The 56,653-nt window shown below is 67.1% G+C and carries 54 protein-coding genes (2 of these 54 only partly in view); 37 read left to right on the forward strand and 17 right to left on the reverse strand.

The genetic code is table 11. From position 1 onward, the window contains the following. The 8 genes from KB879_RS15895 to KB879_RS15930 all read left to right on the forward strand — a co-directional run. On the forward strand, positions 1-379 hold the 3' portion of the coding sequence (locus tag KB879_RS15895) for an SRPBCC family protein (protein ID WP_211979393.1). Its footprint begins 86 nt before the window's first position; only the last 379 of its 465 coding nucleotides appear in the window; its start codon lies off the left edge, out of view; it ends in the stop codon at positions 377-379. After that, positions 360-716 carry a helix-turn-helix transcriptional regulator gene (locus tag KB879_RS15900; RefSeq protein ID WP_013953727.1) on the forward strand — a complete coding sequence of 119 codons (357 nt, stop codon included), beginning with the start codon at positions 360-362 and terminating at the stop codon, positions 714-716. The genes KB879_RS15895 and KB879_RS15900 overlap by 20 nt, the downstream gene beginning before the upstream one ends. A gap of 248 nt (positions 717-964) precedes the next feature. Next, a complete protein-coding gene (locus tag KB879_RS15905) occupies positions 965-2,179 on the forward strand; it encodes an efflux RND transporter periplasmic adaptor subunit (RefSeq protein WP_041228712.1) in 1,215 nt (404 codons plus the stop codon). A gap of 10 nt (positions 2,180-2,189) precedes the next feature. Beyond that, complete coding sequence (locus KB879_RS15910; RefSeq protein WP_013953729.1) at positions 2,190-2,882, forward strand: ABC transporter ATP-binding protein; 693 nt, start codon at positions 2,190-2,192, stop codon at positions 2,880-2,882. Between the two features lie 6 nt (positions 2,883-2,888). Next, entirely contained in the window at positions 2,889-4,043 is a 1,155-nt protein-coding gene (locus KB879_RS15915) for an ABC transporter permease (protein WP_013953730.1), read from the forward strand. A 15-nt stretch (positions 4,044-4,058) separates the two neighbouring features. Beyond that, the gene (locus KB879_RS15920; protein WP_211979394.1) at positions 4,059-5,225 is read left to right on the forward strand and encodes an ABC transporter permease; all 1,167 of its coding nucleotides are present in this window, start codon (positions 4,059-4,061) and stop codon (positions 5,223-5,225) included. Between the two features lie 176 nt (positions 5,226-5,401). Continuing rightward, complete coding sequence (gene gltS / locus KB879_RS15925; protein WP_013953732.1) at positions 5,402-6,592, forward strand: sodium/glutamate symporter; 1,191 nt, start codon at positions 5,402-5,404, stop codon at positions 6,590-6,592. 1 nt (position 6,593) lies between these two features. Next, a complete protein-coding gene (locus KB879_RS15930; protein ID WP_211979395.1) occupies positions 6,594-8,177 on the forward strand; it encodes a TAXI family TRAP transporter solute-binding subunit in 1,584 nt (527 codons plus the stop codon). Positions 8,178-8,197: 20 nt separating this feature from the next. Here the strand turns inward: KB879_RS15930 and KB879_RS15935 are convergent, their stop codons facing one another. Both KB879_RS15935 and KB879_RS15940 read right to left on the reverse strand, forming a co-directional pair. Then, positions 8,198-9,007 (reverse strand): CDP-diacylglycerol diphosphatase, encoded by an 810-nt coding sequence (locus tag KB879_RS15935; RefSeq protein ID WP_013953734.1) that lies wholly within the window; start codon positions 9,005-9,007, stop codon positions 8,198-8,200. Beyond that, positions 8,995-9,228: a hypothetical protein gene (locus KB879_RS15940; protein WP_010810991.1), complete on the reverse strand. Its 234-nt coding sequence runs from the start codon at positions 9,226-9,228 to the stop codon at positions 8,995-8,997. The genes KB879_RS15935 and KB879_RS15940 overlap by 13 nt, the downstream gene beginning before the upstream one ends. 153 nt (positions 9,229-9,381) lie before the next feature. Here KB879_RS15940 and KB879_RS15945 point away from each other — a divergent pair, with 153 nt between their 5' ends. Continuing rightward, the gene (locus KB879_RS15945) at positions 9,382-9,867 is read left to right on the forward strand and encodes a DM13 domain-containing protein (RefSeq protein WP_013953735.1); all 486 of its coding nucleotides are present in this window, start codon (positions 9,382-9,384) and stop codon (positions 9,865-9,867) included. Positions 9,868-10,040: 173 nt separating this feature from the next. Here the strand turns inward: KB879_RS15945 and KB879_RS15950 are convergent, their stop codons facing one another. Next, the gene (locus tag KB879_RS15950; protein WP_211979396.1) at positions 10,041-11,111 is read right to left on the reverse strand and encodes a porin; all 1,071 of its coding nucleotides are present in this window, start codon (positions 11,109-11,111) and stop codon (positions 10,041-10,043) included. A gap of 310 nt (positions 11,112-11,421) precedes the next feature. Between KB879_RS15950 and KB879_RS15955 the strand changes: the two genes are divergently transcribed. After that, positions 11,422-14,049, forward strand: a complete 2,628-nt coding sequence (locus KB879_RS15955) for a penicillin-binding protein 1A (RefSeq protein ID WP_211979397.1) — start codon at positions 11,422-11,424, stop codon at positions 14,047-14,049. Positions 14,050-14,105: 56 nt separating this feature from the next. Here the strand turns inward: KB879_RS15955 and KB879_RS15960 are convergent, their stop codons facing one another. The 4 genes from KB879_RS15960 to KB879_RS15975 all read right to left on the reverse strand — a co-directional run bounded on the left by KB879_RS15960 (position 14,106) and on the right by KB879_RS15975 (position 17,808). Next, on the reverse strand, positions 14,106-14,507 hold the full coding sequence (locus tag KB879_RS15960) for a type II toxin-antitoxin system VapC family toxin (protein ID WP_211979398.1): 402 nt from the start codon (positions 14,505-14,507) through the stop codon (positions 14,106-14,108). Then, positions 14,507-14,749 (reverse strand): antitoxin, encoded by a 243-nt coding sequence (locus tag KB879_RS15965; RefSeq protein WP_013953739.1) that lies wholly within the window; start codon positions 14,747-14,749, stop codon positions 14,507-14,509. The genes KB879_RS15960 and KB879_RS15965 overlap by 1 nt, the downstream gene beginning before the upstream one ends. A 133-nt stretch (positions 14,750-14,882) precedes the next feature. Beyond that, positions 14,883-16,205: a DUF1501 domain-containing protein gene (locus KB879_RS15970; RefSeq protein WP_211979399.1), complete on the reverse strand. Its 1,323-nt coding sequence runs from the start codon at positions 16,203-16,205 to the stop codon at positions 14,883-14,885. Between the two features lie 13 nt (positions 16,206-16,218). Further along, positions 16,219-17,808 carry a DUF1800 domain-containing protein gene (locus KB879_RS15975; protein WP_211979400.1) on the reverse strand — a complete coding sequence of 530 codons (1,590 nt, stop codon included), beginning with the start codon at positions 17,806-17,808 and terminating at the stop codon, positions 16,219-16,221. Between the two features lie 199 nt (positions 17,809-18,007). Here KB879_RS15975 and KB879_RS15980 point away from each other — a divergent pair, with 199 nt between their 5' ends. The 12 genes from KB879_RS15980 (at position 18,008) to KB879_RS16035 (ending at position 32,499) form a co-directional block, all read left to right on the forward strand. Further along, positions 18,008-18,931, forward strand: a complete 924-nt coding sequence (locus KB879_RS15980) for a DMT family transporter (RefSeq protein ID WP_211979401.1) — start codon at positions 18,008-18,010, stop codon at positions 18,929-18,931. Next, a complete protein-coding gene (locus KB879_RS15985) occupies positions 18,915-19,679 on the forward strand; it encodes an AraC family transcriptional regulator (protein ID WP_211979402.1) in 765 nt (254 codons plus the stop codon). The genes KB879_RS15980 and KB879_RS15985 overlap by 17 nt, the downstream gene beginning before the upstream one ends. 259 nt (positions 19,680-19,938) lie before the next feature. Continuing rightward, positions 19,939-20,559 carry a hemerythrin domain-containing protein gene (locus tag KB879_RS15990; protein ID WP_211979403.1) on the forward strand — a complete coding sequence of 207 codons (621 nt, stop codon included), beginning with the start codon at positions 19,939-19,941 and terminating at the stop codon, positions 20,557-20,559. A gap of 240 nt (positions 20,560-20,799) precedes the next feature. Further along, the gene (locus KB879_RS15995) at positions 20,800-21,240 is read left to right on the forward strand and encodes a bacteriohemerythrin (RefSeq protein ID WP_249221136.1); all 441 of its coding nucleotides are present in this window, start codon (positions 20,800-20,802) and stop codon (positions 21,238-21,240) included. 51 nt (positions 21,241-21,291) lie between these two features. Continuing rightward, entirely contained in the window at positions 21,292-21,804 is a 513-nt protein-coding gene (locus KB879_RS16000; RefSeq protein WP_013953747.1) for a MarR family winged helix-turn-helix transcriptional regulator, read from the forward strand. A gap of 368 nt (positions 21,805-22,172) precedes the next feature. Then, positions 22,173-23,492, forward strand: coding sequence for a Rieske 2Fe-2S domain-containing protein (locus KB879_RS16005; RefSeq protein WP_211979404.1), 1,320 nt, complete (start codon positions 22,173-22,175; stop codon positions 23,490-23,492). A 58-nt stretch (positions 23,493-23,550) separates the two neighbouring features. Next, complete coding sequence (locus KB879_RS16010) at positions 23,551-24,540, forward strand: ABC transporter substrate-binding protein (RefSeq protein ID WP_211979405.1); 990 nt, start codon at positions 23,551-23,553, stop codon at positions 24,538-24,540. A gap of 49 nt (positions 24,541-24,589) precedes the next feature. Continuing rightward, a complete protein-coding gene (gene nadC / locus KB879_RS16015) occupies positions 24,590-25,450 on the forward strand; it encodes a carboxylating nicotinate-nucleotide diphosphorylase (protein WP_013953750.1) in 861 nt (286 codons plus the stop codon). A gap of 14 nt (positions 25,451-25,464) precedes the next feature. After that, positions 25,465-26,448 (forward strand): PDR/VanB family oxidoreductase, encoded by a 984-nt coding sequence (locus KB879_RS16020; protein ID WP_211979406.1) that lies wholly within the window; start codon positions 25,465-25,467, stop codon positions 26,446-26,448. After that, the gene (locus KB879_RS16025) at positions 26,445-27,674 is read left to right on the forward strand and encodes a Gfo/Idh/MocA family protein (RefSeq protein WP_211979407.1); all 1,230 of its coding nucleotides are present in this window, start codon (positions 26,445-26,447) and stop codon (positions 27,672-27,674) included. The genes KB879_RS16020 and KB879_RS16025 overlap by 4 nt, the downstream gene beginning before the upstream one ends. Before the next feature lie 124 nt (positions 27,675-27,798). Further along, positions 27,799-28,800: a tripartite tricarboxylate transporter substrate binding protein gene (locus KB879_RS16030; protein WP_013953753.1), complete on the forward strand. Its 1,002-nt coding sequence runs from the start codon at positions 27,799-27,801 to the stop codon at positions 28,798-28,800. Between the two features lie 285 nt (positions 28,801-29,085). Beyond that, entirely contained in the window at positions 29,086-32,499 is a 3,414-nt protein-coding gene (locus tag KB879_RS16035; protein WP_211979408.1) for an adenylate/guanylate cyclase domain-containing protein, read from the forward strand. Positions 32,500-32,617: 118 nt separating this feature from the next. On the opposite strand, the gene KB879_RS16040 is transcribed toward KB879_RS16035, so the two are convergent. The 3 genes from KB879_RS16040 to dkgB form a co-directional block, all read right to left on the reverse strand. After that, the gene (locus KB879_RS16040; RefSeq protein ID WP_013953755.1) at positions 32,618-32,971 is read right to left on the reverse strand and encodes an adenylate cyclase; all 354 of its coding nucleotides are present in this window, start codon (positions 32,969-32,971) and stop codon (positions 32,618-32,620) included. A gap of 101 nt (positions 32,972-33,072) precedes the next feature. Beyond that, positions 33,073-34,194: an alkene reductase gene (locus KB879_RS16045; RefSeq protein WP_148271680.1), complete on the reverse strand. Its 1,122-nt coding sequence runs from the start codon at positions 34,192-34,194 to the stop codon at positions 33,073-33,075. 7 nt (positions 34,195-34,201) lie between these two features. Next, the gene (dkgB, locus tag KB879_RS16050) at positions 34,202-35,005 is read right to left on the reverse strand and encodes a 2,5-didehydrogluconate reductase DkgB (protein WP_013953757.1); all 804 of its coding nucleotides are present in this window, start codon (positions 35,003-35,005) and stop codon (positions 34,202-34,204) included. Between the two features lie 103 nt (positions 35,006-35,108). Between dkgB and KB879_RS16055 the strand changes: the two genes are divergently transcribed. Next, a complete protein-coding gene (locus KB879_RS16055; protein WP_013953758.1) occupies positions 35,109-36,011 on the forward strand; it encodes a LysR family transcriptional regulator in 903 nt (300 codons plus the stop codon). Positions 36,012-36,026: 15 nt separating this feature from the next. Here the strand turns inward: KB879_RS16055 and KB879_RS16060 are convergent, their stop codons facing one another. Then, positions 36,027-37,046: an aldo/keto reductase gene (locus KB879_RS16060; RefSeq protein WP_211979409.1), complete on the reverse strand. Its 1,020-nt coding sequence runs from the start codon at positions 37,044-37,046 to the stop codon at positions 36,027-36,029. A gap of 105 nt (positions 37,047-37,151) precedes the next feature. On the opposite strand from KB879_RS16060, the gene KB879_RS16065 reads away from it, so the two are divergent. Together KB879_RS16065 and KB879_RS16070 are read left to right on the forward strand one after the other, a co-directional pair. Beyond that, entirely contained in the window at positions 37,152-38,078 is a 927-nt protein-coding gene (locus KB879_RS16065; protein ID WP_211979410.1) for a LysR family transcriptional regulator, read from the forward strand. A 205-nt stretch (positions 38,079-38,283) separates the two neighbouring features. Beyond that, entirely contained in the window at positions 38,284-39,210 is a 927-nt protein-coding gene (locus KB879_RS16070) for a transcriptional regulator GcvA (RefSeq protein WP_041228714.1), read from the forward strand. Between the two features lie 69 nt (positions 39,211-39,279). On the opposite strand, the gene KB879_RS16075 is transcribed toward KB879_RS16070, so the two are convergent. From KB879_RS16075 to KB879_RS16095, 5 genes are all read right to left on the reverse strand, one after another. Then, the gene (locus KB879_RS16075) at positions 39,280-39,690 is read right to left on the reverse strand and encodes a thioesterase family protein (RefSeq protein ID WP_013953762.1); all 411 of its coding nucleotides are present in this window, start codon (positions 39,688-39,690) and stop codon (positions 39,280-39,282) included. An 86-nt stretch (positions 39,691-39,776) separates the two neighbouring features. Beyond that, positions 39,777-40,703 (reverse strand): amidohydrolase, encoded by a 927-nt coding sequence (locus KB879_RS16080; protein ID WP_211979411.1) that lies wholly within the window; start codon positions 40,701-40,703, stop codon positions 39,777-39,779. 4 nt (positions 40,704-40,707) lie between these two features. Further along, positions 40,708-41,688 (reverse strand): tripartite tricarboxylate transporter substrate binding protein, encoded by a 981-nt coding sequence (locus tag KB879_RS16085; protein ID WP_013953764.1) that lies wholly within the window; start codon positions 41,686-41,688, stop codon positions 40,708-40,710. A 46-nt stretch (positions 41,689-41,734) separates the two neighbouring features. Continuing rightward, positions 41,735-42,967 (reverse strand): CaiB/BaiF CoA-transferase family protein, encoded by a 1,233-nt coding sequence (locus KB879_RS16090; protein WP_013953765.1) that lies wholly within the window; start codon positions 42,965-42,967, stop codon positions 41,735-41,737. 69 nt (positions 42,968-43,036) lie between these two features. Beyond that, entirely contained in the window at positions 43,037-43,816 is a 780-nt protein-coding gene (locus KB879_RS16095; protein WP_013953766.1) for an enoyl-CoA hydratase-related protein, read from the reverse strand. A gap of 274 nt (positions 43,817-44,090) precedes the next feature. On the opposite strand from KB879_RS16095, the gene KB879_RS16100 reads away from it, so the two are divergent. The 10 genes from KB879_RS16100 (at position 44,091) to KB879_RS16145 (ending at position 54,041) form a co-directional block, all read left to right on the forward strand. Continuing rightward, positions 44,091-45,230, forward strand: coding sequence for an iron-containing alcohol dehydrogenase (locus KB879_RS16100; RefSeq protein ID WP_211979412.1), 1,140 nt, complete (start codon positions 44,091-44,093; stop codon positions 45,228-45,230). A gap of 83 nt (positions 45,231-45,313) precedes the next feature. Next, positions 45,314-46,294, forward strand: coding sequence for a DctP family TRAP transporter solute-binding subunit (locus KB879_RS16105; RefSeq protein WP_211979413.1), 981 nt, complete (start codon positions 45,314-45,316; stop codon positions 46,292-46,294). Between the two features lie 11 nt (positions 46,295-46,305). Continuing rightward, a complete protein-coding gene (locus tag KB879_RS16110; RefSeq protein WP_114133179.1) occupies positions 46,306-47,238 on the forward strand; it encodes an amidohydrolase in 933 nt (310 codons plus the stop codon). A 27-nt stretch (positions 47,239-47,265) separates the two neighbouring features. Continuing rightward, on the forward strand, positions 47,266-47,766 hold the full coding sequence (locus tag KB879_RS16115; protein WP_211979414.1) for a TRAP transporter small permease: 501 nt from the start codon (positions 47,266-47,268) through the stop codon (positions 47,764-47,766). A gap of 16 nt (positions 47,767-47,782) precedes the next feature. Next, entirely contained in the window at positions 47,783-49,060 is a 1,278-nt protein-coding gene (locus KB879_RS16120) for a TRAP transporter large permease (RefSeq protein WP_153953307.1), read from the forward strand. Positions 49,061-49,100: 40 nt separating this feature from the next. Next, positions 49,101-49,277 (forward strand): hypothetical protein, encoded by a 177-nt coding sequence (locus tag KB879_RS16125; protein WP_153953306.1) that lies wholly within the window; start codon positions 49,101-49,103, stop codon positions 49,275-49,277. A 41-nt stretch (positions 49,278-49,318) separates the two neighbouring features. Beyond that, on the forward strand, positions 49,319-49,927 hold the full coding sequence (locus KB879_RS16130; protein WP_013953773.1) for a PPC domain-containing DNA-binding protein: 609 nt from the start codon (positions 49,319-49,321) through the stop codon (positions 49,925-49,927). A gap of 511 nt (positions 49,928-50,438) precedes the next feature. After that, positions 50,439-51,818 carry an amino acid permease gene (locus tag KB879_RS16135; RefSeq protein WP_153953305.1) on the forward strand — a complete coding sequence of 460 codons (1,380 nt, stop codon included), beginning with the start codon at positions 50,439-50,441 and terminating at the stop codon, positions 51,816-51,818. 81 nt (positions 51,819-51,899) lie between these two features. Then, on the forward strand, positions 51,900-52,889 hold the full coding sequence (locus tag KB879_RS16140) for a hypothetical protein (protein WP_013953776.1): 990 nt from the start codon (positions 51,900-51,902) through the stop codon (positions 52,887-52,889). 9 nt (positions 52,890-52,898) lie between these two features. After that, entirely contained in the window at positions 52,899-54,041 is a 1,143-nt protein-coding gene (locus KB879_RS16145) for a glycosyltransferase (RefSeq protein WP_211979415.1), read from the forward strand. A gap of 15 nt (positions 54,042-54,056) precedes the next feature. On the opposite strand, the gene hpnA is transcribed toward KB879_RS16145, so the two are convergent. After that, the gene (gene hpnA / locus KB879_RS16150) at positions 54,057-55,064 is read right to left on the reverse strand and encodes a hopanoid-associated sugar epimerase (RefSeq protein WP_153953303.1); all 1,008 of its coding nucleotides are present in this window, start codon (positions 55,062-55,064) and stop codon (positions 54,057-54,059) included. A 207-nt stretch (positions 55,065-55,271) separates the two neighbouring features. On the opposite strand from hpnA, the gene ispH reads away from it, so the two are divergent. Further along, positions 55,272-56,285: a 4-hydroxy-3-methylbut-2-enyl diphosphate reductase gene (gene ispH, locus KB879_RS16155; RefSeq protein ID WP_114133171.1), complete on the forward strand. Its 1,014-nt coding sequence runs from the start codon at positions 55,272-55,274 to the stop codon at positions 56,283-56,285. 21 nt (positions 56,286-56,306) lie between these two features. Continuing rightward, positions 56,307-56,653: the beginning of an adenosyl-hopene transferase HpnH gene (hpnH, locus tag KB879_RS16160; protein WP_211979416.1), read on the forward strand. It continues 823 nt past the right edge of the window; the window shows 347 of its 1,170 coding nt (coding positions 1-347); the start codon lies at positions 56,307-56,309; the stop codon falls past the right edge of the window.

Below are 56,653 nucleotides of genomic sequence, written 5' to 3' on the forward strand. Positions count from 1 at the left end.
CACCTTCGGCAGCTGGTTTGGCGTGAAATTCGACGGCGTGACCTTCGCACCCGGTCAGCGGGCCGTGGGCAGCATCACCTATCCCGGCTATGAATACCTGAAGTTCGACGTAGAGGTCGAACGCATGGAGCCGCCCCGGCTGTTGTCCTGGCGCTGGCATCCGGCGCCAATGGAGCGCGGCCGCGACTATTCGGCCGAACCGCCCACGATGGTGGTGTTCGAGCTGAAGGAAGCCGAAGGCGGCACGCTGCTGACCGTGGTCGAATCCGGCTTCGACCAGATCCCGCCCGAACGCCGCATGGAGGCCTTCCGCATGAACAGCGGCGGCTGGGACGGGCAAATGGAAAATGTCCGGAAGCATGTCAGCGGCGCAGCCTGAAACCTCCCCCGCGCTGGAACTGCGCGATGCCGCGACCGTCTTCGCCGCGCTTGGCGACGAAACCCGGCTGCGGCTGGTGGCAGCGCTGTGCGCGGGCGGCACGATGTCGATCGCGCAGCTGACCGCGGGCAGCGCCATGACGCGCCAGGCGGTCACCAAGCACCTGCAGGTGCTGGCGCAGGCCGGGCTGGTGCGCGACAGCCGCGCCGGCCGCGAGCGCCTGTGGCAGTTCGAGCCCGGCCAGGTCGAAGCCGCGCGCCGGTCGCTGGAAGCGATCGGGCGGCAATGGGATTTCGCGCTGGCGAAGCTGAAGCTGGCGGTGGAGACCAGTCACTAGCTGACAACGTTGATTGCGCAGCCGGTTTGCTCCCCTCTCCCGCCTGCGGGAGAGGGGCAGAGGGTGGGGGAAGGCGCTGGCAAACCACCGGCTGTACTCCGTGGATGCTCCGGCCCTCACCCTAGCCCTCTCCCGCAAGCGGGAGAGGGAGCAAACAAGTGGTTCTACTCCCGCTCGCTGACCATGGACACCCTTTCACTCGCCGCTATACTGGGAGCCCCGCCCATCACAGCGAGAGGAAGCGCGCAGTGGCTGACCATGATCTGTCCAGGCTGAAAATCGACCGCGGCGCCGCCGCGGCCGGCGCCAGCATCCGCCCCCGGCGCAGGTGGCTGCGCTACGCAGTGATCACGCTGGCCGTGCTGGCCCTGGCCGGCATCGCCATGAAGCTGGCCGGGCCGCGGGCGGTGCAGACCGTCACCGTCACCTCCGCATATCCCACGCAGAATTTCACCGTGCTCAATGCCACCGGCTATGTCGTGCCGCAGCGCAAGGCGGCGGTCGCGTCCAAGGCGCAGGGCCGGCTGGAATGGCTGGGCGTGCTGGAGGGCTCGCATGTGAAGAAGGACGAGATCATCGCACGGCTGGAGAGCAAGGACGTCGCCGCCTCGTTCGCGCAGGCGCAGGCACAGGTCCAGGTGGCGCAGGCCAACCTGGCACTGCAGCAGGCCGAACTGAAGGACGCCGAGGTGAACCTGCGCCGCTCGAAGATCCTGATCGTGCCGAACGCCATCTCTCGCACCCAGTATGACGCCGACGTGGCGCGCTTTGACAAGGCGCGGGCCTCGGTAAACAGTTCGCGTGCGTCGATCGCCTCGGCCCAGGCCAATGCCCGCGCGGCCGAGGTCGCGGTGGAGCAGACCGTGGTGCGCGCGCCCTTCGATGGCGTGGTGCTGGTCAAGCATGCCAACGTGGGCGACAACATCACCCCCTTCTCCGCCGCCGCCGACACCAAGGGCGCGATCGTGACCATCGCCGACATGGAGACGCTGGAGGTGGAAGCCGATGTCGCCGAATCCAATATCGGCAAGATCCGCGCCGCCCAGCCGTGCGAGCTGCTGCTGGATGCGCTGCCGGGATTGCGGCTGGCGGGGCAGGTGTCGCGCATCGTGCCGACGGTGGACCGCTCCAAGGCCACCGTGCTGGTCAAGGTGCGCTTTGTCGACCGCGATGCGCGCGTGCTGCCGGACATGAGCGCCAAGATCGCCTTCCTGTCGCGCGCAGCCTCGGCGCAGGACCGCCAGCCGGTGGTGGCGGTGCAGCCCGCCGCCGTGGTCACGCGCCAGGGCCGGGAGCTGGCCTATGTTGTGAAGGACGGCCGTGCGCATGAGGTGCAGGTCAAGACCGGCGCCAAGCTGGGCGAACTGGTGGCCGTGCAGGGCGTCAAGCCCGGCGACGTGCTGGTGCTTTCGCCGGCCGACAATCTCGGCGACGGCGACCGCATCACCGTGGCCAAGCCGTAGAGAGGACCGCATGAGCGCAGCACCGCTGGTGCAGATCAGCCACGTCGCCAAATCCTACCGGCGCGGCGTGCAGACCGTGCCGGTGCTGACCGATATCTCGCTCGATATCGGCGAAGGCGAATTTGTTGCGCTGATGGGGCCGTCCGGCTCGGGCAAGAGCACGCTGCTGAACCTGATCGCCGGCATCGACCGGCCCGACAGCGGCACGCTGCACGTGGCGGGGCTGGACATCACGCGGCTGCCGGAAGCCGAGCTGGCCGACTGGCGCGCCGCCAACGTCGGCTTTATCTTCCAGTTCTACAACCTGATGCCGGTGCTGACCGCGTTCGAGAACGTGGAGCTGCCGCTGATGCTGACCAGCCTGCCGCGCGCGGAGCGGCGCGCGCGCGTGGAACTGGTGCTGGGCATGGTCAATCTGGCCGACCGCATGAGCCACTACCCGTCGGAGCTGTCGGGCGGCCAGCAGCAGCGCGTGGCGATCGCGCGCGCGCTGATCACCGACCCCGCGCTGATCGTCGCCGACGAGCCCACCGGCGACCTCGACCGCACCTCCGCCGCCGAGATCCTGGCGATGATGCAGCGGCTCAATGCCGATGCCGGCAAGACCATCATCATGGTCACGCACGATGCGCACGCCGCCGCAGCGGCGGGGTCGCTGGTGCACCTGGAGAAGGGGGAGCTGATCCGTGGCGAGATTGCCTAGATCGTCATGTACGCACTCAAGCTGATCACCCGCAATGCACTGCGGCACAAGTTGCGCACCGCGCTGACGGTGTTCGGGCTGGTGATCGCGGTGCTGGCGTTCGGGCTGCTGCAGACGGTGATCGACGCCTGGTATGCGGGCGCGTCTGCGGCGTCCAGCGCGCGTCTGGTGACGCGCAATGCGATCTCGCTGGTGTTTCCGCTGCCGCTGAGCTATGAAAGCCGCATCAAGGGCGTCGACGGCGTGGCCTCGGTGGCGCGCTCCAACTGGTTCGGTGGCGTCTATCGTGATCCCAAGAACTTCTTCGCGCAGTTCGCGGTATCTGACAACTACCTCGACCTCTACCCGGAATTCATCGTGCCCGACCAGCAGCGCGCCGACTACCAGCGCGACCGCAAGGGCGCGCTGGTCGGGCGCCAGCTGGCCGACCAGTTCGGCTTCAAGCTCGGCGACGTGGTCCCGATCAAGGGTACCATCTACCCCGGCACCTGGGAGTTCGTGGTGCGCGGCATCATGGAGGGGCGCGACGAGAGCACTATCACGCGCCAGATGGTGTTCCACTGGGAATACCTGAACGAGACCGTGCGCAAGCGCACCCCGCGCCAGGCCGACCAGGTCGGCGTCTTTGTGCTGGGCGTGGACAACCCCGACAACACCGCCGCGATCTCGCGCAATGTCGATGCGGTGTTCCGCAATTCGCTGGCAGAAACGCTGACTGAGACCGAGCAGGCCTTCCAGCTGGGCTTTGTCGCCATGTCCAACCAGATCATCGCGGCGATCCGCGTGGTGTCCTACGTGGTGATCGTGATCATCATGGCGGTGATGGCCAACGCCATGGCGATGAGCGCACGCGAGCGCACCGTGGAATACGCCACGCTCAAGGCGCTGGGCTTCGGCCCCGGCTTCCTGGCGCTGCTGGTGTTCGGCGAGTCGCTGGCGATCTGCGTGGCCGGCGGCGCGCTCGGCATGCTGGCGACGCCGCCGGTGGCAAGCGCCTTCAAGCAGGCCGTGGGCGGCGTGTTCCCGGTCTTCACCGTGTCGCCCCAGACCATGCAGCTGCAGGCGGCCTGCGCGCTGGCAGTGGGCGTGTTTGCCGGCATCGTGCCGGCGGTGCAGGCTGCGCGCGTGCGCATCGTCGAGGGCCTGCGGGCCATCGGCTAGCGCACGGAGGCTGACGTGGCGATCCCGCTGACCTATATCGCGCGCAACCTGTGGGCCAGGCGCCTGACCACCGCCCTGACCGCGGGCGGGCTGGCGCTGGTGGTCTTTGTTTTTGCCACCATGCTGATGCTGGACGCCGGCCTGAAGAAGACCCTGGTCACCACCGGCGAGCAGAACAACGTGGTAGTGATCCGCAAGGGTGCCGAGACCGAGATCCAGAGCGCGGTCGCCCGCGACCAGGCCAGCATCATGGAGATGCACCCGGCCGTGGCCATGAGCGGCGCGGGCCGGCCGCTGGCCTCGCGCGAGGCGGTGGTGCTGATCTCGCTCACCAAGACCAGCACCGGGCAGCCGTCCAACGTGGTGATCCGCGGCATCTCGCCGCCGGGCATGGACCTGCGCCCGCAGGTGCGGCTGGTGGCCGGGCGCATGTTCCGGCCGGGCTCGTCCGAAATCATCGTCGGTAGCAGCATCGCCAGCGGCTTTGCCGGGGTGCAGATCGGCGAGCACCTGCGCTTTGCCCAGCGCGACTGGACCGTGGTCGGCCACTTCGACGCCGGCGGCAGCGGCTTCGACTCCGAGATCTGGGGCGACGTGGACCAGCTGATGCAGTCGTTCCGGCGCAATGCGTATTCGTCGATGGTGGTGCGGCTGGCGGATACGGCGCTGTTCGACCGCTTTCGCGCCGATATCGACGTCGACCCGCGGCTGGCGGACGAGGCCAAGCGCGAGCAGGCCTTCTACAGCGACCAGTCCAAGGCGCTGTCCAGCTTTATCAATATCCTGGGCTTCACGCTGTCCACCATCTTCTCGGTCGCGGCGATGATCGGCGCCATGATCACCATGTACGCCTCGGTGGCCAACCGCGTTGCGGAGATCGGCACGCTGCGCGCGCTGGGCTTCAAGCGCGTCAACGTGCTGGCCGCCTTCCTGATCGAAGCCGCGCTGCTCGGGCTGGTGGGCGGTATCGCGGGGCTGGCATGCGCCGCGCTGATGCAGTTCGCCTCGTTCTCGACCACCAACTTTCAGACCTTCGCGGATCTTTCGTTCCGCTTCATCCTGACCCCGGCCATCGCGCTGCAGACGCTGGCGTTCTCGATGGTGATGGGGCTGGCAGGCGGCTTCCTGCCGGCGGTGCGCGCGGCGCGGATGAATATCGTGGACGCGTTGCGGGCGCGCTGAGCCGACGCCCGGGGCGGCCCCCGTCCCATCCTTTCCTTGCCTTATTCCACCCGCGCGTCTACAACCCGTAGTGATGCATGCTCCCCGTCAGGCACTGCCGGCGGCCAGTGCACCCCCGGCACGGCCAGCGGCGCCCGATGGCATTACCCCGCAACCCTCTCCGCCAGGACGGCCCGATGAACCTCGACCTGCTGAGTTCGCTGCTGACTGCCGTCGTGGTGCTGCTGATCGGCACGCTGGTCAACCGCAGCGTCGGCGTGCTGGCGCGCTACAACATTCCCGACCCTGTCACCGGCGGGCTGCTGTTCGCGATCCTCGCCTCCGTGGCGCTGGCGGCAGCGGACTTCCGCGTGGTAATCGATCCCGGCATGAAGCCGGTGCTGCTGCTGATGTTCTTCGGCGGCGTCGGGCTCTGCGCCGACCTGCGCATGCTCAAGCGCGGCGGCAAGGCGCTGGTGATCTTCCTGATCATCCTGCTGCCCTATATCTTGGTGCAGAACGTGGTAGGCGTGGCCATGGCCCGGACGCTGGACCTGCATCCCATCTTCGGGCTGGTGAGCGGATCGATCACGCTGGTGGGCGGCCACGGCACCGGTGCCGCCTATGCCGAGCGCTTTGCCGAGGTCAACAACCTGCAGGCGGTGATGGACCTGTCGATGACGGTGGCCACCATCGGCCTGATCGTGGGCGGCATCATCGGCGGCCCGGTGGCGCAATACCTGATCTCGCACTACAAGCTGCGCTCGACCGCGCGCGAGGCCGGCGACACCGAGGAAGAAGCCGCCGCCATCTCGCCCATCACTACCGTCGGTGCGCTGGCGGCGCTGGCCGGCATGCTGGCCGCGGTGATCGGCGGGCGCTGGATCGCCGCGCAGATGCCCGCCGGCCCCATCACCATCCCCGGCTTTCTGTGGTGCATGATGCTCGGCATCGCCATCCGCAACCTGCTGCCCTTTATCGGGCTGCGCTTTGACGACCGCGCCACCGACCTGATCACCAATGTCTGCCTGTCGCTGTTCCTGGTAATGACCATGATGGCACTGGACCTGGCCGAGGTGGCGCTGTCCGCAGGCCCCTTCCTGCTGATCATCGCCATGCAGGTGGTCTTCATCATTCTCTATGTGGTGCTGGTGTGCTTCCGCTTCATGGGGCGCGACTACGAGGCCGCGGTCACCTCGGCCGCCTTTATCGGCTTCAACATGGGATCGACCGCCACCGCCATGGCCAATATGCGCGCCATCACGTCCCGCTACGGGCCGGCACCCACCAGCTACCTGATCACGCCGCTGGCCGGCGCGTTCTTCGTCGACCTGATGAACGCCTTCGTGCTGACCATGCTGCTGGCATTGCCGCTGATCGGAGGCTGACATGCGCCGCGCCCTCCTCACCCTTCTCTTTGCCTTGCTGGCCAGCGCCTGGCTGGCAGGCTGCGGCGGCGGCCCGCCCGCGGACGGCATCCGCACCGGCATCAACGAGCGGCTGGCGCAGGCGCTGCCGCCGGGCACGGTGGAACTGGCCGGCCTGGACCGGCGCGGCTCGCAGGCCGACACCAAGGCCCCGGCCGGCGAGACCCGCCGCGTGGTGTATTTCGATGCGGAACTGAAACTGCTGCGCGACTACGACTTCGGCGCGTGGGACTCGCCCGGCGTGGCCGGGCTGGTGTCGGCACTGGGCGCGGGCCCGCGCGGCATCACCGGCATCACCAGCGGCGGCAACAAGGCCGGCGACATCATCCGCGCGCATGGCACGGCGCTGTACCGGCGCGACGGCGAGCGCTGGGTCGGCGTGCTGCCGGCCGGCTACCGCCCCGCGGAAGCCCCGGCCGTCGCCGCCGATGCGCAAAGGGGCCCGGCGGCGATCCTGGACGCGATGCGCAAGGTGATCGAGTCCGTGCAGAAGGATGCCTCGCCGGCACAGCGCGCCGTGATCGAGCAGGAACTGACCACCGCGCACGCCAACATCCGCGCGCGGCTGGCACGGGTCAACGAGGGCTATGCCATTGCCGCCGGCGCCGAACACGGCCAGTACCTGCGCTTTGCGAAGGCGCTGGTGGACGGGGCGCGCGTGCGCGCGATCCCACTGGTCACGCACGGCGGAGAAGAGAACCTGCGGCTGCTGCGCGCCGGCAAGGTCTCGGTGGCGCTGGCGCAGGGCGACGCGGCGCTGGAAGCCTACGAGGGCAAGGGCGCGTTTGCCGCCGACGGCCCGCAAGCCTCGCTGCGCGCCATCGGCAGCCTCTACCCCGAGCCCGTGCACGTGCTGGTGCGCGACGCCGATCCCGCCCGCTCGGTATCCGAGCTGCGCGGCAAGCGCATCGCCGTGGGCGAGCGCGGCTCAGCCTCGCGCGTGACCGCGCTGCGCGTGCTGGCAGCGCACGGCCTGACCGACAAGGACTTCAAGGCCGAGGAAGTCGGGCTGAGCACCGGGCTGGTGGCGCTGCGCCAGAACCAGGTCGACGCGGTGATCCAGGTGATCGGCGTGCCGGCCGACAGCATCCGCGACGCGCTGGGCGAAATGCCGCTGCGGCTGCTGCCGCTGGATGAACGGGTCATCACCGCGATGGTTGGGCAGAAAGCGGGCTATTTCAGCGCCACCATCGCGCCGGGCACCTATCCCGGCCTGCACACGCCGGTACGCACCATCGCCACGGCGGCGATCCTGGTGACCGGGCCGGACCTGTCCGATACCGAAGTGGCCGAGCTGACGCGGCTGGTCTACCGCCACGGGCGCGACTTTGTCGCCCGCGGCAGCGCCCAGGGCGCACAGATCGCCGTGGCAACGGCGCGTGAAGGGCTGATGATCCCGCAGCACCTGGCGGCGGCCAAGGCGCTGGACGCGCTGGCGACACCCGGCGGGACGCCCGCCAAGCCCAGCGGAACGCCCGCGAAGCCCATTGAAACGCCTGCGAAGCCCGTTGAAACGCCTGCGGCTTCGGGCACCCGGGCGCAGTGAGGCCCGGCGCTGGCCGCCGATCAGCCCGGCGCGCTCGACAAGCCTTCGGCCAGCCTGCAGCGCCGGTCCAGGAAATCGCTGGCGTGGCCGTTGCTGCCAGCCGCCGTGTCGACGGGCTGGTCGATCACGACAAAGCCTGCCCCGCCCTGCCGTTCCTGCACATAGGTGACAAAGATGCCACGGTCCGGTGGCGCTGCGGCGGCGCTCCCCCTGGTGCCGTCACGCACAAGCTGGAAAGGGTCGACCGCCAGCCGCGGCGCGCCGGCCGGCACAAAGATCGCGCGCACCGGCTTGCCCTCGAGCCGCAGCGCAGTCCAGCCGGTGCCGATCGGCCCGGCCGCGCCATTGACCACGGCGCGCGCGGCCGCGCTGATGCAATCGAGATGGATATGCAGCTGGTCCTGGCTGCGCGAGGCGCGGGAATTGATCGCCAGGCCCAGCATGTCGTCAGGCACGGCCTTGCCAAGCGAGCGGCCAACGATGCCGCGCGCGGCCCAGCCGAAGGCCCAGGGGTTGGCGCCTGCGCCGTCCCAGGCTTTGGCATCGTCGATGCCGGTCACCGTCCGTGCCGGGATCACCAGGTAGTGCGACTTGCCGATCGCGTCCTTGTAGAGCACCAGTCCCTGGGACCGGTCCACTTGCGCGCAATCGGGATGCGCCGCCGCAGTATTGCCAAGGCAGCGCTGCTGCACGTTGCGCCACAAGCCATCGCGACCGCCCGACAGGAAGCCGACGACGTTTTCGGCGGTGCAGCCGGCCAGGGCCAGGATGGCCGCCAGCCACAATGCGGGGGCACCGCGCCAACCGCGTGCCGGCTTCAGCGCCGGCACGAAACTCCGTAGAAAGTCCCGGCGCGTGGATTAGACACCACATAGGCGTGGCGCTGCGCCCAGAACTGCGCGGTACGGAAGGCTTCGGCCTCGCGCTCGCTCCAGTCCGTTGCAAGCAACGGCAGAGCCTCGGCATCGGTGGTGAGATAGACGCGCGCCTGATAGCGGGCGGATTGCAGCGTGCCGGTACGGATGGTGCGGATCGTGACGTGGAGGGTCATAGGCAGCTTCTCGACAAGGCGACTACCAAATCATAACCACTTCCGTGTGTTGGATTGGTGAAACCGTTGCGAATGTGCTAAGGCACCACAGATCTGTCAGGATCCGGCCCCGGCATCGACTTACCCGCATCCTCATGCCTTCGGGAGAAAAACATGCCGGCCAACCCGCTCCGCAAGCCCGCCATCCTTGTGCTGACCCATCTTGCCGCGCTGGCCGTGGGCTTTGGTGCGGGCATCTATGTCTTGCCGATCCTGACGGAACAGGCCGGGGCCAGTGCCGAGCAAGTGCAGATTGTGGCACAACAGTCGCGCTACACCGGCACCTTCCGCAAAGACCTGGCGGGGAGCGACGCGTTGCACTGGGCCAGCGGCCAGCTCCATGTTTCGCCGCACGCGCTTGCCTTTGAAGGCAGCGTTGCGCCGGGGCCGGATTATCGGATCTACCTGGCGCCGGAGTTTGTCGACAACAAGGAGGCCTTCCTTCGGATCAAGGACCGGTCGCTGCAGGTTGGTGAGCTGAAGACCTTTGGCAACTTCACCGTGGCGTTGCCGGCTGGCGTGGATCCGGCGCGGTATGGGGCGGTGGTGATCTGGTGTGAGAGGTTTGGGCAGTTTATTGGGGCGGCGGGGTATCAGTAGTCATCGCCAACAAAGACACCCCGCAACCAAGGGCGAGGACCAGAGAAAAAAGAGCCGATCAAACCAACCGGCCCAACGAACCCCGCAATGCAATCCGCAGGTGTCGATATGACAGTTAATCGCCCACCCATGCAGGCATCACCCCCTGCCAGGCGGGCATCAGGCGATTACGCTCAGAAGCGATGACGCAGGCCAACGGTAGCACCAGTCTGGTTCTCACCAGCCACCACCGTACCAACCCCATTCAAGCCCAGCGCCGAACCCGACTTGTTCTTCGAGTAGCCAACATTCAGGTACACATCCGTACGCTTGGACAGCGAGTAGTCCGCCGACAGCACGAACATCCACGGATCCGCATCGCTATTGCGGGTGTCGTTGTAGTAGGCCGCGCCGGTAAGCTGGAAGGCAGGCGTGAAGCGGTACTGCGCGCCAGCCCAGTACACGTTGCTGCGGGTCGAAGCGGCGCTGGCGCTCGACACGCCGTCGTCCTTCAGCCAGCGGTAGCCGGCAAACACCTTGGCGTCGCCGAAGGCATAGGCGGTACCCACCGCGGCGCGCTTGGCGGCACGGTCCTGCAGCGCCACGGTGGCGCCCTGGTACTGGTCGTAAGCCGCGCCGACCGAGAAGCCGCCTGCGGCGTACGACAGGCCGCCGCCGAAGTTGCGCGCGACCTTGGGCTCGCCCGGGACTTCGCCGTTGTTGTCGCGGCCGAAGCTGTAGAAGCCGGTGGCGGTCAGGCCGCCGAACTTGCCGGTGTACTTGATGGCGTTGTCGGCGCGGCCGTTGAAGGCCGAGTCAACGCTGTTCAGCGAGTAGCGCGGGCCCACGCCCATCGGGTCGAAGGCGCCGAACAGGTCGTACAGCGAATTCTGCTGGCGGCCCAGCGTGACCGCGCCCCAGCCGCCCTGCAGGCCGACGTAGGCCTGGCGGCCGAACAGGCGGTTGCCCTGGCCCGAGGTGCCGGTATCGATGTCGAACCCGCTCTCCAGCACGAAGATACCCTTCAGGTCGCCGCCCAGGTCTTCGGTGCCGCGCAGGCCCCAGCGCGAGCCGGACAAGTTGCCAGAGTTCAGGCGCGTTGCCGTACCCTGGGCGCCGTTGCTGCCCGGCACGTGGCTGATCACTTCGACGCCGGCATCGACGATGCCGTAAAGCGTAACGTTCGACGCGGACTGGGCCGACGCCACCCCGGATACGGCCGACGCAGCCGCTGCTGCCGTCATTGCAAGGAAAGCTTTCTTCACTGTAATTTCTCTGTGTTCTGTTTGAGGCACGACACCGCGCCGGACCCAGGCCGGGTCGGCAAGGCCAACCCGGTCCAGCCGGGCAACCCGGCAACGGCGCATCGTCCGCACAAGTTGCGGACTCGGCATTGTCGCGGCGCAATATGAAACCTTTGTGACCCATGCTTTGCAGCAGGAAGTGGCGGATAGCCGCAAATGGGGGTTTTCCCTGTAACCAAGGGGAACGTTTTGGTACGATGCATGCTTTTCCGACGACGGTAATGCCAGTGCCCCGTGCCGCCATGTGCCTGTGCCTCGACCGCTTCGCCTCATGAGGCTGGCTGAGATCAAGACCCGGCTTGCCCCGCTGCTCGCCTCGCTGCAGGCTTCATTGCCTGCCCCCCTCCAGCAACGCCTGTCAGGCATGGCCGCGCGCCTTGCACGCGCCGGCCTGACCCGGCCCGGGTCACTGCGCCCCACGCGGTGCGGCGTGCTGGTGGGCCTGGCCGCCATCCCGGCCGCCTTCCTGCTCTATGTGCTGGTCCTGATCCCGTTCACGCCGGGCATCAGCGATATCCGCAAGGCCAAGTCCGAGCAGCCGGCGCAGGTGCTGTCCGCCGACGGCAAGGAGCTGGCGGTGTTCAAGTGGGCCAACCGCGACTGGGTGCCGCTGTCGCAAATCTCGCCCAATGTGGTGGCTGCGCTGATCGCCACCGAAGACCATCGCTTCTACCAGCACCACGGGCTGGACTGGCGCCGGCTGGCCTCGGCCGCGGTGCATACCTTTTCCGGCGACCGCCAGGGCGGGTCCACCATCACCCAGCAGCTGGCACGCAACCTGTATCCCGATGAAATCGGCCGCGCGCCCACGCTGACGCGCAAGCTCAAGGAAGCCATCACCGCGCTGAAGATCGAGGCGCTCTATACCAAGGACGAGATCCTCGAGACCTATCTCAATACCGTGCCGTTCCTGTACAACGCGTTCGGCATCGAGATGGCGGCGCGCACGTACTTCGACCGCCCGGCCCGCTCGCTGGACGTGCTGCAGAGCGCCACGCTGATCGGCATGCTCAAGGGCAACAGCTACTACAACCCGGTACTCAACCCCGAGCGCGCGCTGGACCGGCGCAATATCGTGCTGGGCCAGATGGTCAAGCGCGGCAAGCTGGATGCGGCGCGCTACGAGCAGCTGAAGAAGCGCCCGCTGCGCATCGACTTCGAACGCCAGACCGAGCCGCCCGGCCCCGCGCCGCACTTCGCGCAGCAACTGCGCAAGTGGCTGATCGGCTGGGCCGACCGCAATGGCTACGACATCTACGCCGATGGGCTGGTGGTGCATACCACCATCGACGCCCGCCTGCAGGCCATGGCCACGCAGGCCGTGGTGCAGCAGGGCAACCGGCTGCAGGCTATCGCCAACGCGGCCTGGGCGCCGCGCGCGGGCTGGGCCGCCAACATGCCGCTGGTGCAGGCCTTCGTGCGCGAGACCCCGGAGTACCGTGCCGCCATCGCCGCCGGCACCGCGCCGGAAGAGGCGCTGCGCCATCTGATGTCCGACAATGCCTTCATGCGCGCGCTGCACCAGCAGAAGACGCGCATCCAGGCCGGCTTCCTGGCCATCGACCCGCGCAACGGCGAGATCCGCGCCTGGGTCGGCAGCCGCGACTACACCCAGGACGCGTTCGACCACGTGCAGCAGGCGCGCCGCCAGCCGGGCTCGACCTTCAAGCCCTTTGTCTACGGCGCGGCCTTTGAAGAAGGCAAGACCCCCGACGACACGCTGATGGACCAGCCGGTGGAAATCGAACTGGCCGGCGGCGAGGTCTGGCGCCCCACCGATGAAGGCCGCCCCACCGGCCGCGCCATGTCACTGCGCGACGGCCTGGTCTATTCGCGCAACACCATCACCGCCCAGCTCATGCACGAAGTGGGGCCGTCCCGCGTCGCGCGGCTGGCCCGCGACATGGGCGTGCGCGACAGCCAGCTCGACCTGGTGCCGTCGCTGGCGCTGGGCACCAGCCCGGTCACGCTCAAGGAGATGGTGGCCGCCTACGGCACCATCGCCAACGCCGGCGACTACATCGCGCCCACCATGGTGACGCGCATCGAAGACCGACAGGGCAATGTGCTGCAGGTATTCCGGCCGGCCCGCGCCGAGCACGCGCTGCCCGCCGCCACCACGCAAACCCTGCTCGACGTCATGCGCGACGTGATCGACCGCGGCACCGGCGCCAGCATCCGCTCGCGCTTCGGCATCCGCGCCGACGTGGCCGGCAAGACCGGCACCACCCAGGACAACGCCGACGGCTGGTTCATTCTGATGCATCCGGAACTGGTGGCGGGCGCCTGGGTCGGCTTCAACGACAGCCGCGTCACGCTGCGCAGCGACTACTGGGGCCAGGGTGCGCACAGCGCGCTGCCGATGGTGGGCGACTTCTACCAGCGCGCGCTGCGCTCACGCATCGTCGACGGCCGCGCGCGCTTTGCCGAGCACGAAGAAACCAGCCTGTTCGCATCGCTGGGCACGCAGCTGCGCGGCTGGTTCAACCAGCTGTTCACGCGCGACAAGGCCAGCGAGACCCCGGCGCCGCGCCCGGCACCGCGCCGTCCGGCGCTGCCCGCGCCGGAGGCCGAGGTCGCGCCGCCGGCCGGCACGGCGTCGTCTGCCGCGGGGGATGTCGGCCCGGATGATTCCAGCCTGGCGTTGGACCGGGGGGAGACGGTGATTGCGGTGCCGCCAGATTCTGCTATGGGCACCACTTCGGCAAGCGGAGTGGAAACGCCGGCAGCATCAGCAGCCACGGCGCCGCCTGGCACATCCGTGCGGCCTGCTTATCCGAGCGCGCCCACGGTTCCGGCCGCGCCTGCCAATGCGCCAGTGGCGCCTGCGCCCGCCTCGCCGCCAGTCGATGCCCCTGCGCCGGCAAACGGCACCCCGAACAATTCTGCGCCGGGCTGACGATTTCGCTATTCCCGCCTAGCGTGAGATTGGCGCCTATGCGCTGGCCTGAAGGCCTACTTCAGCCAGTTTTCGCAGCGCAATCCGTCCACGTGAGAAAACTCCCCGATATTGTCGGTCACTAGCACGGCACCCAGCGATAGAGCGTGCGCCGCGATCAGCATGTCATTGGCGCCAATCACCCGTCCGCTGCGTTCCAGTCCTGCGCGCAACTCGCCGTAGCAAGCGTCAGCATCGCCGCCCAGCGGCAAGACACGCAAGCCAGCCAAAGCCTGGCCGACACGTTGGCTCAGCGCCGGAGAGCCTTTCTTGGCAGCTCCGAATCGGAGTTCGGCCGCCACAATGATGGAAGTGCACAGACTGTCAGGCTCGAGCGCGGCAATACGAGCGGCACAGGGTCCGCGGGTATTGCGAATCGCGTCGGAAATGATGTTCGTATCGAGCAGGAACAAGGACATCAGAGGTCGACATCCTCGGCAGGCAGGTTATCGATCGTCGGCCAATCGACGTCGATAGGCTCCCATTGCGCCAGCAAGGAACGCAATGGCATTGCAGCAACCGGCTCGATGATGAGGTGATTCCCTTCGCGGCGCAGAATGGCTTCCTCCCCCGGCAGTTCGAACTCGCGCGGAATCCGGATCGCCTGATTGCGGCCATTGCGAAACAGCCTGACATGGCGGATTTCATCTGTCGTGGTCATCGGGAACTCCTCAGCATATGCCAAAGCATATGCCAAATTGGAGGCAAGTGCAATCAGCCAACTCGTCGTTAGATCATCACTTTTCCCTTAAACCTGGCCCTTGTACTGACATCGGATCCAGTTGCCACGCCATTTACACCAACCCGATATCCCGCCCCCGGACCCCCGGAAACACCTGCGCCAACCGCGCGTCATCCAGCCCGTACAACTTGCGGAAGACCCCGCCCAGCACCGCCCGGTACTCATTGCGCACCGGCCAGTCGCGGTTCTGGTTGAGCGTGGCCTGTTCCACCGCCACCTGCTCGCCAGCAATGCGGCCGCCGCGCACCGCGCCGCCCGCAGCCCAGTAGACCGTGCCGTGGCCGTGGTCGGTGCCGCGCGTGCCGTTCTCGCGGAAGGTGCGGCCGAACTCGGACAGCACCACCACGGTGGTCTTGTCCCATACAGGACCCATCTCGGCGGCGAAAGCAGACAGGCCGCGGCCGAGGTTGTCGAGCAGGCCGGCCAGCTGCCCCTGCGCGCCGCCCTGGTTGACGTGGGTGTCCCAGCCGCCTACGTCGATAAAGCCGAGGTTGAAGCGCTCGCGCATCAGCCCGGCCATGCGCCGGGCCTCGACCTCGAAACCGCGCGCGCTGAGCGAGCGGCGGTTGGCGGCCTGCATTTCCTGCATGCGCGTGACCATGGTGCCGGCGTCGTTGCCCGACATTCCGGGCTGCGGCTGCGCCTGGCGCGCCACCGTTTCGCGTAACTCGAAGCCTTCATCGATCAGCGACTCAAAGCGGGTTCCGCTGTACATCTGCGCCAGCAGCTTCGCCTGGCGCGCATCGAACGGGGTGCGGCCGCTGCCCTTGAGCGAGACATTGGGCACATCGCGCGGGCCGGACAGCACCATCGGCAGGCCGTCGGTGAAGGCCACTGGCGCAGCCTGCCCGCCCATGGCCTGCGCCAGGCGGTTCAGGAAGCCGCTGCCGCGCAGCGAGGCCACGGCCTTGCGGTCCTCGCCCTCGCCGGGCAAGCCGGCCTCGATCCCGTCCTGGGTCTCGAAGTGGCTGCGCGACAGGTCGTGCGTGCCGGCGAACGGCACGAAGGCCAGCTGGCCGCGCTGCCACAACGGCAGCATCGTCGCGGCCAATGCCGGGTGCAGCGCCCAGTCGCCGATGCCACGCGCGGTGCTGTCGGCCGCAAAAGCCGGCGCCAACGCCACCGCCGCGTTGGGGTCAGCGTCCGCACCGGCCACGGGCGGGCGCCGGATGGCGATATTGGGCCGCGCGGCATAGTAGAAATCGCTGCCCGCCGGCACCAGCACGCTGGCGGCGTCATAGCCGCCGCGCAGGAACACCAGCAGGAAGCGCGCATCGGCCTGCGCCGGCAGCGCATAGACGCGCGAGGCGATGGCGGGCAGCGCCAGCCCCAGCGTGGCGCCGCCCATCGTTTTCAGCCATTGTCGGCGTTCCATGGTCCGCTCCCTGTCAGCGCTGCATCCACTCGGGCGAACCGAGCAGCACGGTATTCCATTCGGCCTGCGATTCGGCCTGGGCCAGCGCGGCGCGCGTGGCGGGGCCAAGGGTGGCTTCGATGGTGTCGTAGTACAGCTTGTTGCCGATCATCGGGAAGCGCGCGCCGCGCGGCCTCGCGCTATCGCCGGCAAACAGTCCCGCCGGCCCCGAGCCGATCGCGCGGGCGATCTCGAAGCGCCGCACCATCTGGCCCGAGCTGGCCCACGCGCTTTCCGACGACGGATAGCCGTCCGGCGCCACGTGGCCGTAGAGCGGCTCGCCAAGCTGGTTCAGCCAGTTCATCACCGGGCGCAGGTTGGCCACGGGACGGCCTTCATAGGCGAGCCGCATCGACGACACCACATAGACCATCGGATCCTTGAACTTGCGCGTGGGCGCGGCCAGTTGCCGGTCCAGTTCCGGCGCCAGGAACAAGGTGCGCAGCACCGCGGTGATATCGCCATCGGTGCGCGTGAAGGTCTGCGCCATGCGCTCGACCAGCGCCGGCGGCGGGTTGTCGGCGATGAAATAGGCCGCCAGCTTGGCGCTGATATAGCGCGCGGTGGCCGGCTCGCGCGCCAGGATCGACACCGCTCGCGCCACTTCGTCGAAACCGGCCGGCTCGATGCGCTGGCCCAGCAGCGTCTTCGCGCCGAAGTCGTGGCGCGCGGGGTTGAATTCGAACAGGCCCTCACTGCGATACAGCCCCGCGCGCGCCGGCGGCAGCCGCGGCGGCGGCGTGCCGCGCAGGTTGACGCCCACGCCGGTCAGCACGCGCGCCAGCTCCTGCACGTCCTGCTGGGTGTAGCGGGAGCCGCTGGGGCCGCCGGAGACGCCCATGGTATGCAGCTCCATCAGCTCGCGCGCGTAGTTCTCGTTGATGCGGTTGGCGCTGCTCTGGGCATTGTCGAGGTAGACCAGCATGGCCGGCGCGGTCACGTTGGCCATCAGCAGGTCGCGGAAGCGACCGAGCGCGTGCGGGCGGATGGCGCGTTCCTCGTAGTCGGCCAGCAGCAGCCGGACCTGGCCCTTGCCCGAGTAGACGTTGAAATGGTTCATCCAGAACCACGTCATCTGCTCGCGCAGCTGCGCCGGCGAGTACAGCGCGCGCAGCAGGTGGCGCCGCGTGGCATCGGCCACGATCTCGCGGCCCTGCGCGTTCAGCACCTGGCGGGCCTGCTGCTTGCTGTCGTCGTCGGGCAGCGCGTCGATGCGCTGGCGGGCGTCGCGCGCGGCCTGGATCTGCGCGGCGGCGTCGGCCTGCAGGTTGGGCAAGGCTGTGATGGCGGCTGCCAGTTCGGGTGGATCGGCCAGCGGCAGCGTCAGTTGCTGGTCGAGGAAGCCCTTGCGGCCCAGCCTGCGCAGGTCGTCAAGGGTGGCCTGGTCAGCGCCGTAGGTGACGGTGTTGAGCCAGCGCAGGTCGGTGGCGGCGGTGCTGCCGCCGGCCTCGGCCGGCACCTGTGCGCAGGCGGCCAGGCATGCGGCCAGTGCCAGTGCCGCGGCGGCCCGCCAGGAGGCGAGCCCGCCACGGCGGGGTTGTCTCGAATGCTGCGCCGGATTCATGCTCGCCTCCTCGCCTTTTTCGATCAGACCATCAGTATGTTACGTGGCAAGCGCACATCCGTTGACCCGGAGGCGCTGCGGGAGTGTTACCAATGCTTTCAGCATGCCGATTGCCGGATTTGCCAAGACAGAGGCGCGCTGCCTGGCTAGCCTAGCGCTTTGCCCATCCGATCCCGCCCCGGCGGAAACGCCTGCTTGCATGTCGCGCCCCCTGTCCGCTGCCGTCTGGCTGCCCACTGTTGCCTTCGTCCTGATCTGGTCCACCGGCTTTATCGTCGGCAAGGCCATCGTGCCGCTGGCCGATACCAGCCTGTTCCTGCTGGGCCGCTTTGCCGTGGCGGGGCTGATGTTCGTGGCGTGGTCGCTGGCCGCGCGCGCGGCCTGGCCGCCGCTGCGCGAGGCGCCGCGCCACCTGCTGGCCGGCGCGCTGATGCAGGGCATCTACCTGTGCGCCGGCTACGGCGCCGTGGCCAGGGGCTTGCCGCCGGCGATCATGGCCCTGCTGGGTGCGCTGCAGCCGCTGCTGACCGCGCTGCTTGCCATCCCCCTGCTGAAAGAGCTACCTTCCAGGCGGACGTGGCAGGGCCTGGCGCTGGGTGCGCTCGGCGTCGCGCTGGTGGTCGCCCCGGCGATGCAGGCCGGCATGCACACGGCCGCGCCGGCCCTGTCGCCCTGGATCGTGCTGCTGGGCGTGCTGGCCATTGTCTCCATCACCATGGGAACCCTCTTGCAGAAGTCCGCCATCGCCGCCTGTGACCTGCGCGCCAGCTCCGCGTGGCAGAACTTGGGCGCCATGCTGGTAGCCGCCGCGATGGTGGCGATCCAGTCCGCCGACACGCCGGTACACTGGCATGGCGGCGTGGCGCTGTGGGCCACACTGGCGTGGGCGGCGATCGGCCTGTCGGGCGCCGGCACCTGGCTGCTGGTCAGCCTGGTGCGGCGCGGCCAGGCCGCCAATGCCGCGGCGCTGATGTTCCTGGCGCCGCCGCTGGCCGCGCTGCAGGCCTGGCTGCTGTTCGGCGAACGGCTGGATGCGGTGCAGGCACTGGGCATGGCGGTGGCCGGGGCGGGCGTCTGGCTGTGCCAGACCCCTGGCAGGTTGCGGCATGCCCAAGCCCGCTGAACCCCACGCCTCGCCGCTGGTCGAGCACCGGCGCTACCGCCCGCAGCCGGACGGCCACCAGCACGGCTACCACCAGTTGCTGTTCGGCCTGGCCGGCTCCACCGAACTGGAGATCGACGGCCACGTCTATCGCGTGGATGACCGCACCGGCCTGATCGTGCCAGCCGGCAGCCATCATGAATTCCTCGGCTTCGACGGTAACCTGCAACTGGTGGCGGACTTCCCGGCGCGTTCGGTGGCGCTGCCCGCGCGGCTGATGGCGCGCCCGCGCACATTCCCGCTGGACGGCGCCTTCGGCAGCCGCGTGCGCGCGCTGGCGGCGTGGCGCGCCGCCGCGGCAGCGCGCGGGCCGCAGACCGACTGGCAGCTGGCGGCCACGCTGGCCGCGGCACTGGCGGACTGCCTCGGCATGCCCGGCGACGAGCAGGTGTTCCCGCTGATGGCCGTGGATGCCTACCTGCGCGCCAACCTGGACTCGCCCCTGCGCGTGGCGGAAGTCGCCGGGCATTTCGGCTGGAGCGTGCGGCGCTTCCAGACCCTGTTTGCCGAGGCCTTCGGCGACACCCCGCACCGCTACCAGACCCGGCTGCGGCTGGACCGCGCGCTGCAGCTGCTGACGCAATCCACGCTGCCGCTGGCCGAGATCGCGCTGGCGTCAGGCTACCCGGACCAGACCACCTTCACGCGCAGCTTCACGCGGCGCTTCGGACAGCCGCCCGGGGCGTGGCGGGCGGTCGCACGCGGCTAGCCTGCCTGCGCCGTAGGCGATTCCGGCACCGGACTAACCGTGGTGACCCTCTCGCGTCGAGGCGAGTTAGAGGGCGGCGCAGGTTGAACGTGCGGCGTATAAGGCTTCCGCCCCTTGCGAGATCCGAGCGCTTAGCGCCGCATTGATCTGCGTCAGACTTAGATCATGCAGGGAAGCTATTGTGTCAATGAGGGCCCCGCGAGTCCCGATATCGTATCGGACTCAACGGTCTGCTTGCCCAGTTTCCCAGGAGGGCGCCATGGCCACCCCACTCGTCACCTCGCTTTCGACTTCACCTTCCGCCGCGCTTTCCACCCCGAGCCCGACACCGCTTGCCGCCTGGCATACCGACCATATCCATTTCGCCTCAATGCTCGACCTGCTGGAAAAGCAGGTCAGCACCTTCCATCAGGGAGAGCAGCCCGACTACGGCCTGATGGCCACGATCATCCACTACATGCGCAACTATGGCGATTGTGTGCACCACCCCCGTGAGGATGTTGCCTACGCGCTGCTCGTCGACCGGGATCCCGGCACGCGGATCATCATCAGCCGGTTACTGCAGGAACATCGCGTGATCGCCACGGTCGGCGCGGAATTGCTCGACCGCCTGCGTGAAGCCCAGAGCGAAGTGGTCACCTCGCGAGCGGCACTCGAAGCGGCCGCCGCCATGTACCTGGTGTACTACCGCAACCATCTCTCCACCGAGGAGAAACAGGTCATGCCGCGCGCCGCCCGGTTCCTGACCGAAGCGGACTGGGCGGAGGTCGCCGCCATCGATCCGGCCAGTGCCGATCCGCTATTCGGCGCCAATGTGGAGAAGCGCTTCGCGACCTTGCGCAAACAGATCGACAGCGAAGCGAACGCGTCCATGCGCTGAACGTCGGTGGCTGCGCGGCACTGCCGGGCCTCGGCTCAGAACTTATGCCTGCGGCGCGAGGGCACATGCCGGCCGCCGTCAGCAAGCGATCGGCGAACGGGATCCGGGCGTCTTCGCCAAGCCGTGCAGCCAACAGCACTCCGCGCCATGCTCATTGTCGTTGCCTACGGAACCGGTCTATCCTACAATACTTAGGCTCCTAATAATATGACTGGAGGCATGATGGCAGCGCACAATCCAATGTACTGGCATGACGGTCTACTGATCGGTCATTCCGCTATTGACGACGAACATCGACGGTTTGCGGCACTCATCCAGTCGTTGCGCGTAGCGCCTGTTGAGCGCCTGGCGCAGATGCTGGAGGAACTGCTGCAACTGGCACGAGCGCATTTCCTGCACGAGGACAGCCTTATGGAGGCAACGGCCTTTCCGCCGCGCAAGTGCCACATTGGCGAACATGCAGCCGTGCTGGCCTCGATATCCGGCGTGCAGGCAAGGCTCGTACGGGGGGAGGTGGCGGTTGCGCGCCGGCTGGCTGAAGAACTGGAGCAGTGGTTCCCCGCACATGTCCAGCATCTGGATTCGGCGCTGGCGCACTGGATCTGCAAGCAGCACGCCGGCGCCAAGCCGGTCGTCCTGCGCAGGAACCTGGAAGCCCGTCCCGCCGCGGAGCCTGCGTAAAGCACAGACAAGCCGTGGCAGAATACGCTTTTGCCCTTGCTTCCCGCCCTTATGTCGAAAGCCTCTGCAGTCAGAGAACAGGAAATCGCCCAGCGCGTCCTGCGCCGCTGGCACGACGACGTGCCCAATGATCGCCTTGCGCATCTTGTGAAAGACGCGACGCGGGTCTTCCTGCGCGCGCTGCAGCACCGGCTCTCCCAGCATGACGTGCAGCTTGGCCACTGGACCTTCCTGCGCATTCTCTGGGAACGCGACGGCATCACCAAGCGTGAGCTCAGCATTGAAGCAGGCGTGATGGAGCCGACCACATTCGCGGCCTTGCAAGCCATGGAGGCGCTCGGCTATGTCACGCTGGAGCGCCGGCCGACCAATCGCAAGAACATCTATGTGTTCCTCACGCCATTGGGCAAGCGGCTGCGCAAGACGCTGGTACCGTTGGCCGAAGAGGTCAATGCGGTGGCGGTCCAGCATCTCGCCACGGAAGAAGTCGCCACCACGCGCCGCGCCCTGCTGGTGATGATCGACAACCTGACCCGCGACCAGCAAGGTATCGAGCAAGCGTAAGCGACTGCACGGGGAGGACTGCGGCTGGCAGTCCTGTTTTCCCCAACACATCTCCAGCCGCCCCCCTCCTCCCTCCCGCTCTCAATCTTCCAGGCTGCGACCTGCTTCGCAGCCGGCACGTATTCGCCTTTCCGCCGAGCATCTGGCAAGCCGATGCCTTGCTTCCCGTCCGTCCGCGCATTGCGCACGTGACTGTGACAGCGCACGCCCTCTTTTCATTAGCCTCCTAAGTATTTTCCCTTGGTTTTCCCAATCCCGCCTTGCCACCGATGTTTGCTCTGATTATTCTTAGTCCACTAAGTATTTTCAAGCAAAGCCAGAACGCCAGACCGGCCAGCGCCGGAGATGCGCTGGCCAGGAGCCCCCAAATGATGACGAAGGAAGAAAACGATCTGTTGTGCCGTGTAGAAGGCGATGCGCCGATGGGGCAGCTGATGCGCCGGCATTGGACGCCGGTCTGCCTGCTCGAGGAGGTGACGGAGCCCGATGGCGCGCCGGTGAAGGCGCGCGTGTTCGGCGAAGACCTGGTCGTGTTCCGCGACAGCGACGGCCGCGTCGGGGTGATGGACGAGTACTGCCCGCACCGCAGGGCATCACTGGTCTTCGGCCGCAACGAGGACGGCGGCCTGCGCTGCCTTTATCACGGCTGGAAGATGGATGTGGAGGGCAACGTGCTGGAGATGGTCTCCGAGCCCGCATCCAGCGGCATGGCAGAGAAGGTCAAGCACAAGGCCTATCCGGTCAAGGAATGGGGCGGCATGGTCTGGGCATACATGGGACCGGCGGACGCGGTGCCGGAATTCGTGCCGCCACGCTGGGCGCCGACCGAGGACACCCGCGTCAGCATCGCCAAGGTGCTGCTGCCTTGCAACTGGGCCCAGGTGCTGGAGGGTGCGATCGATTCCGCGCACAGCTCGAGCCTGCACAGCTCGGACATGGTGCCGGCGCGCGTGGACTGCGCCAAGGCAACCGACAGCCTGTGGCTGCGCCCTTCGACCGACAAGGCGCCGCGGCTGCAGGTGCAGCGCGGCGGCTACGGGTTCCGCTACGCCGCCATCCGCAGGCCGATCCAGCAGGCGCAGACGCATGACTATGTGCGCTCCACGGTCTTCGTCGCGCCGGCAACCGCGCTGATCCCGCCGAACAACCTCTACAACGTCGCCAACATCAATGTGCCGATGGACGACACCAACACGGCGTTCTACTTCATCGCCTGGGGCCATCCGGCGCAGACTCCTGAAACGGAGACGTGGCGCAAGTTCCTGCGCCAGACCGTCGGCGTGGACCTGGACGCGTACTACCGCCCGCTGCGCAACATCGACAACCGCTTCTGGCAGGACCGCCAGGCGATGAAGGCGGGCAACTTCACCGGGATTGCCGGCTTCCCGAACCAGGACGTCGCGATGTGGCTGACGATGGGCCCGATCGCCGACCGCAGCCATGACCGGCTGGGCGCGAGCGATCTCGCCATCGTCGAGTTCCGCAAGCAGATGCTGGATGCCGTCCGGGCGTTCCAGCAAGGCGGCGAAGCGATCGGCACGGGTGCCAAAGCGATTCCCGCCGACGTCTGCGCGTTCCAGGCGGTGGTGCCAAAGTCCGATGACTGGCGTACGTTCAACGTGCAATACGTCTGGGCCGGCGGACCCGAACTGCCCGAGCTGGAGCCGTCGTACTCCGTCACGGCGTGAGGAGCACATCCCCCGCTGACCGCCACCCGCATTCCCCCGAGCCCCCACTCCATCACCGATGACCAAACTCCGCCTCTCCGTCGCCATGGGCGACTATGACCGTACCCGCGCGCTACTCGATGGCCGCGTCCAGATCGACGGCGTCGATCCCGTCTACATGACGCTCAACCCGGAGGAAATGTTCTTCCGCGCCATGCGCAGCCAGGACTTCGATATCAGCGAGCTGTCGTTCTCGAGCTACCTGGTCAAGCATGCGCGCGGCGACTGTCCGTACATCGCGGTGCCCGTCTTTCTCTCGCGGGCGTTCCGCCACACCTCCATCTACGTGCGCAAGGATCGTATCGGGCGTCCCCAGGACCTGAAGGGCTGCCGCATCGGCATTCCGGAGTACCAGCTCACCGCGATCGTGTGGGCGCGCGCGGTCCTGCAGGACGACTTTGGCATCCACCCGTCCGATGTGACCTGGGTACGCGGCGGCATCGATACGCCGGGGCGTCCGGAAAAGGTGAAGCTGAAGCTTCCCGCCGATGTCCGCGTGGAGGCCGCGCCCGAAGGCCGCACCATCTCCGAGCTGCTGGACAGCGGTGAGATCGACGGCTTTATCGCGCCGCGGCCCCCGGGCGCGGCGGCGCTGCGCAACGAGAACGTGGGCTGGCTCTTCGACGATCCGACCGCCGAGGCGAAAGACTACTTCCGGCGCACCGCCGTGTTTCCCATCATGCATGTGGTGGGCATCCGCAAGACCCTCGCCGAGGCGCAGCCGTGGTTGCCGGGCGCCGTCTTCAAGGCGTTCAGCCAGTCCAAGGCCCACGCGCTGGCGCAGCTGTCCGATACGTCCGCGACCAAGGTGACGATGCCGTTCGTGGAAGAGATGCTGAAGGCCGCCCGCGAGACGCTGGGCGAGGACTACTGGTCGTACGGCGTGCAGGCAAACCTGCGCACGCTGGAGACGTTCTCCCGCCATCACCATGGCCAGGGCCTGTCCGAGCGGCTGGTGCCGGTGGAGGAGATGTTCCACCCCGCCACCTACGAGTCCTACAGCATCTGACAAACGCGCGGCGGGGCCATGCCGCGCCCGCGCACCTCCAGGAGCAAAGATGTTCGAGTACAACGAAACCCTTGAGCAGGCCCTGCGACGCAACGTCGACGACGCGCTGCGCGAGGACATCGGGCGCGCCGACTGGACGGCGCAGCTCGTGCCGGCGGCCAGGCGCGTGCAAGCGCGCGTGGTGGCGAAGGAAAACGCTGTGATCGCGGGCCAGCCGTGGTTCGACGCATGCGTGGCGCGGCTCGATCCGGACGCCCTGATCGCATGGCGGATTGCCGAGGGCGACGCCGTGCTGGCCGGCTCCGAGGTCTGCCGCATCACCGGTGACGCGCGGGCGCTGCTGTCCGCGGAGCGCCCTGCGCTGAATTTCCTGCAGACGCTGTCCGGCGTCGCCACCGTGACGCGCCGCTACATCGAGCGGATCGCCGGCGTGTCGCCCAATCCGAACGGCTGCGCGATGCTCGACACGCGCAAGACGCTGCCTGGCCTGCGCCTGGCCCAGAAGTACGCCGTCCGCGTGGGCGGCGGCGCCAACCATCGCCTGGGGCTGTGGGACGGCATCCTGATCAAGGAGAACCATATCGCCGCGGCCGGCGGCGTGCGCGAGGCGCTCGAACGCGCGGCGCAGCTCGGCGCCGATGTGCCGGCGCAGATCGAAGTGGAAGACCTGGAGGAGCTGGCGGCGGCACTGGCCGCCGGGGCCACCAGCATCCTGCTGGACGACTTCAGCCTCGACGACATGCGTCGCGCCTGTGCGCTGAACGCCGGGCGGGCGCAGCTGGAGGTCTCCGGTGGCGTCGACCTCAAATCGCTGCAGGCCATCGCCGCCACCGGCGTGGACCGGATCTCCAGCGGCAAGCTGACCAAGGACGTGCGCGCGATCGACCTGTCGATGCGCATCGTCGACTGACAGGAATGCGCATCATGACTACCACACCGCTCCATCCCGAGCCCCACGCAGATACGCCGATGCTGCTGCGCATCGCGCGCATCCAGGACGCCGCGCAAGGCATCCGCAGCTTTGAGTTCGTGCAGGCGGACGGCACCGAGCTGCCTCCGTTCACGCCGGGCTCTCACATCAAGGTGCAGGTGCCCAACGGCATGCTGCGCAAGTACTCGCTATGCAACGACCCCGCCGAGCGTAACCGCTACATGATCACCGTGAAGCGCGACGAACAGGGACAGGGTGGCTCGAAGAGCCTGTGCGACGATGCCAGCGAAGGCGACCTGATCCCGGTCGGCTTGCCCGACAATGCCTTCCCGCTGCTGGAGGACGCCAAGGCATTCGTCTTCATCGCCGGAGGCATCGGCATCACGCCGATTCTGTCGATGATCCGCAGCTTTGGCGAGCTTTCCACCGCAAAATGGCGGCTCTATTACTTCACGCGCTCGCCCGAGAGCACCGCCTTCCTGGACGAACTGCAGGCGCCCGAACTCAAGGGAAAGGTGAAGATCCACCACGATTTCGGCGATCCCGCCAAGGCCTTCGATCTGTGGCCGGTGCTCGAGCGTCCGAGCGACACCCACATCTACTGCTGCGGTCCGCGCGGCCTGATGGAGGCGGTGCGCGACATGTCGGGGCACTGGCCCGCCACCCGGATCCACTTCGAAAGCTTCAACGAGGGCGGCGGCGTGCGTGCCGACGACAAGCCGTTCGACGTGGTGCTCAGCCGCAGCGGGCAACGCTACGAAGTGCCGGTCGGCGCGAGCATCCTGAACGTGCTGCGCCAGCATGGCTGCAATGTGCCATCGTCCTGCGAGAGCGGCACTTGCGGCACATGCCGTACCGGGCTGGTCTCGGGCGAGGCGGACCATCGCGACATGGTGCTGATGCCGGAGGAGATGGACCACCAGGTGATGATCTGCGTCTCGCGGGCAAAGTGCGCCGAACTGGTGATCGACCTATGAGCGCCAACGCAACCCGGCAAGTGCGCCTGGGCGTGGTCGGGCTCGGCCGGGCCTTCTCGCTGATGCTGCCTACGTTCCTCGCGGATCAGCGCGTGCGCCTCGCCGCCGCCTGCGATCCCCGCGAGGCGGCACGCGTGCAGTTCGCGCGCGATTTCAATGCGCCCGTCTATGAGGACCTGGCGGCCATGGCGGCGTCGCCAGACCTTGACGCCATCTACATCGCGAGCCCTCATCAGTACCATGCTGCGCACGCGTGCCTGGCGGCGGAAAGCGGCAAGCACCTGCTCGTGGAGAAGCCGATGGCGATCTCGCTCGCGGAGTGCGACCGGATCATCGCGGCTTGCGAGCGCGGCGGCGTACGGATAATCGTGGGGCATTGCCACAGCTTCGATTCGCCATACCTGCACGCGCGGCAACTAATCGCGTCAGGGCGCTTCGGCGCAGTGCGCATGATTCACGCGCTGAACTACACCGACTTCCTGTATCGCCCGCGGCGCCCCGAGGAATTGCAGACGGAGGCCGGTGGCGGCGTGGTGTTCAGCCAGGCCGCGCACCAGGTCGACGTGGTGCGCTTGCTGGCAGGCGCGCCCGCCACACGTGTGCGGGCGACACTGGGCAGATGGGACCCGGCCCGGCCGACCGAGGGCGCCTATAGCGCCATGCTCTGGTTCGAGGACGGTGCCTACGCGTCGCTGACCTACAGCGGCTATGGCCGTTTCGACACGGACCCGTGGAACGGCGGCTTCAGCGAAATGGGATTCGCCACGCGCGAGGAGGACTACGGCCGCGCACGGCGCAAGCTGGCGTCGATCGGCTCGGCGCAGGCGGAGGCGCGCCTGAAGACGGATGGCACCTACGGCGGCCCGTCGTGGCAGGCCCCGGCCGGCACGGAACGCGCGCTCGCCAACCAGCACTTCGGGCCGGTCATCGTGAGTTGCGAACATGCCGATATCCGGCCGATGCCGGACGGCATCTGGATCTACGCCGACACGCAGCGCGAGCACATCCCCCTGCCGGCACCGGCGGTGCCCCGCTTCGAGGTCATCGACGAACTGGTCGACGCCGTCATCCATGGCCGCGACCCGCTCCATGACGGCGCGTGGGCGCGGTCCACGCTCGAGGTCTGCCTGGCGATGCTGACCTCGGCACGCGAGGATCGGGACGTCACGCTCACGCGCCGGGCGAGGGCTTCGCCATATCCTGTCGACGTATCACCGGTCGCCTGACCCCATGGCTCGCCCAAGACCACCATCCGGGTAACCCCCGCGCAGCGAGCCCACGAATGCCGTCGTCAGAACGGCATCGCCAAGGGTCGCCGCATGCACTACGATCGTAAAGTGGAGACAACACATGAACCGCCCCCAAATCCGCCTAGCACGACGCAGGCTTTGCCTCAGCCTGGGCCTCGGCCTCACCGCAGCATTCGTTCCCGCATTGGCCATGGCCAGCACCGATGCCTGGCCCACCAAGCCCATCCGCTTTATCGTTCCCTACGCGCCCGGAGGCTTGCCTGACACCGTTGCGCGCGTTTTGTCCCAGCAACTCACCCAGCGCCTGGGCAAGCCGGTGGTCGTTGACAACCGGCCCGGCGCCAATGGCGTGGTCGCCGCCCAGGCGCTCATGACGAGCCCTGCCGACGGCTACACGTTCCTGGTGACCGACGGCTCGATGATGTCCATCAATCCGGCGATTTACAAAAACCTGTCGTATGAACCCAAGCGCGACTTCGTACCCGTCTCGCTTGCCGCCAGGTCCCCGCTCTTCCTCGCCGTCAATGCACGCGTTCCAGCCAACTCACTCAACGATTTCGTCGCGCTGGCAAAATCCAAATCTGGCACGCTCAACTATGGATCTTCCGGCATCGGCAGCACCCATCACCTGTCGATGGAAGCACTGAAAACCGCGCTCAAGCTGGATATCAAGCACGTACCGTTTCGTGGCTCCGGCCAGTCCGTTCCGGCTTTGATCGGGGACCAGGTCCAGGTGGTGTTTGCTGCCTTGCCGTCGCTGTCAGGCTTCGTCAAATCGGGCCAGGTCAAGATTCTCGGCACCAACTCCCTGCAGCGCTCCGCTCTTGCGCCTAAGATTCCGGCAATCTCCGAGGTGGTGCCAGGATACGACTTCGCTGTGACGGTCGGGTTGCTTGCCGCAAAGGGAACCTCGGACGCCGTGGTCAAGAAAATGGCCGACGCGGTTTCCGAGGCAGTCAAAATGCCCGAGGTGGTCTCGCAGTTCCACGTTGCCGGTATCGAACCCGTGGGAGGATCCAGTGCGGACTACGCGAAGGTCATTGCCGACGAGGCGGCTCGCTATGCGCAGACCATCAAGGTTGCGCATGTCGTGGCCGAGTAAGTAGCAAAGTCCATCCGACGCTATTCCTGAGCCTGATGACCAGGCTCAGGATTCACGCCTGCCGAGCGCTCTCGACAACACACCAGCCTCTGCAATCAGGAGCAGACGGCGCTGTGGCTGCAGCGGCGCCGTTTTTCGATGGCGCGGATCGCGTCGCTGGATCGATCCGTATTTTCGGACCGAGTGGCTGCGCGACGTCGGCGATCTGATGTGCCGCCCATTGATCCCAAAGTGGAGAAAGCGTCTAATCATCCAGAGACAGGGACCTGAAGTGACGAGGTCTATATGCACTGCACAAACTGCGGTTCCGAGAACCCTCCTGACGCTAGGTTCTGCAAGGATTGCGGATCGCGACTGGGCCGACGCTGCCCGCACTGTGGCCACGACTCGGGTTCGGCCGACAGGTTTTGTACCGCATGCGGCGCATCGCTGATCTTACCGACTGTCGGCCCTTCTGATGGAAATCAGCCGACGACGGCGCCCGCTCCCATCGACTACACCCCACGCCACCTGGTCGAACGAATCCTGGCGCAGCAGGCGGCGATGGAAGCCAGGGGCGCGACCGCCGGCGAGCGCAAGACCATCACGGCGCTGTTCGCCGACATGGCGGGCTCCACGGCGCTGATCCACGACTTGGACCCGGAAGAAGCACGCCGACTGATCGATCCCGTGATCGCCCTGATGATGGAGGCCGTGCACCACTACGAAGGCTATGTCGCCAAGTCGCTGGGCGACGGCATACTGGCCCTGTTCGGTGCGCCCATCGCGCATGAAGATCACCCGCAGCGCGCGCTGTATGCGGCGCTGCGGATGCAGGAAGCGATGCGCCGCCACAGCGACCGCATCCGCCTGGAGCAAGGCATACCGCTCCAGATCCGGGTGGGCATCCACACCGGTGAGGTGGTGGTGCGGTCCATCCGCCGGGACGACCTGCATACCGACTACGATCCGGTAGGACACACGATCAACATCGCCTCGCGGATGGAAAGCATCGCCACGCCGTCTTCCATTCTGGTCAGCGAGGCGACCTGCAAGCTGACCGAGGGGTATTTCGACTTCAAGGCCCTGGGCGCGACCCAGGTGAAGGGCGTTCGGGAACCGCTTGCCGTGTATGAGGTGCTGCGCCTGGGCGTGTTGCGCACACGTCTGCAGGTGGCGCAACACCGCGGCCTGGCGCGGTTTGTAGGCCGCGAGGGCGAGCTGGCGCAATTGCGTGACGCGCTGGAGCAGGCCAAGGCGGGACACGGGCAGATCGTGGGCGTGGTCGGCGAGGCCGGGGTCGGCAAGTCACGGCTGTTCCACGAGTTCAAGGTGCTGTCGCAGCGAGGCTGCATGGTGCTGGAGACCTTCTCGGTGTCGCACGGCAAGTCGTTCGCGTACCTGCCACTGATCGACCTGGTGAAGAATTATTTTCAGATCGAGCCGCTCGATGATGAGCGCAGGTGCCGCGAGAAGGTCGCTGGCAGGATGCTGATGCTGGACCGCACACTGGAAGAGCTGCTGCCTTACCTGCTCTTCCTGCTCGGCATCAGCGAGCCGGGTTCGGCATTACCGAACATGGATCCCCGCATCCGGCGCCAGCGCACGTTCGACGCGATCACGCGCCTGCTGGTCCGCGAGAGCCACAACCAGCCGCTCGAGTTGATCTTCGAGGACCTGCAATGGCTGGACAGCGAGACCGAGGCGTTCCTGGATGTCCTCGCCAGCCACCTGCCAGGTGCCAGGATCCTGCTGCTGCTCAACTATCGGCCCGAGTACCGGCATGGCCGGCACCAGCAGGACGCCTATACCGAGCTCCGGCTCGATTCGTTGGGCCAGGCCGAGGCCCAGGAACTGCTCGCCGCGCTGCTTGGCGACGATCCCGCGCTGATGCCGCTCAAGCGGCTCATCCTGGACAAGACCGAGGGCAATCCCTTCTTCATGGAGGAAGTGGTGCAGACCTTGTCCGAGGAGAAGGCCCTGCTCGGCGAACCTGGCCACTACCGCATCGAGCAGACCCCTATCGCGCTGCATATTCCCACCACGGTCCAGGGCGTGCTGGCTGCCCGCATCGACCGGCTGCCCCGCCCCGAGAAGGACTTGCTGCAGAGCCTTGCCGTGATCGGCAAGGAGTTTTCCCTGAGCCTGATCCAGCGCGTGGTCTCCCAGCCGGAGGAACAATTGCAGCCGCTGCTGGCCAGGCTGGAGGCCGGCGAATTCATCTACGAGCGGCCTGCATTCCCGGATACGGAGTACATGTTCAAGCATGCGCTGACCCAGGAAGTCGCCGGCAGCTCGCTGCTGACCGAAGAGCGCACCGCGCTGCACCAACGCACGGCGCAGGCGATCGAAGCCCTGTTCCGGCATCAGCTGAAGGATCACTACAGCGAGCTGGCTCGGCACTACAGCCTGAGCGGCAACGAACCGAAGGCCGTCGAGTACCTGCAGTGTACCGGCCAGCAGTCGGTACAGCGCTCCGCGTACCACGAAGCGATCCGCCACCTGAATGCCGCGCTGGAATTGCTCCAGCGCCAGCCCGATTCGCCCGAACGCGCACGCCAGGAACTCACGCTGCGCCTTGCCATCGGGCCGGCGCTGATCGCCGCCAGGGGCTTTGCCTCGTCCGAGGTCGAAGCCACTTACAGCCGTGCCCTGGCGCTGTGCGGCGAGGTCGGGGAGACCCCACAGCTCTTTCCCACGCTAGTCGGTTTGCGCACGTATTTCTCCCTGCGCTCCGAGCATCGCAAGGCTTACAAGCTGGGCAAGCAACTGCTTGCGCAGGCCAGGAAGACGCAGGACCCGGAGCTCTTGGGCGAGGCCCATGTTTCGCTCGCCACGACCTTGTATTACTGTGGAAGATTCAGGACCTCCGATGGCCACCTGCGAGATGCGCTCGCCCTCTACGGCGCCGAACCGGATCATGTCCACGTGAATATGCATGGCGTCGATCCGGAGTCACGGGCGCTATCCTTTTCGGCATTGGTCCTGTGGAATCTCGGCTATCCGGACCAGGCCTGCAAGCGAGCACAGAATTCGCTCACGCTGGCCCGGCAGCTGTCCCATCCCTTCAGTCTCGCGCATTCCCTCTGCCTGGCGGCCGAGCTGCACCAGTTCCGCTGCGACCCAAGGCTCACGCTGGAGTGCGCCGACGCGGCCATCGCGCTCTCAAGCGAGCAGGGCTTCCCCGTGTGGCTTGCCTGGTCGACCGTCCTGCGCGGTTGGGCGCTGGCCGAGCAAGGGCAGCATGAGGAAGGCATCGCGCAGATGCACCAGGGGCTGGCGGCGTACCACGCCACCGGTGCGGCGCTGGGACATTCGCACTTCCAGGAACTGCTGGCGCAAATCTACGCACGCATGGGACAGGTCGATTCAGCTCTGGACGCGCTAGCCGAAGCGGAAGACGCGGTGCAAAGGACCGGGGAGCACTATTGCGAAGCTGAGTGGCATCGGATCAAGGGCGAGATGATCCTTCATGGCTGCCGTTCCGATGGCCTTCTGCCTGAAGATGACGCGCAAGCGTGTTTTCACCAGGCGATCGCGGTAGCCCGCAGGCAGCATGCCAGGTCGCTGGAGTTGCGGGCCTCACTAAGCCTTGTGCGGCTCTGGCTGCACCAGGGCAGGCCCGAGCCGGCCAGGCAACTGCTTGACCAGATCCGCAGCGCGTTTACCGAGGGGCTGGACAGCGCGGACATGCGCGACGTCGTGGCAGCATGCCGTTGATGACCATGACTGCGACTGCTGCGGCAACGGTACCGCCGCCGCATGACCGGCAACGTCCCGCTGTCGCTCCGTCACGCTCTGATGACATGCGGCACCAGGCGTGGATCTATCAGGATACTCAGCGCTGGGTAGCCGACGGGTCGGCCAGCGCCGTCAACGGGCCCTGCATCCGGTAGAACGCCTTGTCCGCGGCGGTGAAGAATGCCATGGAGCGGCCGCGCACGAAGTCGTCGACATGCACCACGGTCGCGCCATCAGCTTCCTGCCACGAGATCGCATACACGCCCTCCGAGATTTCCTGCCACGCGCAACGGGCCTCGCCAGTCGCTCCGGCGTAGGGGCCGGCGACGATCGCGTAGTGGATCGACTCGCCATCCTCGGAGTAGATGTTGTGCGCCGACAGGCCGTCATAGTCGACGCGGAAGCTGCGCCCGGCGAAGAGCGGCTTCTGGGGAGTGGAATTCGTGTTCATCGGATGGCTACCGGATTGATGTTGACCTGCATGGCGAACGGCAGGGTCGCCGCCAGGGAGATTTTCGCCAGTGTTTTCATTCTGAATCTCCTGATTTCCACTCAGGCCGCCTTGGCGGCCAGTGCGGGATAGTCGGTCAGCCCGCGTGCGCCACCACCAAACAGCGTGTCGCGGTCGTGGGGGTTGAGCGTCGCGCCAGCGCGCAGGCGCTCCGGCAGGTCGGGGTTGGCAACGAACGGCCGGCCGAAGGCAATCAGATCGGCCCATCCCTCGTTCAGCGCGGCTTGCGCACGTTCCGCGGTGTACTTGCCGGCGTAGATCAGCGTGCCCCGATACACCTCGCGCAGCCGCTGCTTGAATGCGGCGGGCATATGCGGTGCATCGTCCCAGTCGGCCTCGGCGATATGGATGTAGCCCACGCCCAGCTCGCCGAGCAGCTTTGCCGCGGCAGCATAGGTGGTTTCCGGATCGGCGTCGACGCAGCCATTGAGCGTGGTCAGCGGCGCCAGGCGGATACCAACCCGGTCCTTGCTCCCCGTGCCCTCGATCAGCGCCTGCGTCACCTCGCCCAGGAAACGCAGGCGGTTTTCGAGCGGGCCGCCATATACGTCGGTACGGTTGTTGGCTTCCGAGTCGATGAACTGGTTGACCAGATAACCGTTGGCCGCGTGCAGTTCCACACCGTCGAAGCCAGCCGCCATCGCGTTGCGCGCGGCCTGGCGGAATTCGTCGACGATGGCGTGGATCTCTTCCACCTTGAGCGCGCGCGGCTGGGATGCCTGCACGAAGCCCGGCTTGCCATCCTGTTCGGCAACGAACACGTTCACACCGTGCGCCTGGATGGCGGACGACGACACCGGCGCGTGGCCATCGAGCAGACTGATATGGCTCAGGCGGCCCACGTGCCAGAGCTGCGCGAAGATGCGCCCGCCCGCTTCATGCACGGCAGTGGTGACCTTGCGCCAACCGGCGACCTGCGCCGGCGTGTGGATGCCGGGCGTCCACGCATAGCCCTTGCCGAGCGGCGAAATCCAGGTGCCCTCGCTGACGATCAGGCCGGCACTGGCGCGTTGCGCGTAGTACTCGGCCATCAGTTCGTTCGGCACGTCGTCAGGCTGGCCTGCGCGCGAGCGCGTCATCGGCGGCATCACGATGCGGTTGGGCAGCGTGAGGGCACCCAGCGAATGCGGCTGGAACAGCGGATTGCGTGTATCGGGCATCATGGCCTCCTCAGTCCCAGGCCGGGGCCAGGCCCTCGGGGCTGACCTCGCGGCCGTTGCGCTCCAGCGCGGCGATCTGCGCCATGTCGTCGGCGTCGAGCTTCAGGTCGCGCGCCAGCAGGTTGCTGGCCAGGTTCTCGCGCTGGGTCGACGACGGAATCACCGCATAGCCGAGTTGCTGCGCCCATGCCAGCGCAACCTGCGCGACGGTGGCGTGGTGCTTGTTCGCGATCTGCGCCAGCACCGGGTCCTTCAGCACCTTGCCATAGGCCAGCGTCATGTACGACGTCACGGCGATGCCCTGCTCCTGCAGGAACGCGGTGAGCTTGTGGTTCTGCAGATAGGGGCTCAGTTCGATCTGGTTGGTGGCGATTTCGCCCTTGCCAACCGCATCGATCGCCTGCTTCGTCAGCGCGATATTGAAGTTGGAAACACCGATCTGCCGCGTCAGGCCCAGCGCCTTGGCTTCGGCCAGCGCCGCCATGTACTCGGGCAGTTCCACGCCATTGCCCGGCGCCGGCCAGTGGATCAGGGTCAGGTCGACGTAGTCGGTGCGCAGCTTGTCCAGGCTTTCGCGCAGGCTTGGCACAAGCTTGTCGGCGGCGTAGTTCGCCGTCCAGATCTTGGTGGTCACAAACAGTTCATCGCGCTTCACACCGGCCTCGGCGATCGCCTGGCCGACGTCGGCCTCGTTGCCATAGATCTGTGCCGTATCGACGGCGCGATAGCCCAGGTCCAGCGCGTTGCGCACCGAATCGATCACGGCCTGGCCGGTCAGGCGGAAAGTACCAACGCCAAACGAAGGAATGCTCATGGTGCAACTCCTATGAAGGAAATTCGAATGCACGCAGTTTGCCGCCCTTACCTTTGCGGATAAAGCCGTGTATAAGGGAAATTCATTTGATTTTAAATCAACAATGAAGACGACCATAGACGAACTGCTGGCCTTTGCTGCCGTGGTGGACACCGGCTCGATCACGGCGGCCGCCGAGCAGCTCAAGCTGACGGTCTCCGCCACCAGCCGCACCCTGGGCCGGCTGGAGGAGAAGCTGCAGACCACGCTTCTGCGGCGAACCACGCGGCGGCTGGAGTTGACCGAGGAAGGGGCGGCATTCCTGGAACACGCCCGCGCAATCGTGGCGATGGTCGACGAGGCGGAAGAGCAGATCGCGGCGCGTCGCATGCGGCCGGTTGGGCGCTTGCGGGTGGATGCGGCAACGCCGTTCATGCTGCATGTGATCGTGCCGCTACTGGAGGGCTTTTGCGCCAGCTACCCGGAAGTGGAACTGGAACTCAACTCGAACGAAGGCATCATCGACCTGATCGAAAAGCGGACCGATGTGGCGTTCCGCATCGGCCAGCTAAAGGACTCCACGCTGCACGCGCGCCCCATCGGCACCAGCCGAATCCGCATCCTTGCCAGTCCCGACTACCTGAAGCGCCACGGCACGCCCACCAAACCGGCGCAGCTCGCGCAGCATGCGCTGCTGGGCTTCACCCAGCCGGAATCGCTGAACGACTGGCCGCTGCGCGACGACGACGGCAGCGTGATGCATATCAAGCCAACCATCGCCTCGTCCAGCGGCGAGACCCTCAGGAGCCTGGCCCTGAACGGCCAGGGCATTGTCTGCCTGTCGGACTTCATGACGCGCGACGATCGGCAGGACGGGCGACTGGTGCAACTGTTTGCGAAACAGACCCTCGATGTGCGCCAGTCGATCAACGCGGTCTACTATCGCAACACCGCGTTGGCGTCCCGCATCACCTGCTTCGTCGAATATGTGGTCAAGGTGCTCGGCCAGAAGCCGTTCGAGAGCTAGTGGCACCGGTCCGTATCAGACGCGATCGACCGGCAGCGGCGCGTTCGCGGCCACCAGGTGCTGCTCACGCAGTTCGCGCCAGAAATCGGCGGGAATGACTTCCTTCAGCGCGGCCACGTCCTCGGCGATGCGCTCCGGCCGGCTCGCGCCCGGGATCACGGCCGCCACCACCGGGTTCGCCAGCACGAACTGCAGGGCCGCCGCCTTGATGCTGACGCCGTGGCGCTGCGCGACCGCTTTGATGCGCTCTACCCTGGCGATGATCTCGGGCGGCGCCTTCTGGTATTCGAAGTGCGCGCCTCCGGCCAGGATGCCGGAACTGTACGGACCACCGACGACAATCCCGGTCTTGCGTTCCGCCGCCTTCGGCATCAGGCGCTGCAACGCGCGCTCGTGGTCGAGCAGCGAATATCGGCCCGCGAGCAGGAATCCGTCCGGCTGCGCTTCGGCGAGATCCAGCGTCAGTTCGATCGGCTCGACGCGGTTCACGCCCAGGCCCCAGGCCTCGATCACGCCCTCCTCGCGCAGGCGGGTCAGCACGCGGAAGGCACCCTTGCGCGCGGTCTCAAAGTACGACAGCCATTCATCGCCATAGAAGTCCTGGGCAATGTCGTGGACCCACACAAAATCGAAGCGGTCGGTCTTCATCCGCTTGAGGCTGTCCTCGATGGAGCGCAGCGTGCCGTCGGCCGTGTAGTCGACGACGAGCTTGTTCGGGCGGCCAGCCGCAAACAGTCCGCTTTTTTCGCCCAAGGCCCGCGCACTGGCGTCCTCGACTTCGTCCAGGATCAGGCGGCCGACCTTGGTGCTGAGCACGAATTCGTCGCGCTTGTGTCGGGACAGCGCCTCACCCAGCCGGATTTCGGCCAGGCCCGCGCCATAGAACGGCGCCGTGTCGTAGTAGCGCACGCCTTGCGCCCAGGCCGCGTCCACGGTGGCCTGCGCTTCCGCTTCCAGGATGTCGCGGAACATGTTGCCCAGTGGCGCCGTACCAAACCCGAGCAGGCTGCCGGCCAGTTTGTCCTTGATGTCCATGACTGCTCCAATTGCAAAATATGTTTGGGGTGAAGGCAGTCTAGGGTTGCCAATTAAGTCTGTCCAAGACAGAATTTGCCGAACTTGAGTCCCAAAAGGTCTTAAATGTTAGATATCCGCCAACTTCATTATTTCGTGGCCGTCGCCGAGGATGAGCACGTCGGACGTGCCGCCGAGCGGCTGCATATCTCCCAATCGCCACTTAGCCGGCAGATCGCCCAGCTTGAAGAGAAACTCGGGGTGACGCTGTTCGAGCGCTCGCAGCAACGAATCCGCCTGACCCGCGACGGCCGCACGTTCCTGGCCGAGACCCGCGCATTCCTGACGCATGCCAACCGGCTCGAATCGCTGGCGCGACGGCTTGGCCGCGGCGACGAAGGCGGGCTGTGCATCGGCTACCTGGAATATGCGATGCATTCGGGCGTGCTGCCGAATGCCTTGCGCGAACTGCGCGACAGCCGGCCTGCGGTGCATATCGCGCTGTACAACCAGCAGTCGGACGTTCAACTGGAGGGGCTGCGCCAGCGCAGCCTCGACATCGCACTCGTCTGCGAGCCGCCGCCACCTGACGATACAGACCTCGAGGCTGCCCAGGTGCTCAATGATCCGATGCTGCTGGCGCTGCCCGAGGGGCATCCGCTGGCAGTGGCGCAACGGATCACCCGGGAAGATCTCGCTGCGCAGAAGTGGATCGGTGTCATGCACAGGGAAAGCGCGCTACGGCATGACACGTTCATCGCGGCTTGTGCGAAGGCCGGCTTCACGCCGACGATAACGATGGAGGCCACGGAACCGCTGGCGGCCCTTGGCCTGGTCGCCGCGGGACTCGGCGTCACCACGATCCAGCAAAGCCTGCGCCACCAAGCGCCGGCGGGTGTGGTACTGCACGATTTGTCGTGGCTCAACTATCGGACGCCTTTATGGGCGGCCTGGCACAAGATCAACCTGAGGCCCCTGGTGGAGATCTTTCGCAAGACGTTGGTACCGGCAAGCGGCGAGATACCCGATCTCACGCCGCAGGAGGCGGGCTGACGCTCCCTCTAAACATGCGCATTGTCATGCTGGCCTAGGCTTATCGAGCTGCCCGGCGGGCCGCAAACGGGGCGGCCGTGAATTCACCTACATGGGGACAGGCCCTATTCCCATGGCCCGGCACGAATGCTATCGTGCAGCGGCTTGCCGGTGCCACAGCACCCCGCATGCCGGCAAGGCGTCTACAGGATTGCGTACCCCCGATATGTCGAGACAGATTCCCCCACTCAACCCGCTCAGGGCGTTCGAAGTGGCTGCCCGGCATCTGAGCTTCACGCGGGCCGCGGAGGAATTATTCGTCACGCCGTCGGCAGTCAGCCACCAGATCAAGGCACTGGAAGAAAGCCTTGGCGTGCAGTTGTTTATCCGCGAGGCCAAGGCGCTGGTCCTGACACCCGCCGGCACCGCCTACCTGCCCAGCGTGCAGCTGGCCTTCAAGCAGCTCGCCGATGCCACGCACCGCCTGCATAGCAAGGACCGCCCCGCGCTGAAGGTCAACATGCCGCCCACGTTCGCGGTCAAATGGCTGATCCCGCGCATGGACCGCTTCATGAAGGCGCACCCGGATATCGACCTGAAGGTGTCCACCTCGAACCATCGCATCGACTTCGAGCGCGACGATTTCGACATGGCGATCCGCTATGGCCGCGGCGATTACCCCGGCCTGCACTGCGAGCTTTGCATGGCGGTCGAAGTCATCCCCGTGTGCAGCCCGGCGCTGCTGCAAGGTTCTCTGCCGCTCGAAACGCCGTCCGACCTGAAGCACCATACGCTGCTGCACGACGACAGCACGTATACGGACGTGAGCAACCCCGACTGGGCAATGTGGCTTGAGCACGCCGGCGTGACCGATGTCGATGCCAGCCGCGGGCCGTCGTTCTGGCCAAGCCACCTGGTCATCAACGCCGCGCTTAATGGCCTGGGCGTGGCGCTGGTCAAGAAGAACTGGATCGAGCAGGACCTGGCCGAAGGCCGGCTGGTGCGATTGTTCGAAGCGATCCGGCTGCCGGTCGAATTCTCTTACTTCGTGGTCTTCCCGAAGGAGAGGCTGGAGGATCGTCGCATCCGCAGCTTCACTGACTGGATCCGCGCGGAAGTGTCGGCGGACCAGCAGCAGCCGGCCCCCGTCTGAGCGCAGCTTGCGGGGCGCGTCCCGCAAGCTGCCCGTGCCCGCCGCACCGGACAGGCAAACAGCGCGGCTTCAGGCCACGGCCGGCATCGACGCCGTCTTCTTCTGCACGCGTGCGCGCAAACGCTCGACATCGACAATGAAGCGGCGATGCGTGCCGCTGCAAACCCGCTCCACCGCATCGTCGGCGGTCACGCTAAATGTGACACTGCGGCCGTCGACGGCCGTGATCTCGGCATGGATGCGCACCTCGCCGCCCAGCGGCGTGGCACCGGTGTGTTGCACCGAGACCTCCGCGCCGACCGAGCTTTCACCGTCATCGAGAAAGCCTTGCACGAAGTCGAGGCAAGTCTGCTCAATGTCGCGTACCAGCTCGGGCGTGGCGTAGATGCGCAGGCTTTCGCCGAGAAAATCTATGGTGCGCTGGCGGTCGACTGTCAGCGTGCGCGCGCAGGTCGCGCCCGGTTGCAATCCGTTCTTCATCAGGGGTTCCTTTCAGGTTTATGGACGAAGCCGCCCGGCCCGCCGCAGCGCGAGCCGGGCGGGTGGCGGATCCTTGTGATGCACTGCTACAGGCGATAGAAGCGCGCGGCGTTGTCGTGCCACAGCGCGCGCTGCTGTTCGGGTGAATAGACGGCGATGGCGGCGCGGAAGCCTGCGACGATGGTGTCGTAGCTCGCCACGAGGCTGTCCACCGGATAGTTGCCGGCGAACATGCAGCGCTCCGTGCCGAAGATGGCGATGGCATCGCGGATCACGGGCACGTTGTCGGCCTGCGTCCACGGCTTGCCCGGCAATCCCAGGCCAGAGATCTTCACGGCAACATTGGGTTGCCTGGCCAGCTCGGCCATCGCGGCGCGCCAGCCGGCCAGGCCGGCTTCACTGCGGTCAGCCGGCAACCCGGTATGGTTCAGGATCAGCTGCGTGCCCGGGAAATCCCGTGCCAGTGCTGCCGCCTGATCCATGTTCCACCACGGCGCCTGCAGGTCGAAGGACATGCCATGGCGAGCAAGCAAGGCATAGCCTCGCCGCCAGCGCTCATCGTCCATCGAGCCCGGCACGCCGCGCCGCGCGTCCTCGCGCCGCGCCGCGGTCACGGGCTTGTTGCGGATGCCGCGCATCATGGCGTAGGCGGCATGCCCCGCCAGCACTCCATCGACATCGCCTCGGTCAAGCTGGGCATGGCCGACAATCACCGTTGGCCGGCCTGTCTGCGCGGCGAGCTGCGTCAGCCACGCGGTCTCGTCGCCAGGATTGGCGCGCGCCCATTCGGCTTCCACGTGCACCGTCTTCACCGGCGCGCAGCCAGCCGTGTCACGGGCAAGATCCTCCGGAAGATAGTTCCTGCGCAGCGCCGAGTAATCGCCATAGCGGAAGTTCGGCACGGTTTCGTCCTGCAGCCACGGGTAAGGGTTGCGCGCCAGGTTCCAGAAATGCTGGTGTGCATCGATAAAAGGCTCGACGGGCGCCGCGCTCTCCGCAGGTGTGTCGCGCATGGGCCTACTCCCTGACGCTGATGCGGCTGGCGAGCTGCTTGAACTGCGCCGACTCCTTCACCATGGCGGCCTGCAGCGTCACGTCATCGGCATAGGTGTCGGTGCTGAAGTGCAGCTTCTCCAGCGTCTGGCGCATCACCGGCTCCTGCACGGATTTCGCAATCGCCGTCTTCAGTACCGCAATCACCTCGGGCGGCGTGCCCTTTGGCGCCGAGATGCCGCGCCAGATCCCCATCGACAGGTCGATATTGCGCTCCTTCAGCGTTGGCACGTTCTCGAAGCCGCCGACCCGCTTGTCCGCCATCACCGCCAACACCTTGAGCTTGCCCGCGGCCACATGCGTGAAGACCTCCGCCGTACTGACCGTGACCGCATCGATATGCCCGCCCAGCAGCGCGAGCGTAGCGGGAGCGCCGCCGGCATAGGGAATGTGGTTGAATTTCGCGCCGGTCTTGTCCGCCAGCGCGGCGGCTGCCATATGCCACGCGGAACCCTGCCCTGCGTTACCCACGCGGATATTGGCGTCCGGCTTGCGCGCATCGGCGACGAACTGCTCGATCGTGGTCCACGGCGCATCGGCCCGTACCGCCACGGCGGCCGGGTCCGCGTTCAGGCGAGCGACGGGGATCAGGTCCTGGTAAGTGAACTTGGCCAGCCCGAGGTAGTTCAGGAAGGTCAGCTCGCTGGACGACAGCACCAGCTTGTAGCCATCCGGCTTCGCGTGAACCACTTCGCCCAAGCCTACCGCGCCGGTGGCGCCCGGCTTGTTGATGACGACGATCGGCTGCGGCAGGTGCCTGGCGGCCGCGGCGGACAGCGCGCGCGCCACCACGTCCGCCCCGCCGCCTGCCTGCCACGGCACAATCAGTTCGATGCGCCGGCTAGGGTATGTTTCCGCACTCGCCGTGGCTGTACCGCCCAGCAGCCCCAGTACCACGGCCGCCGGCATCGCCCAGCGCCGCATTAGCGAACGTGACATCGTCATGGTTGTCTCCTGTCTTTTATCGGTATAGATGATGACCGCGGTGCGCTCAGGCGGCACCGCGTTCCAGTTCCTGTGCGCGGGCCGGTGCGCCGAACGCCCCCTGCGCACGCAGCCGCGTGACGGTGGCCGCGTCCAGGCCGAACTCGCCCAGCACCTCATCGGTATGCTGGCCCAGCAACGGCGCCGGATAGCGCACCTGCTGCGGCGTGCCGCTCAGCTTGACCGGGAACCCCAGCGCCTTGACCCGCCCTTCGACCGGGTGATCGATCTCCAGCACCATGTCCCGCGCCACCGCCTGTTCGCTGGCCAGCGCTTCGTCGTAGGTGAAGATCGGTGCCGCCGGCACACCAGCCGCCAGCAGCGCATCCACCCACTCCGCCGCCGGCTTGCGCGCGAATTCTGCCTCAATTTCAGGAATCAGCGCGGCGCGGTTGCGGATGCGGGCGGCGTTGTCGGTAAAGCGCGGATCGGCAAGCAGGTCGGGCCGCTCGATGACCTCGCACAGCGCGGCCCACAGCTTGGGGTTGGCCGCGCCGATGACAAAGTGCCGGTCGGCGGCGCGCACAGCCTGGTACGGCGCACTCATGCGGTTGGCGCTGCCGATCGGTACCGGCACGGCGCCGGTGCCCCAAAACTCGGCCGACTCCCATACCGACAACCCCAGCGCCGTCTCGAACAGCGACGCATCCACATATTGTCCCTGTCCGGTATGCTCGCGCCCCATCAGCGCGCTCAGGACGCCATAGGCAGTGAACAGCCCGGCCCCCAGGTCGGCGATCGGCACGCTAGCCTTGACCGGCGGCGCGTCCGGATGGCCCATCACGCTCATCACGCCTGACATGGCCTGCGCGATCAGGTCCAGCCCCGGGCGTCGCGACCACGGTCCGGTCTGGCCGAAGCCGGAGATGCTCGCGTAGACCAGGCGCGGGTTAATCTCGCGCAGCACCGCATAGTCGATCTTCAAACGAGCGGCCACGCCCGGGCGGTTGTTTTCCACCAGCACGTCGGCGCCGCGCACCAGTTCATAGAAAGCCTCCAGGCCGGCCGGGTTCTTCAGGTCAATCTCGACACTGCGCTTGTTACGGTTCAGCGCCAGGAAGCCGCCGCTGTCATCGCCCTTGAGCCGGAAACCCATTGACTTGCGGGTCTGGTCGCCGGCACCCGGCGCTTCGACCTTGATAACATCGGCGCCCATGTCGCCCAGCAGCATGCAGCAGAACGGACCCGCCATGATCTGGCTGACGTCCAGGACCTTGATTTTCGATAACGGCAAATTCATGGATACCACCTGAGGTTGAGGCAGCCGCATGGGAATGACGGTGCCACGGTGCTTGGAAAAAAGGTGCTTTCAACGGCCCACGAATTGCGGCCGGGTCTTGTCGATAAAGGCGCGGTGGCCGATACGGAAATCCTCGGTATCGAAGCAGACATAGGACTCGGCATGCTCTTCCGGACGCAGCGGCGTGGGGTCCGACAACCGGCGCACGAACTGCTTGTGCCAGCGCGCCACCAGCGGCGCGCCGGCGGCAATGCGGCGTGCTGTCGCGTAGGCTTCGTCAGGCACCGCCTCATCCGCCACCACTCGGTTGACGAGGCGCTTTTCCAGTGCCTCCGCAGCATCGAACACGCGGCCTTCCAGCACGATCTCCAGCGCGGTCGCCGGCCCCGCAAGCGCCACCAGCCCGCCCAGTTCGCCATACGACATCACCAGTCCGAGCCGGTTGACCGGCACGCCGAAGCGGCTTGACTCGCCGCAGATGCGGAGGTCGCACATCGAGGCGATCTCCAGCCCGCCGCCGACGCACGCGCCCTGGATCAGCGCGATGGTCGGGTGCCGGCATTCGGCGATGGCGCGCATGGTGGCGTTGGTGATCTCGCCATACTGCTGCGCCTGCGCCGCGTTGGCGCGCATGGTGTCGAACTCGGCGATGTCCGCGCCGGCGGCGAAGGCCTTGTCGCCGGCGCCGCGCAGCACCACGCAGCGCAGCGTGTCGTCGGCAGACAGGCCCTGAATGGCTTCGGTCAGGCCCTGCCACATGGATAGGTCCATGGCATTGAGCTTGTCCGGGTTATTCAGCGTGATGGTGGCGACCTGGGCGTCGCGCTCGATCAGGATCGGTTGTCTCATGGTTGTCGTTGGTGTGGAGGAGGCCCGGCATGTGCGGGCGGTGGTCCGGAATCCGGCTGGTCTGCGCCAGTCTAGGGCCCGCGTGGCGCGCCGCAAAACGAGAAAATCTCAGCGCCGTTTCAAGAAAAACTAGGCATTCGTTGCTGTGAATTTTTCTTGGGCTCCCTTCAAGTAAATCCACGTTGTTACCTGCGGGCCTTGTTTCTAGACTTCGTCACCAATGCAGCCGGCCCGCCTGCGGCGCCCGGCACACCACACACAGCACGGAGACAAGATGGCCCTCATCAACTACATCACCCAGATCCAGATCGACTTCGGCGCGATCGGGCTGCTGGCCCAGGAATGCGAACGCATCGGCATCACGCGCCCGCTGGTGGTCACCGACGCCGGCGTCAAGGCCGCGGGCATCGTCCAGCGCGTGCTGGAGCAGCTGCGCCCTGGCTGCGAAGCCGTGATCTACGACGGCACGCCGTCCAACCCGACCGAAGCCGCCATGCGCGAAGCCGTGCGCCTCTATGGCGACTACCGCTGCGACGGCATCATCGCGGTGGGCGGCGGCTCGCCCATCGACCTGGCCAAGGGCGTGGCAGTGTGCGCCACGCACGACGGCCCGCTGCGCCAGTTCGCCGCGATCGAAGGCGGCGTGGCGCGGATCACGCCTGCGACCGCGCCGGTGATCGCCATCCCCACCACTGCCGGCACCGGCAGCGAAGTCGGCCGCGGCGCGGTGCTGATCCTCGACGACGGCCGCAAAGTGGGCGTGCTGTCGCCTTACCTGGTGCCGCGCGTGGCGATCTGCGATCCCGAGCTGACCCTGGGCCTGCCGCCGATGCTGACCGCGGCCACCGGCATGGATGCCATCGCGCATTGCCTGGAGACCTTCATGGCGCCGGCCTTCAACCCGCCGGCCGACGGCATCGCGCTGGATGGCCTGCGCCGCGCCTGGCTACATATCGAACGCGCGCGGCGCGATCCACAGGACCGTGCCGCACGGCTGGCGATGATGAGCGCGTCGATGCAGGGCGCGTTGGCGTTCCAGAAAGGCCTGGGTTGCGTGCACAGCCTGAGCCATGCGCTCGGCGGGCTGATGCCAACGCTGCACCACGGCACCCTGAACGCGGTGCTGCTCCCGGCGGTGATCCGCTTCAATGCGGACGCGCCGTCGATGCAGGCAGAGGCCAAGCTGGAGCGCATCGCGCAGGCCATGGGCCTGCCCGACGCCGGCGCCATCGGCGCGGCCATCACGGACATGAACCAGCGCCTGGGCCTGCCGGCAGGCTTGCGGCAGATGGGTGTGGACCCTGCCCTGTTCACCCGCGCGATCAACTACGCGCTGGCCGACCATTGCCACAAGACCAACCCGCGCGTGGCCAGCGCCGAAGACTACACGGCAATGCTGCAGGCCTCTCTGTAGATCGCGCGAAACACCCGCCCCCGCACGGGGCAGCACAGAGCCCGGCATACCCGACCGGGCCGCATGACAAACCAGGAGACACCATGAAACACGTTATCCCGCATATCGTGCTGGCGGCGCTATTGTCCGTCGCCGGCGTGGCCGCCGCGCAGACGCCCGTCAAGCTGCGCTTTGCCCATACCGTTCCGGAAACCGATTCGCAGCATCAGGCCGCGCTGGCCTTCAGCAAGAAGGTCAAGGAGCGCACGCAGGGCGGTGTCGAGATCCAGGTCTTTGCCAACAGCCAGCTCGGCAACGACGCCACGCTGGTCACGGGCGTGCGCAGCGGCACCATCGACATCGGTGCCACCGGCAATCCCTTTGTCACCGGTCTGGTGCCGCGCCTGAACGTTCTCGACCTGCCCTACCAGTTCGAGGATGGCCCGTCGGCCTACAAGGTGCTGGACGGCGCGGTGGGCCTCTCGCTGCTCGACGAGCTGGGCGCGCACCGCATCAAGGGCCTGGCCTTCTGGGAAATCGGCTTCCGCAGCCTGGGTAACAACAAACGGCCCATCAACAAGGCCGAGGACATCCGCGGCCTGAAGATCCGCACCACGCCCAACCCTTCGCATATCAAGGCCTTCCAGCTGCTGGGTGCGAGCCCGCAGCCGATGCCGTTCGCCGAGGTCTTCGGCGCGTTGGAATCCGGTGCGGTGGACGGCCAGGAAAACCCGCCCACGCTGATGGTGTCGGCCAAGATGTACGAGGTGCAGAAGTACGTCTCGATGACGCGCCACGCCTATACGGCGCTGGTGGTGCTGATGAATAAGGCCAGGTTTGATTCGCTCAAGCCTGAGTACCAGAAGGTGCTGCTGGAAGAAGCCGCGGCCGCCGCCAACTACCAGCGCAAGCTCAACGCCGACAACGAAGCGGCCGCAATCGCCACGCTGCGCGCCAAGGGCGTGCAGGTCAACGAGCATCCCGACAACTCCGGCATCCGCAAGGTAGTGCGCGAGGAAACGCGCCAGCTGTTCGTGCAGAAGAACGGCGACGCCGTGCTGCGCGCCATGGACGCCCAGCGGTAGGAGGACGAGCCATGCCGGTGCTACCCACCGCCATCGTCGACGCCCACCACCACCTGTGGCGGCTCGGCACGGCGCGCTACCCCTGGCTGCAGGAAGGATACGACCCTGCCGCCTTCTTCCTTGGCGACTACGCCACGCTGCGGCAGGACTTCGATCCGTCGGACTACCTGCGGCAGTGGGACGGGCTGCACCTGGCCGCCAGCGTGCATGTCGAAGCCGAACGGCATGCCGACGAGTCGATGGCCGAGACCGCGTGGCTGCATCAGGTCCACGCGCGACACGGCTTTCCCAATGCAGTGGTGGCGCATGCCGATTTCAACAGTGACACGCTGGCGGCGCAATTGCGCGCGCACCAGGCCTTCCCGCTGGTGCGGAGCGTGCGGTGCAAGCCGCGCACCAGCCGCACCGCCGATGGCAGCGTGCGCGGGCAGCCGGGCACGCTACAGGATCCGCGCTGGCAGTCCGGCCTGCAGCGGCTGGCCGAGCATGGTCTGGCGTGGGACCTGCGCGTGCCCTGGTGGCACCTTGAGGAAGCCGCGGAGGCGATAGCGGCCGTGCCGGGACTGGCGGTGGTGGTCGAGCACACCGGCCTGCCGTGGGACCGCTCGGAAGCCGGCCTGGGCGGCTGGCGCCGCGGACTCACGGCGCTGTCCAGCCTGCCCGGCGTGCACCTGAAGCTGTCCGAGTTCGGCCTGCCCGGCGCGGCGTGGGACCGCGCCGGCAATGTCGGCGTGATCCAGCAGGCGCTGGAAATCTTCGGCTGGCAGCGCTGCATGTTCGCCAGCAATCTGCCGGTTTCCGGCCTGCGCGCATCGCTGCATGAAATCGTCAACACCGTGGCCGCGGGGCTGGAATGCCTGCCCGACGCCGCCGCCCAAGCGGTGTGGCACGACAACGCCATGCGCTTTTACCGGATCGAGGCGCCCGCAGCGAGCCTGCGCTGACGCCCGTCCAACCAGGAGCTCCAAATCATGAACCGCATTACGCTCCGCCTGGCCCAGGGCGCCATGGTCGCCATGATGGCCACCATGATCGTGCTGGTCTTCGGCAACGTGGTCCTGCGCTACGTCTTCAATTCCGGCATTGCCTTCTCTGAGGAAGCCTCGCGCTTCATCTTCATGTGGCTGACGCTGACCGGCGCGCTGCTGGTGATGCACGACAAGGCTCACCTCGGCATGTCCACGGTGGTCTCGCGACTGGGGGAAAACGGCCAGCGCGCCTGCCGCCTGCTGGCCGATGCAGGCGCGCTGGGCTGCTGCCTGCTGCTGGCGCACGGCGCCTGGCAGCTGCTGGCGATCGGCATGGACGACCGTGCCCCCGTCACCGGCGTGCCGCTGGGCGTGGTCTATGCCTGCCTGCTGGTATGCAGCGTCGGCATGGCGGCGATTCTTCTGCACGGGCTGTGGCGGCTGGTCAGCGGCCGCATGCCGCAGCATGAACTGGTGCCGCAGTCCGGCGCCACCGGCGAATGACCGCGAGGAGCCCATCATGACCATCTTTGTCTTTGTCGGCTCGCTGCTGGGCGCGATGTCGCTCGGCATGCCCATCGCCTTTGCGCTGCTCGCTTCTGGTGTCGCGCTGATGCTGCACCTGGGCAACTTCGATACGCAGATCCTCGCGCAGAACATGCTCGAGGGCGTCAACAACTATCCGCTGATGGCGGTGCCGTTCTTCATGCTGGCCGGCGAGCTGATGAACGCCGGCGGGCTGTCGCAACGGATCGTGCGCGTGGCGAATGCGGCGGTCGGGCACGTGCGCGGCGGGCTGGGCTACGTGGCGATCATCGCGGCCACGGTGGTGGCCAGCATCTCCGGCTCGGCGGTGGCCGATACCGCCGCCGTCGCCGCGCTGCTGATCCCGATGATGCGCAACGCCGGCTACAACGTGCCGCGCGCCGCGGGCCTGATCGCAGCGGGCGGCATCATTGCGCCGGTGATCCCGCCGTCGATCGCCATCGTCGTGTTCGGCGTGGTCGCGCAGGTCTCGATCACCAAGCTGTTCCTGGCCGGCATCGCGCCCGGCGCCATGATGGCGCTGACGCTCGCCGTCACCTGGCACTTCTGCGCGCGCAAGGAGAAGCTGGCGCCGGTGGAACCGTTCAGTGCGCGCCGCCTGGCCAAGGCCGCGCTCGACGGCGTGTGGGCGCTGGTGCTGCCGGTGGTGATCATCGGCGGCATGAAGATCGGCGCCTTCACGCCGACCGAAGCCGCCGTGGTGGCGGTGGTCTACGCCATGGCGGTCGGCCGCTTCGTCTACGGCGAGCTGAAGCTGCGCGCGCTGCCGGATCTGATCGTCACCGCGGCCAAGACTTCCAGCACGGTGCTGTTCCTGGTGGCGTGCGCGCTGGTCTCGGCGTGGCTGATCACCATCGCCAACATCCCGGCACAGGTGACCGACCTGCTCGAGCCGTTCATCGACAACAAGATCCTGCTGATGTTCGTGATCATGGTCCTGGTGATCGTGGTCGGCACCGCGCTCGACCTGATGCCGACCGTGCTGATCATGACGCCGATCCTGATGCCGGTGATCACCAAGGCGGGCATCGACCCGGTGTACTTCGGCGTGATGTTCGTACTCAACAATGCCATCGGCCTGCTGACGCCGCCGGTCGGTACGGTGCTCAATGTGGTGGCCGGCACTTCCCGGTGCAGCCTGGACAGCGTGATCAGCGGCGTCTGGCCCTTCCTGCTGAGCCTGACCGCGCTGATGTTCCTGTTCGTGCTGTTCCCGCAGCTGATTCTCGTGCCGGCCGCATGGCTGCATTGAGGCCAACCGCGCGCCGCTTCCCTTCCTTGCAGGACACAAGATGTCATCCATCAACGAGATCGAGGACCTGCGTCGGCTCGCCCGGCAGCGGGTACCGCGCATGTTTTATGAGTACGCCGACTCCGGTTCGTGGACCGAGTCCGCATCGAAGTCCATATGGACGGCGGCACATCGTGCTGCCGCCGCATCCGCCTGCTCCGTAATTTTCTTGCCGTAGCCACAAACCCAACCGCAAACAAACCAGACAGGAGACTACAGATGATCCTTCGCATAACCCTGCGCGCCCGCCAGGCGCTCGCCATCCTCGCAGCGGCCACCTCCGTTGGCGGCCTCGCCCTGATGCCCGCGCCAGCCGCGGCGCAGCCGGCGCCATCCGCCGAATGCAGGACGGCACTGGACGCCCGTGCCCAGAACCCGAACTACCCGCGCGAGAGCGTGCCGCGCTACATCAAGACCCCCACCGGCTACCTGCTAGTGCTGCGCATGGGCGACAACGTCTTCGAGCAGATCGAAGCCTTTGCCATCTGCGAGAAGGTGCCCAGCGCAAGCCTGTCCGCGATCGGCTTCGCCAACGTCACGTTCGGCTTCTGGGATGCCGCGAAGAAGCAGTTCAACCCGCGCACCTTCCGCAACGTGGAGATGGCCAGCATCGTCGGCAGCCTGGCCTGGAAAGAAGGCAAGCCGTCGATTCATGCACACGGCGTGGCCGGCGACAGCAGTTTCGACACGTACGGCGGCCACATCCTGTCGATGGAGGTCGGCACCGGATCGCTGGAAGTGACGGTGACGGCCTATCCGCAGCAACTGGAACGCGGCATCGACCCGAAGATCGGCGCAAACGTGCTGGGGCTGCGCGATAGCCACTGACGGGCACTTCGCACACGCGGACCCAGAAGTCAATCACGTCGCCGCCCGGACCGGCAATTCGAGCTGGGCGTTCAGTAAAGGTCTCGATCGCAGGATTGGCTTCGACCATCATCCAGGTCCGGTAAACCTCATAGCTACCGAGGCTCAGCCGGCGTCCAGGCTTTGGGCTGAACAGCTCAATCGCGGAAGCTCAGGACTGCCGCGCGGCCTCGATCTCCTCCTTCAGGATCGGGATGGCGACCGACGTGTCAAGTTGAGCCGGAGGGGGGCCGCTCCCGTGCCAGTACGGCAGGACCATCGAGCCACACAATTGCGCGCAGGGGTATCGCCGCTCCCATCGCCAGCAATCTTTCCTGATTTTCACGACGAATTCAGCAACAAATACCCCCGTTATCTGATTAACCTGCCCGCTATTTTCCGTTTGCGGCCCACCGCGGACGAGAAAATAGCTGCTCCCGCCGGCCCCACGAAGGCCGGCGCGGCCTTTCAGATGACACGGAGACAACGACACATGAGTGCAAGCGCAGAACATCTGCAACGCGGCCTGGGCGAACGCCATATCCGGCTGATGGCGCTGGGTTCGGCCATCGGCGTGGGCCTGTTCCTGGGCGCCGGCAATGCCATCAAGATGGCCGGCCCCGCCATCATGCTGGGCTACCTGATCGGCGGCGCGGTGATCTTCCTGATCATGCGCGCGCTGGGCGAGATGGCCGTGCACAACCCCGTGGCCGGCTCCTTCTGCCGCTACGCGCAGGACCACATGGGCCCGCTGGCGGGCTACCTGACCGGCTGGAACTACTGGTTCCTGTGGCTGGTGACCTGCGTGGCGGAAATCACCGCCGTGGCCATCTACATGGGCATGTGGTTCCCCGACGTGCCGCGCTGGATCTGGGCACTGGCCGCGCTGGCGGCGATGGGCTCGGTCAACCTGATGGCGGTCAAGGCCTATGGCGAGTTCGAGTTCTGGTTCGCCATGATCAAAATCGTCACCATCGTGCTGATGCTGTTCGGCGGCGGCGCGATGATCGTGTTCGGCTTTGGCAACGGCGGTGTCGCCACCGGCATCTCCAACCTGTGGGCGCACGGCGGCTTTATGCCCAACGGCGCCTCCGGCGTGCTGATGTCGCTGCAGATGGTGATGTTCGCCTACCTGGGCGTGGAGATGATCGGCCTGACCGCCGGCGAGGCGCGCAACCCGAAGAAGTCGATCCCGGACGCAATCAACTCGGTGTTCTGGCGCATCCTGATCTTCTACGTGGGCGCGCTGTTCGTGATCCTGGCACTGTACCCGTGGAACGAGATCGGCGCCCAGGGCAGCCCCTTCGTGCTGACCTTCGAGCGGCTGGGCATCAAGACCGCCGCCGGCATCATCAACTTCGTGGTGCTGACCGCGGCGCTGTCGTCGTGCAACGGCGGCATCTTCAGCACCGGACGCATGCTGTACAACCTGGCGCAGCAGGGCCAGGCGCCCAAGGCCTTTGCCAGGGTCGACCGCAATGGCGTGCCGCGCCGCGCGCTGCTGGTGTCGATCGCCGCGCTGCTGTGCGGCGTTCTGCTCAATTACCTGGTGCCGGAGCAGGTCTTTGTCTGGGTGACGGCGATCTCCACCTTCGGCGCGGTCTGGACCTGGGCCATCATCCTGGTCACGCAGATCAACTTCCGCCGCAGCCTGTCGGCGGCCGAGCGCAAGGCGCTGGCCTTCCGCATGCCGTTCTGGCCGTATGGCTCCTACATCGCGCTGGCCTTCCTGGCGCTGGTGGTGGCGCTGATGGCCTACTTCCCGGAGACCCGCGTGGCGCTGTACGTGGGCCCGGGCTGGCTGGTCCTGCTGACGGTGTGCTACTACGCGCTGGACATGCGCTCGCGCGGGCCGGTCAGCTACCGCGCCTGACCTTGCCGTAGCCTGCGGGGTGCGCCGGCCGGCGCGCCTCGCTACAATGACCCCCGGGCAATCCAACGCCAGGGGGGCCGAATGTCCGAGACCACTGAGGTTGCTGGCAACGCGGCGGCCGCGCCGCCGCGCAACAGCGCCGCCGATGCCGAGGCCCGCGCCATCGCGGTTGCCGATACGGTCGCTCGCACTGCCGTCGAGCAGGCCGACCATACCATGCGCCACTGGACCGACCCCACCCCGGGGCCGGTGCGCATCGGCTCCCCGCAGCACCTGCAGATGTTCTGCAATATGCTGCTGCAGACCCACAACCCCTACAAACCCACCGTGATCGACTGGCCGAAGCTGTCGCCGGAGGCCCTGCACCGCGTCACCTCGCTGCCGATCTGGGACATCGCCGTGCAGACCGAGGGCCGCGCCTCGATCCGCGTCAAGACCTTTGCCGATACCGTCGGCGATCCGCTGCTGCGCAGCGCGCTGGAAATGGACGGCGGCGAGGAGGCGCGCCACAAGGTGGTGCTGTCGAAGCTGGTCGAGGCCTATGGCATCGCGCTCGCGCCCGAGCCTGACTACCCGCCACCTGACGATCCGGAATGGGGCTGGCTGGTCACCGGCTACAGCGAGTGCATCGACAGCTTTTTCGCCTTCGGCCTGTTCGCCGCGGCCAGGCGCTCGGGCTTCTTCCCCGCCGAGCTGGTCGAGACCTTCGAGCCGGTGATCCAGGAGGAAGGCCGCCATATCCTGTTCTTCGTCAACTGGGCCGCCTGGTACCGGCGCAACCTGCCGTGGTGGCGCCGCCCGCTGTTTGCGCTGAAGGTGGCGCGGGTGTGGGCCTTCCTGGTCTGGGAGCGCATCGGCATTGCGCGCGGCATCGACACCGACGGCGTGGCCCAGGACGCCAACTTCACCATGAACGGTTCCGCGGCGCTGGGCGAAGCCCTGACGCCGGGCGCGATGATCGACCTGTGCCTGGCCGAGAACGACCGGCGCATGGCCGGCTACGACGCGCGCCTGCTGCGCCCGGAAACCGTGCCGCGGCTGGCCCGGCTGGCGCGGCGCTTCGTCAAATAGGGCCGGCCCATGCACCTTGCGTTGGCGTTGTCACTGCTGTCGCTGGCGGTCTGGCTGGTGCTGATCTTTGCCCGTGCCGGCTTCTGGCGCGTGCGCAAGCCGGCTGCCGCACCGGATCCCGCGGCCTGGCCAGACGTGGTCGCGGTCATCCCAGCCCGCAACGAGGCCGAGGTGATCGGCCGCGCCGTGGCCGGCGTGCTGGGCCAGCGCTACCCGGGCCGGCTGGGGCTGGTGGTGGTGGACGACCACAGCCAGGACGGCACCGCCGATATCGCCCGCGCCGCCGCCGCGGCCACCGCGCGCCCGCGGGGGCTGACCGTGATCGGCGCCCGCGAGCTGCCGGCCGGCTGGAGCGGCAAGGTCTGGGCCCAATCCGAAGGGCTGGCCGCGGCCGACCGCATCGCCGCGCAGGCCCGCTACGTCTGGCTGACCGATGCCGATATCTGGCACGGCCCCGGCGTGCTGGCCGCGCTGGTGGCGCGCGCCGAGCACGAGCGGCGCGACCTGGTCTCGCTGATGGTGCGGCTGCGCTGCGAATCCGCCTGGGAACGGCTGATCGTGCCGGCCTTTGTCTTCTTCTTCGCCAAGCTCTACCCCTTCGCCCGCGTGCGCGATGGCCGCAGCCGCGTGGCCGCCGCGGCCGGGGGCTGCATGCTGGCCAGCCGGGCGGCGCTGGCGCGCATTGGCGGCTTTGCCGCCATCCGCGGCGAGCTGATCGACGACTGCAGCCTGGCCTCGCGCATCAAGCCCGGCGGCGCGATCCGCCTGGACCTGGCCGACGACAGCGTGTCGTTGCGGCCCTACAACGACTGGCGCAGCCTGTGGGACATGATCGCGCGCAGCGCCTACACCCAGCTGCGCTATTCGCCGCTGCTGCTGGGCGGCGCGGGGGCGGGCATGGCGCTGACCTACCTGGTGCCGCCGGTGCTGGCGCTCGGCTGGCGGCTGTGGCCGGCATGGCTGGCCTGGGGCGCGATGACCCTGGCCTACCTGCCGATGCTGCGCGAATACCGGCAGCCGGCGTGGCTGGCGCCGCTGCTGCCGGTCACGGCGCTGTTCTACCTGGGGGCGACCATCGACTCGGCACGGCGCTACTGGCTGCGGCGCGGCGGGCAGTGGAAGGGCCGGGCGCAGGCGCCGGTGCGGTCCTGAGCGTGCCGTGCCAGCTTAGCGCTTGTCGAGATACCCCTGCGCCCGGAACCACTCCAGCGCGTCCCGCAAGCCCTCCTGGTATGGCCGCGGCTGATAGCCCAGCACCTTGCGCGCCTTGTCTGATGTAAAGAACATCCGGTACCGGGACATATTGAGTCCATCTACAGTGATGAACGGCTCCTTGCCGGTAAAGCGCGCCGCCGCCTCCGCCCCGTACGCCAGCGGGTACAGCGGCCAGCGCGGCAGCTGCATGGTCGGCGGGCGCCGGCCGCACATCTGCGCGATGTCGCGCAGCATCTGCTGCAGCATCACGTCCTGGCCGCCCAGGATGTAGCGCTCGCCGGCCTGGCCGCGTTCCAGCGCCAGGAAATGCCCTTCGGCCACGTCATCCACATGCGCCAGGTTCAGGCCGGTATCGACAAAGGCGGGGATCTTGCCCGTGGCGGCCTCGACGATGATGCGCCCGGTCGGCGTCGGCCGCACGTCGCGCGGGCCGATCGGGGTGGACGGGTTGACGATGACCGCCGGCAGGCCACGCTCGGCCACCAGCTTTTCGACCACGCGCTCGGCCAGCACCTTGCTGCGCTTGTAGGCGCCGATGGCCTCGTGCGGGCGCAGCGCCGCGGTCTCGTCCACCGGCGCCCGCGCGCCGGCCACGCGCAGCGTCGCCACGCTGCTGGTATAGACCACCCGCTCGACGCCGGCCTGCTGCGCAGCCTCCATCACGGCCAGGGTGCCGTCGACGTTGGTGCGCACGATGTCCTCGGGGTCCGGCGCCCACAGCCGGTAGTCGGCGGCCACATGGAACAGGTAGCGCACGCCCTGCAGCGCGGCGGCCACCGCGCCGGCGTCGCGCATGTCGCCTTCCGCCACGGTCACCGGCAGCCCGGCCAGGTTGGTCCGCGGGCTCTGCGGGCGCACCAGCACGCGCACCCGGAAGCCGCGTGCCAGCGCCCTGCGCGCCACCGCCGAGCCCAGAAAGCCCGAGGCGCCTGTCACCAGCACGTCATCGTTTTTCGTCATAAACCCGTTTTCCCGTGAGGCGGAGTCGCCTTGGCCAGCCTCGCGCTGGCCAAGGCGACTCCAGACAAAGCCGGCGTGTCGGGTATATAGTAACCACCGTGCGACGGAAATGTGATCTGCGGTGGATCTCCGGTGGTTGCCGGTGCATTTCCCGTCCCGCCATCCCAAACACTGACACCCGTTGAAATGGGTCGGGGGGCTTACTCTATGCAGGTGATTCTTGCTCAGCCCCGGGGCTTCTGCGCCGGCGTGGTGCGCGCGATCGAGATTGTCGACCGCGCCCTCGTCAAGCATGGCGCCCCGGTGTTCGTGCGACATGAGATCGTGCACAACAAGCACGTCGTAGAGGGACTGAAGGACAAGGGGGCGCGCTTCGTCGAGGAGCTGGACGAAGTCCCGACCGGCGCCGTGACCATCTTCAGCGCGCACGGGGTCTCGCGCGAGGTCATCGCCGATGCCAGCCAGCGCCAGCTGCATGCCATCGACGCCACCTGCCCGCTGGTGATCAAGGTCCATACCCAGGGGCGCCAGTACGCGGCCAGCGGCCGCACCGTGATCCTGATCGGCCATGCCGGCCACCCGGAGGTGGAAGGCACCATGGGCCAGATCCCGGGCAAGGTGATCCTGGTGCAGAACGAGGCCGAGGTCGCGCAGCTTGACCTGCCCGCCGACACCCCGGTCGCCTACGTCACGCAGACCACGCTGAGCGTGGACGACACCCGCAATATCATCGCCGCGCTCGGGCGCCGCTTCAGCAACCTGGTCGGTCCCGATACGCGCGACATCTGCTACGCCACGCAAAACCGCCAGAGCGCGGTGCGCGACCTGTGCAAGCTGGCCGACGTGATCCTGGTGATTGGCGCGACCAACAGCTCCAACTCCAACCGCCTGCGCGAGATCGGCACGGAAAGCGGCGTGCCCAGCTACCTGATCGCCGAAGGCAGCGAACTGGACCCCGCCTGGGTGCGCAACGCCAACGTGGTGGGCATCACCGCCGGCGCCTCCGCCCCCGAGGAAATGGTCGAGGACGTGATCAACGCGCTGCGCCGGCTGGGCCCGGTGGATGTCACCACCATGGCCGGGCGCGAGGAACATGCCGAGTTCCGGCTGCCGGCCGAGCTGGCCGACGTGAAGCCGAGACCGGCCCCGCGCAAGGCCGGCAAGGAAACCGCCGCAGCCGCGGCCGTACCTGCCACCGCCAACGAGAATATCGCCGGCTGAACCCAACCAGAGGAAGTTGCCTTGGCTATTCCGCTACTGCAGGTCGCCCGCGTGGGCGCCTACATCGTCGGCAAGCATCTGTCGCGACAGAAACGCTATCCGCTTGCCCTGATGCTGGAACCGCTGTTCCGCTGCAACCTGGCGTGTTCAGGCTGCGGCAAGATCGATTATCCGGACCCCATCCTGAACCAGCGCCTGTCGGTGCAGGAATGCCTGGGGGCGGTGGATGAATGCGGTGCCCCGGTGGTGTCCATCGCCGGCGGCGAGCCGCTGCTGCACAAGGACATGCCGGAGATCGTGCAAGGCATCATCGCGCGGCGCAAGTTTGTCTACCTGTGCACCAATGCGCTGCTGATGGAAAAGAAGCT

Origin of the sequence: Cupriavidus sp. KK10 (genome assembly GCF_018223725.1) — a bacterium.
In the GTDB taxonomy this organism is placed as follows: domain Bacteria; phylum Pseudomonadota; class Gammaproteobacteria; order Burkholderiales; family Burkholderiaceae; genus Cupriavidus; species Cupriavidus necator.

Coding starts and splice junctions, on each gene's coding strand:
- KB879_RS15900 (WP_013953727.1), top strand. CDS start 360: ATGTCAGCGGCGCAGCCTGAAACCTCCCCCGCGCTGGAACTGCGCGAT.
- KB879_RS15910 (WP_013953729.1), top strand. CDS start 2,190: ATGAGCGCAGCACCGCTGGTGCAGATCAGCCACGTCGCCAAATCCTAC.
- KB879_RS15915 (WP_013953730.1), top strand. CDS start 2,889: ATGTACGCACTCAAGCTGATCACCCGCAATGCACTGCGGCACAAGTTG.
- gltS (WP_013953732.1), top strand. CDS start 5,402: ATGAACCTCGACCTGCTGAGTTCGCTGCTGACTGCCGTCGTGGTGCTG.
- KB879_RS15930 (WP_211979395.1), top strand. CDS start 6,594: ATGCGCCGCGCCCTCCTCACCCTTCTCTTTGCCTTGCTGGCCAGCGCC.
- KB879_RS15940 (WP_010810991.1), bottom strand. CDS start 9,228: ATGACCCTCCACGTCACGATCCGCACCATCCGTACCGGCACGCTGCAA.
- KB879_RS15945 (WP_013953735.1), top strand. CDS start 9,382: ATGCCGGCCAACCCGCTCCGCAAGCCCGCCATCCTTGTGCTGACCCAT.
- KB879_RS15955 (WP_211979397.1), top strand. CDS start 11,422: ATGAGGCTGGCTGAGATCAAGACCCGGCTTGCCCCGCTGCTCGCCTCG.
- KB879_RS15960 (WP_211979398.1), bottom strand. CDS start 14,507: ATGTCCTTGTTCCTGCTCGATACGAACATCATTTCCGACGCGATTCGC.
- KB879_RS15965 (WP_013953739.1), bottom strand. CDS start 14,749: ATGACCACGACAGATGAAATCCGCCATGTCAGGCTGTTTCGCAATGGC.
- KB879_RS15970 (WP_211979399.1), bottom strand. CDS start 16,205: ATGGAACGCCGACAATGGCTGAAAACGATGGGCGGCGCCACGCTGGGG.
- KB879_RS15975 (WP_211979400.1), bottom strand. CDS start 17,808: ATGAATCCGGCGCAGCATTCGAGACAACCCCGCCGTGGCGGGCTCGCC.
- KB879_RS15980 (WP_211979401.1), top strand. CDS start 18,008: ATGTCGCGCCCCCTGTCCGCTGCCGTCTGGCTGCCCACTGTTGCCTTC.
- KB879_RS15985 (WP_211979402.1), top strand. CDS start 18,915: ATGCCCAAGCCCGCTGAACCCCACGCCTCGCCGCTGGTCGAGCACCGG.
- KB879_RS15990 (WP_211979403.1), top strand. CDS start 19,939: ATGGCCACCCCACTCGTCACCTCGCTTTCGACTTCACCTTCCGCCGCG.
- KB879_RS15995 (WP_249221136.1), top strand. CDS start 20,800: ATGTACTGGCATGACGGTCTACTGATCGGTCATTCCGCTATTGACGAC.
- KB879_RS16000 (WP_013953747.1), top strand. CDS start 21,292: ATGTCGAAAGCCTCTGCAGTCAGAGAACAGGAAATCGCCCAGCGCGTC.
- KB879_RS16005 (WP_211979404.1), top strand. CDS start 22,173: ATGATGACGAAGGAAGAAAACGATCTGTTGTGCCGTGTAGAAGGCGAT.
- KB879_RS16010 (WP_211979405.1), top strand. CDS start 23,551: ATGACCAAACTCCGCCTCTCCGTCGCCATGGGCGACTATGACCGTACC.
- nadC (WP_013953750.1), top strand. CDS start 24,590: ATGTTCGAGTACAACGAAACCCTTGAGCAGGCCCTGCGACGCAACGTC.
- KB879_RS16020 (WP_211979406.1), top strand. CDS start 25,465: ATGACTACCACACCGCTCCATCCCGAGCCCCACGCAGATACGCCGATG.
- KB879_RS16025 (WP_211979407.1), top strand. CDS start 26,445: ATGAGCGCCAACGCAACCCGGCAAGTGCGCCTGGGCGTGGTCGGGCTC.
- KB879_RS16030 (WP_013953753.1), top strand. CDS start 27,799: ATGAACCGCCCCCAAATCCGCCTAGCACGACGCAGGCTTTGCCTCAGC.
- KB879_RS16035 (WP_211979408.1), top strand. CDS start 29,086: ATGCACTGCACAAACTGCGGTTCCGAGAACCCTCCTGACGCTAGGTTC.
- KB879_RS16040 (WP_013953755.1), bottom strand. CDS start 32,971: ATGAACACGAATTCCACTCCCCAGAAGCCGCTCTTCGCCGGGCGCAGC.
- KB879_RS16045 (WP_148271680.1), bottom strand. CDS start 34,194: ATGATGCCCGATACACGCAATCCGCTGTTCCAGCCGCATTCGCTGGGT.
- dkgB (WP_013953757.1), bottom strand. CDS start 35,005: ATGAGCATTCCTTCGTTTGGCGTTGGTACTTTCCGCCTGACCGGCCAG.
- KB879_RS16055 (WP_013953758.1), top strand. CDS start 35,109: ATGAAGACGACCATAGACGAACTGCTGGCCTTTGCTGCCGTGGTGGAC.
- KB879_RS16060 (WP_211979409.1), bottom strand. CDS start 37,046: ATGGACATCAAGGACAAACTGGCCGGCAGCCTGCTCGGGTTTGGTACG.
- KB879_RS16065 (WP_211979410.1), top strand. CDS start 37,152: ATGTTAGATATCCGCCAACTTCATTATTTCGTGGCCGTCGCCGAGGAT.
- KB879_RS16070 (WP_041228714.1), top strand. CDS start 38,284: ATGTCGAGACAGATTCCCCCACTCAACCCGCTCAGGGCGTTCGAAGTG.
- KB879_RS16075 (WP_013953762.1), bottom strand. CDS start 39,690: ATGAAGAACGGATTGCAACCGGGCGCGACCTGCGCGCGCACGCTGACA.
- KB879_RS16080 (WP_211979411.1), bottom strand. CDS start 40,703: ATGCGCGACACACCTGCGGAGAGCGCGGCGCCCGTCGAGCCTTTTATC.
- KB879_RS16085 (WP_013953764.1), bottom strand. CDS start 41,688: ATGACGATGTCACGTTCGCTAATGCGGCGCTGGGCGATGCCGGCGGCC.
- KB879_RS16090 (WP_013953765.1), bottom strand. CDS start 42,967: ATGAATTTGCCGTTATCGAAAATCAAGGTCCTGGACGTCAGCCAGATC.
- KB879_RS16095 (WP_013953766.1), bottom strand. CDS start 43,816: ATGAGACAACCGATCCTGATCGAGCGCGACGCCCAGGTCGCCACCATC.
- KB879_RS16100 (WP_211979412.1), top strand. CDS start 44,091: ATGGCCCTCATCAACTACATCACCCAGATCCAGATCGACTTCGGCGCG.
- KB879_RS16105 (WP_211979413.1), top strand. CDS start 45,314: ATGAAACACGTTATCCCGCATATCGTGCTGGCGGCGCTATTGTCCGTC.
- KB879_RS16110 (WP_114133179.1), top strand. CDS start 46,306: ATGCCGGTGCTACCCACCGCCATCGTCGACGCCCACCACCACCTGTGG.
- KB879_RS16115 (WP_211979414.1), top strand. CDS start 47,266: ATGAACCGCATTACGCTCCGCCTGGCCCAGGGCGCCATGGTCGCCATG.
- KB879_RS16120 (WP_153953307.1), top strand. CDS start 47,783: ATGACCATCTTTGTCTTTGTCGGCTCGCTGCTGGGCGCGATGTCGCTC.
- KB879_RS16125 (WP_153953306.1), top strand. CDS start 49,101: ATGTCATCCATCAACGAGATCGAGGACCTGCGTCGGCTCGCCCGGCAG.
- KB879_RS16130 (WP_013953773.1), top strand. CDS start 49,319: ATGATCCTTCGCATAACCCTGCGCGCCCGCCAGGCGCTCGCCATCCTC.
- KB879_RS16135 (WP_153953305.1), top strand. CDS start 50,439: ATGAGTGCAAGCGCAGAACATCTGCAACGCGGCCTGGGCGAACGCCAT.
- KB879_RS16140 (WP_013953776.1), top strand. CDS start 51,900: ATGTCCGAGACCACTGAGGTTGCTGGCAACGCGGCGGCCGCGCCGCCG.
- KB879_RS16145 (WP_211979415.1), top strand. CDS start 52,899: ATGCACCTTGCGTTGGCGTTGTCACTGCTGTCGCTGGCGGTCTGGCTG.
- hpnA (WP_153953303.1), bottom strand. CDS start 55,064: ATGACGAAAAACGATGACGTGCTGGTGACAGGCGCCTCGGGCTTTCTG.
- ispH (WP_114133171.1), top strand. CDS start 55,272: ATGCAGGTGATTCTTGCTCAGCCCCGGGGCTTCTGCGCCGGCGTGGTG.